Annotated in this window: 34 protein-coding genes (1 of these 34 cut by a window edge); 20 read left to right on the top strand and 14 right to left on the bottom strand. The window is 67.7% G+C overall.

The features are described 5' to 3' along the window. The 3 genes from ENSA7_RS43960 to ENSA7_RS20330 form a co-directional block, all read left to right on the top strand. On the top strand, nucleotides 1-239 hold a 239-nt coding region (locus ENSA7_RS43960; protein WP_219908017.1), incomplete at its 5' end, for an MYXO-CTERM sorting domain-containing protein. Nucleotides 240-249: 10 nt separating this feature from the next. Then, nucleotides 250-1,713 (top strand): 4-hydroxyphenylacetate 3-hydroxylase family protein, encoded by a 1,464-nt coding sequence (locus tag ENSA7_RS20335; protein WP_244923850.1) that lies wholly within the window; start codon nucleotides 250-252, stop codon nucleotides 1,711-1,713. Then, nucleotides 1,710-3,779 (top strand): DUF2079 domain-containing protein, encoded by a 2,070-nt coding sequence (locus ENSA7_RS20330; RefSeq protein WP_106090974.1) that lies wholly within the window; start codon nucleotides 1,710-1,712, stop codon nucleotides 3,777-3,779. The genes ENSA7_RS20335 and ENSA7_RS20330 overlap by 4 nt, the downstream gene beginning before the upstream one ends. Before the next feature lie 3 nt (nucleotides 3,780-3,782). On the opposite strand, the gene rlmN is transcribed toward ENSA7_RS20330, so the two are convergent. Continuing rightward, the gene (rlmN, locus tag ENSA7_RS20325; protein WP_106090973.1) at nucleotides 3,783-4,931 is read right to left on the bottom strand and encodes a 23S rRNA (adenine(2503)-C(2))-methyltransferase RlmN; all 1,149 of its coding nucleotides are present in this window, start codon (nucleotides 4,929-4,931) and stop codon (nucleotides 3,783-3,785) included. Nucleotides 4,932-5,171: 240 nt separating this feature from the next. Between rlmN and ENSA7_RS20320 the strand changes: the two genes are divergently transcribed. Both ENSA7_RS20320 and ENSA7_RS20315 read left to right on the top strand, forming a co-directional pair. Next, complete coding sequence (locus ENSA7_RS20320) at nucleotides 5,172-6,056, top strand: STAS domain-containing protein (protein WP_146157917.1); 885 nt, start codon at nucleotides 5,172-5,174, stop codon at nucleotides 6,054-6,056. A gap of 29 nt (nucleotides 6,057-6,085) precedes the next feature. Continuing rightward, nucleotides 6,086-6,598 carry a hypothetical protein gene (locus ENSA7_RS20315; protein ID WP_106090971.1) on the top strand — a complete coding sequence of 171 codons (513 nt, stop codon included), beginning with the start codon at nucleotides 6,086-6,088 and terminating at the stop codon, nucleotides 6,596-6,598. A gap of 47 nt (nucleotides 6,599-6,645) precedes the next feature. Here the strand turns inward: ENSA7_RS20315 and ENSA7_RS20310 are convergent, their stop codons facing one another. Both ENSA7_RS20310 and ENSA7_RS20305 read right to left on the bottom strand, forming a co-directional pair. After that, nucleotides 6,646-9,282 (bottom strand): hypothetical protein, encoded by a 2,637-nt coding sequence (locus tag ENSA7_RS20310; RefSeq protein ID WP_244923849.1) that lies wholly within the window; start codon nucleotides 9,280-9,282, stop codon nucleotides 6,646-6,648. A gap of 474 nt (nucleotides 9,283-9,756) precedes the next feature. Beyond that, nucleotides 9,757-10,902 carry an SPL family radical SAM protein gene (locus ENSA7_RS20305; RefSeq protein ID WP_181233936.1) on the bottom strand — a complete coding sequence of 382 codons (1,146 nt, stop codon included), beginning with the start codon at nucleotides 10,900-10,902 and terminating at the stop codon, nucleotides 9,757-9,759. Nucleotides 10,903-11,267: 365 nt separating this feature from the next. Here ENSA7_RS20305 and ENSA7_RS42365 point away from each other — a divergent pair, with 365 nt between their 5' ends. Next, on the top strand, nucleotides 11,268-14,387 hold the full coding sequence (locus ENSA7_RS42365; RefSeq protein ID WP_146157916.1) for an Ig-like domain-containing protein: 3,120 nt from the start codon (nucleotides 11,268-11,270) through the stop codon (nucleotides 14,385-14,387). A 184-nt stretch (nucleotides 14,388-14,571) separates the two neighbouring features. After that, the gene (locus tag ENSA7_RS20295) at nucleotides 14,572-15,381 is read left to right on the top strand and encodes an SGNH/GDSL hydrolase family protein (protein WP_146157915.1); all 810 of its coding nucleotides are present in this window, start codon (nucleotides 14,572-14,574) and stop codon (nucleotides 15,379-15,381) included. A 13-nt stretch (nucleotides 15,382-15,394) separates the two neighbouring features. Here the strand turns inward: ENSA7_RS20295 and ENSA7_RS20290 are convergent, their stop codons facing one another. The 5 genes from ENSA7_RS20290 to ENSA7_RS20270 all read right to left on the bottom strand — a co-directional run bounded on the left by ENSA7_RS20290 (nucleotide 15,395) and on the right by ENSA7_RS20270 (nucleotide 23,418). Further along, on the bottom strand, nucleotides 15,395-16,801 hold the full coding sequence (locus ENSA7_RS20290) for a DHHW family protein (protein WP_106090968.1): 1,407 nt from the start codon (nucleotides 16,799-16,801) through the stop codon (nucleotides 15,395-15,397). Between the two features lie 2 nt (nucleotides 16,802-16,803). Continuing rightward, entirely contained in the window at nucleotides 16,804-18,222 is a 1,419-nt protein-coding gene (locus ENSA7_RS20285; RefSeq protein ID WP_106090967.1) for an MBOAT family O-acyltransferase, read from the bottom strand. 46 nt (nucleotides 18,223-18,268) lie between these two features. Beyond that, nucleotides 18,269-20,473 carry a WD40 repeat domain-containing protein gene (locus ENSA7_RS20280; RefSeq protein ID WP_146157914.1) on the bottom strand — a complete coding sequence of 735 codons (2,205 nt, stop codon included), beginning with the start codon at nucleotides 20,471-20,473 and terminating at the stop codon, nucleotides 18,269-18,271. Continuing rightward, complete coding sequence (locus ENSA7_RS20275; RefSeq protein ID WP_106090965.1) at nucleotides 20,470-22,479, bottom strand: c-type cytochrome; 2,010 nt, start codon at nucleotides 22,477-22,479, stop codon at nucleotides 20,470-20,472. Before ENSA7_RS20275 ends, ENSA7_RS20280 begins: the two co-directional genes overlap by 4 nt. 264 nt (nucleotides 22,480-22,743) lie before the next feature. Next, nucleotides 22,744-23,418 (bottom strand): hypothetical protein, encoded by a 675-nt coding sequence (locus ENSA7_RS20270; RefSeq protein ID WP_106090964.1) that lies wholly within the window; start codon nucleotides 23,416-23,418, stop codon nucleotides 22,744-22,746. 508 nt (nucleotides 23,419-23,926) lie between these two features. Here ENSA7_RS20270 and ENSA7_RS43955 point away from each other — a divergent pair. Together ENSA7_RS43955 and ENSA7_RS20265 are read left to right on the top strand one after the other, a co-directional pair. After that, nucleotides 23,927-24,082, top strand: a complete 156-nt coding sequence (locus ENSA7_RS43955) for a hypothetical protein (protein ID WP_181233935.1) — start codon at nucleotides 23,927-23,929, stop codon at nucleotides 24,080-24,082. Nucleotides 24,083-24,107: 25 nt separating this feature from the next. Further along, entirely contained in the window at nucleotides 24,108-25,028 is a 921-nt protein-coding gene (locus ENSA7_RS20265) for an FHA domain-containing protein (RefSeq protein ID WP_181233934.1), read from the top strand. Here ENSA7_RS20265 and ENSA7_RS20260 read toward each other — a convergent pair. Next, nucleotides 24,987-27,539: a serine/threonine-protein kinase gene (locus ENSA7_RS20260; protein WP_106090962.1), complete on the bottom strand. Its 2,553-nt coding sequence runs from the start codon at nucleotides 27,537-27,539 to the stop codon at nucleotides 24,987-24,989. The two genes, ENSA7_RS20265 and ENSA7_RS20260, sit on opposite strands and share 42 nt — an antisense overlap. Nucleotides 27,540-27,638: 99 nt before the next feature. Between ENSA7_RS20260 and ENSA7_RS20255 the strand changes: the two genes are divergently transcribed. Both ENSA7_RS20255 and ENSA7_RS20250 read left to right on the top strand, forming a co-directional pair. Then, entirely contained in the window at nucleotides 27,639-28,052 is a 414-nt protein-coding gene (locus tag ENSA7_RS20255; protein WP_146157913.1) for a hypothetical protein, read from the top strand. A 57-nt stretch (nucleotides 28,053-28,109) separates the two neighbouring features. After that, entirely contained in the window at nucleotides 28,110-28,514 is a 405-nt protein-coding gene (locus ENSA7_RS20250; RefSeq protein WP_106090960.1) for a hypothetical protein, read from the top strand. Between the two features lie 9 nt (nucleotides 28,515-28,523). Here ENSA7_RS20250 and ENSA7_RS20245 read toward each other — a convergent pair whose 3' ends face one another. Beyond that, nucleotides 28,524-29,129 carry an energy transducer TonB gene (locus tag ENSA7_RS20245; protein ID WP_146157912.1) on the bottom strand — a complete coding sequence of 202 codons (606 nt, stop codon included), beginning with the start codon at nucleotides 29,127-29,129 and terminating at the stop codon, nucleotides 28,524-28,526. Nucleotides 29,130-29,303: 174 nt separating this feature from the next. Here ENSA7_RS20245 and ENSA7_RS20240 point away from each other — a divergent pair, with 174 nt between their 5' ends. The 6 genes from ENSA7_RS20240 (at nucleotide 29,304) to ENSA7_RS20210 (ending at nucleotide 35,246) form a co-directional block, all read left to right on the top strand. Continuing rightward, entirely contained in the window at nucleotides 29,304-29,645 is a 342-nt protein-coding gene (locus tag ENSA7_RS20240) for an antibiotic biosynthesis monooxygenase family protein (protein WP_106090958.1), read from the top strand. A 192-nt stretch (nucleotides 29,646-29,837) separates the two neighbouring features. Next, nucleotides 29,838-31,202: a hypothetical protein gene (locus ENSA7_RS20230; RefSeq protein ID WP_146157911.1), complete on the top strand. Its 1,365-nt coding sequence runs from the start codon at nucleotides 29,838-29,840 to the stop codon at nucleotides 31,200-31,202. After that, nucleotides 31,195-32,253: a PAAR-like domain-containing protein gene (locus tag ENSA7_RS20225; RefSeq protein ID WP_106090955.1), complete on the top strand. Its 1,059-nt coding sequence runs from the start codon at nucleotides 31,195-31,197 to the stop codon at nucleotides 32,251-32,253. The genes ENSA7_RS20230 and ENSA7_RS20225 overlap by 8 nt, the downstream gene beginning before the upstream one ends. Before the next feature lie 4 nt (nucleotides 32,254-32,257). Then, the gene (locus tag ENSA7_RS20220; RefSeq protein WP_106090954.1) at nucleotides 32,258-33,130 is read left to right on the top strand and encodes a hypothetical protein; all 873 of its coding nucleotides are present in this window, start codon (nucleotides 32,258-32,260) and stop codon (nucleotides 33,128-33,130) included. Beyond that, nucleotides 33,127-34,155, top strand: coding sequence for a hypothetical protein (locus ENSA7_RS20215; protein ID WP_106090953.1), 1,029 nt, complete (start codon nucleotides 33,127-33,129; stop codon nucleotides 34,153-34,155). Before ENSA7_RS20220 ends, ENSA7_RS20215 begins: the two co-directional genes overlap by 4 nt. Beyond that, nucleotides 34,149-35,246 carry a DUF2169 family type VI secretion system accessory protein gene (locus ENSA7_RS20210; protein ID WP_106090952.1) on the top strand — a complete coding sequence of 366 codons (1,098 nt, stop codon included), beginning with the start codon at nucleotides 34,149-34,151 and terminating at the stop codon, nucleotides 35,244-35,246. The genes ENSA7_RS20215 and ENSA7_RS20210 overlap by 7 nt, the downstream gene beginning before the upstream one ends. Nucleotides 35,247-35,248: 2 nt before the next feature. Here ENSA7_RS20210 and ENSA7_RS20205 read toward each other — a convergent pair whose 3' ends face one another. Both ENSA7_RS20205 and ENSA7_RS20200 read right to left on the bottom strand, forming a co-directional pair. Next, on the bottom strand, nucleotides 35,249-36,220 hold the full coding sequence (locus ENSA7_RS20205; RefSeq protein WP_106090951.1) for a hypothetical protein: 972 nt from the start codon (nucleotides 36,218-36,220) through the stop codon (nucleotides 35,249-35,251). Nucleotides 36,221-36,385: 165 nt separating this feature from the next. Further along, nucleotides 36,386-37,747: a hypothetical protein gene (locus ENSA7_RS20200; protein WP_106090950.1), complete on the bottom strand. Its 1,362-nt coding sequence runs from the start codon at nucleotides 37,745-37,747 to the stop codon at nucleotides 36,386-36,388. A gap of 37 nt (nucleotides 37,748-37,784) precedes the next feature. Between ENSA7_RS20200 and ENSA7_RS20195 the strand changes: the two genes are divergently transcribed. Continuing rightward, nucleotides 37,785-38,261 (top strand): hypothetical protein, encoded by a 477-nt coding sequence (locus ENSA7_RS20195; protein WP_106090949.1) that lies wholly within the window; start codon nucleotides 37,785-37,787, stop codon nucleotides 38,259-38,261. Here the strand turns inward: ENSA7_RS20195 and ENSA7_RS20190 are convergent. Together ENSA7_RS20190 and ENSA7_RS20185 are read right to left on the bottom strand one after the other, a co-directional pair. Then, on the bottom strand, nucleotides 38,258-38,920 hold the full coding sequence (locus tag ENSA7_RS20190) for a jacalin family lectin (RefSeq protein ID WP_146157910.1): 663 nt from the start codon (nucleotides 38,918-38,920) through the stop codon (nucleotides 38,258-38,260). The genes ENSA7_RS20195 and ENSA7_RS20190 overlap by 4 nt on opposite strands. 153 nt (nucleotides 38,921-39,073) lie before the next feature. Further along, nucleotides 39,074-40,891, bottom strand: a complete 1,818-nt coding sequence (locus ENSA7_RS20185) for a M20/M25/M40 family metallo-hydrolase (protein WP_106090947.1) — start codon at nucleotides 40,889-40,891, stop codon at nucleotides 39,074-39,076. 191 nt (nucleotides 40,892-41,082) lie between these two features. Here ENSA7_RS20185 and ENSA7_RS20180 point away from each other — a divergent pair, with 191 nt between their 5' ends. Both ENSA7_RS20180 and ENSA7_RS20175 read left to right on the top strand, forming a co-directional pair. Next, nucleotides 41,083-43,737, top strand: a complete 2,655-nt coding sequence (locus ENSA7_RS20180) for a serine/threonine-protein kinase (RefSeq protein WP_181233933.1) — start codon at nucleotides 41,083-41,085, stop codon at nucleotides 43,735-43,737. Nucleotides 43,738-43,742: 5 nt separating this feature from the next. Next, a protein-coding gene (locus tag ENSA7_RS20175; RefSeq protein WP_106090945.1) for a sigma 54-interacting transcriptional regulator crosses the window boundary here: on the top strand, nucleotides 43,743-44,040 show its 5' portion. Its footprint extends 1,118 nt past the window's final position; only the first 298 of its 1,416 coding nucleotides appear in the window; its start codon is at nucleotides 43,743-43,745; its stop codon lies beyond the right edge, outside the window.

Below are 44,040 nucleotides of genomic sequence, written 5' to 3'. Positions count from 1 at the left end.
AGCCGGCCCCCACGCCCGAGCCCGCTCCCGTAGTCACGGCCGCCCCCGAGCCCGCGGCCAAGACCGACGACGCCAAGACCGAAGATGCCAAGACCGACGCGAAGAAAGACGACGTCAAGAAGGACGACGCCAAGGCGGGCGGCAGCTGCTCGACGGTCGGCAACGACGATCGCGTGATCGGCCTCGCTGGCCTCGTGCTGCTGATCTCCGGCTTCGCCCTGCGTCGCCGTCGCAGCTGAGGCATCGGCCGTGTCCACCCACACGAGCTGGCCGCTGCGCAGCGGCGCCGACTACATCGCCAGCCTCCGCGGCCGCGACCTCGACGTCTACCTGCTCGGCGAGCGCGTCGACGAGCCGGTCGATCACCCGATCATCCGGCCCTCGATCAACGCCGTCGCGGAGACCTACGACCTGGCCGCGCGCGAGCCCGAGCTGGCGACCGCGATCTCGTCGTTGACCGGCGAGCGGGTCAATCGGTTCTTGCACATCGCCCACAGCGCCCAGGATCTGGTCGAGCAAAACCACATGCAGCGCAAGCTGGGCCAGCTGACGGGCACCTGCTTTCAGCGCTGCGTGGGCATGGACGCCCTCAACGCGCTGTACTCGGTCACCTACGAGATCGATCAGGCCCACGCCACGCCCTACCACGCGCGCCTGCGCGAGTTCATCGCGTTGGTCCAGTCGCGCAATTGCGTGATCGGTGGGGCGATGACCGATCCCAAGGGCGACCGCAGCAAGGCCCCGCATCAGCAGACCGACCCCGACCTGTTCCTGCGGGTGGTCGCCCGCACTGACGAGGGCGTGGTGATCCGCGGCGCCAAGGCCCACCAGACCGGCTGCATCAATTCGCACTACCTGATCGTGATGCCGACCATGCGCCTGGGCCCTGAAGATCGCGACTACGCGATCATCGGCGCGCTCCCGGTCGAGGCCCCGGGCATCACCTACATCTATGGCCGCCAGTCCTGCGACACCCGCAGCCTGGAGCCCAGCGCGCTCGATCGCGGCAACCCACAGTACGCCGGGCAGGAGGCCCTGGTGATCTTCGACGACGTGTTCATCCCGTGGGAGCGGGTGTTCATGCACGGCGAGGTCGAGTTCGCCTCAATGCTGGTCGAGCGCTTCACCTGCTATCACCGACGCAGCTACGTGTGTAAGACCGGGGTCGGCGACGTGCTGATCGGCGCGGCGGCGACCGTCGCCGAGTACAACGGCGTCGCCAAGGCCTCGCACATCCGCGACAAGCTAGTCGAGATGACCCACCTCAACGAGACGATTTACGGGACCGGGATCGCGTCGTCGCACCAGGCCAAGCCGACCTTGTCGGGCGCGTACCTCAACGACGACATGCTCGCCAACGTGTGCAAGCACCACGTGACCAAGCTGCCCTACGAGCTCGGGCGACTGGCCCAGGATCTGGCGGGGGGTCTCGTCGCGACGCTGCCCTCGGCCGCGGATCTCGAGTCCGACGCGGTCGGGGCCCTGCTCGAAAAATTCCTCAAGACCCGCGATGACGTCGACGTCCGCGACCGCTGGAAGATCCTGCGCTTGATCGAGAACATGACGCTCGGCCGCAACGCCGTCGGCTACCTGACCGAGTCCATGCACGGCGCCGGCTCGCCGCAGGCCCAGCGAATTCAGATCGCCCGGGGCATGCAGCTCGAGCTCAAGCAGCAGCTCGCCAAGCGGCTCGCGCAGATCGAGGAACCGTGAAGGACCGCGCGCTCGCGATCATCGACGCGCTCGTGAAGGTCGCGCTGTGGACGTGGGCCCAGCGCGTGCGCGTCGCGGGTGTGGTGGCCTGTGGCGCGGCCCCGGGCTACGCGATTTGGATGCTGCGGCACCGCGGCGCGCTCGAGAAGCTGGCGGCGAACCGCGTCGAGGCGGACGTCACCAGCTCGATCCTGACGGCCGTCGCTATCTCGTTGGTGGTCGCGCTGGTGGTGATCGGCGTGGTTCACCTTCGGGGTTCCCGCCAGTCCTCAGACAGCGCCAGTCCTGCAGGCGGATTGGTCGAGGGGTTGGGCGAGACGATCGATCGCTGCTTGCGACACGGCGCGCTCACGCTGACGCTGCCCGCGATCGCAGCGCTGACGACTCCCAAGCTCGAGACCAGCAACCCGTGGTTCACGCTCGCGCTGGCGGCGTTCGCAACCGGGGTCGTCGTGGCCTGGTCCTACGCCCTGCCTCAGCGCGAGCGCCCTCCGGTGAAGCTGTGGCAGGTGCACGCGCCCGCGCTGCTGACCACGCTGGCGGTCGGCGTCTACATCTTCGCGATCTCGCGGCTGGCCCTGCTCCACCACTACAACCTCGTCACCTCCACCCACGACCTTGGCATCTACGACAACCTGTTTTGGAACGCGAGCCACGGCAACGGGCTGCGCTCGACGCTGGTCAAGGGCGACACCCACCTCGCGGCCCACTTTGATCCGATCCTGATCCTGCTGTCCCCGATCTACCGGGTCAGCCCCGGCGCCCACACGCTCATCGTCCTGCAGACCGTGTGGATCGCCGCTGGCGCGGTGCCGCTGTACCTGCTGGTCGTGCGCAAGCTGGGCAGCCACTGGGCCGGGTTTGCGCTGGTCCTCAGCTACCTGGCCCACCCCGGCATCCAGGGCGCCAACCTCTACGACTTTCACTCGCTGAGCCTCGCGATCCCGCTGTTGCTGGCGGCCGTGCTGTTGCTCGAGATCGGCGCGCTCAAGTCCTACGCAGCTGCGCTCGTGTTGCTGTTGCTGGTCCGCGAGGACATGTCGCTGCTGAGCGCCGCGCTGGGCGTGTACGCGCTGGTGACCGGGCGCGGGCGCGTGGGCGTGCTGACGATCCTGGCCTCGATCGTGTACCTGGCCGTGGTCAAGCTGGCGATGATGCCCGACGCCGGTTTGCTCATGGAGTCGACCGACCACAGCTACGGGTACAGCAACTACTTCGAGTACCTGATCCCCAGGGGCCGCGGCGGCGGCGTGCGGACCTTGCTGGAGTCGCTGATCAGCAACCCGGTGTTCGTGCTGCGCAGCGTGGTCAGCGAAGACAAGCTCCTGTACCTCGCGCGCTGCTTTGGCCCGCTGCTGGTCCTGCCCTTCTTCGCCAAGCCGGGGCGCGTGCTGTTGGTCTACGGCCTCGGGTTTTGCCTGCTCGGCACCAAGCCCGCCCTGTTCTCGCTGCACTTTCAATACGTCACCTTGCACACGCCCTTCGCGTTCGCGCTGGTGCCCCTGGTCCTGGCCGACCCGGCCCAGAGCCCGGCGCTGCAGCGCTTCGCGGCCACCCAGGTTCGCTTCGCTCGGGCTGGCGCGCTGGGCTGCGCGGTGATGTCGGTGTTGGTGTCGTGGAAGTACGGCGGCCTGGTCGAGAACGACAGCTTTCAGGCCGGCTACTACACGCTGGTGCGGACCTACGACGAGGAGGCCGCGGCCCGCTACGAGTGGCTGCGCCAGGCCAGGGACAAGATTCCGGCCGACGCCTCGGTCGCGGCCACCGACCACCTGGTCCCGCATCTGTCAGGTCGCGCGATGATCAAGAAGTACCCAGACGCCGACGCGCGCGGCCTGGACTACCTGCTGGTCGACCGGGCCCGACGGCGACGCAGCGGGCCGTCGGTCATTGATATCAAGCCGCTCGAGCGCTCGGGCGCGTATGTGGTGATCGACGAGCACCCGACCGGGCTCGCGCTGCTGCAGCGCGACCCCAGCGTGCCGCTGCCTGCCGACCCTGCCAAGAAGTCCAAGAAGTCCAAGAAGTCCAAGAAGTCCAAGAAGTCCAAGAACAGCAAGCCGTGACGCTCACCGGCCCGATCCAGCGCCAACCACCAGCTGCCCGCACGCCGCCGCCACGTCGCGTCCACGGTTGACACGAACAGTCACCCGACACCCAGCGGCATGCAGCGCCGCCGCAAACTCGCTGACCCGCTCGGGCGAGCTGGCCCGCATACCAGGAGCGGCGTGGTGCGGGTTGAAGGGGATCAGGTTGAGCATGTGGGGCAGGCCGTCGAGCCAGGCCACGAGCCGGTCGACGTCGTCGTCGGCGTCGTTGATGCCAGCGAGCATCACGTACTCCACGGTGATCCGCTCGCGGGCCTCGAACGGCCAGCGCCCGAGGGCCGCGCGCAGCTCGGCCAGATCCCACTTGCGATTGACCGGCATGATCGCGGTGCGGGTCGGGTTGGTGGTGGCGTTGAGGCTGAGCGCCAGGCGTGGTCGCCGTGGCGCGCGGGCGAGCTCGTCGATGCCCTTGACGACACCCGAGGTCGACACCGTGATCCGCCGCGGCGACAGCCCCAGCCCGAGCGGATGGCACAGGGTCGAGATCGCGTGGACCACCTCGGTCACGTTGTGCAGCGGCTCGCCCATCCCCATGAACACCAGCGACAGTTGATTGGAGGTCTTGGGCCCGATCCGATCCATGGTCGCCAGGACCTGGCCGACGATCTCCCCCGCGCTCAGGTTGCGGACCAACCCCATGCTCGCTGTCGCACAGAACCGGCATCCCATGCCGCAGCCAACCTGGGACGACAGGCACATCGTCACCCGTGGGGCCCGGACATCGCGGGGCATGTGCACGGCCTCGAACGCGTCGCCGCCACTGCGATAGACAACCCGTGTCGTGCCATCGCTCGCGCCCACGTCCCGCTCGACCTCGGGCAGGCGCAGATCCGTGTGCTCGACCAGCCACCGGGCCGCGGCTTGGTGCAGCGGCGGCTCGACGTGGGTCCACGTCCATGGTCGCTGGAGCCGCTGGAACGCGTTGTTGACCGACCCCGGACAGCCCCGCTCGGCCAGCTGCTCTGGGACCAACCCGAACGCGCTCGGCGACGCGGCGCGGGTGCTCTCGCCCCCACCTGCTCCGGCGGCGCGCTCGAGCAGCTCGAGCATCGAGCCGGGTGACGCGACGCGACGCGTTCGCGTGCCAACGAAGGGGCGGATCTGGATCATCGCTGATGCCCAGGGTTACCGAACGACCGATGCGTCGCAAGTGGCGGGCGATCGCCACCCCCCGCGGGCGCAACGTTCTCGCGCTCGGCGCATGAGATCTCTGGACCCTCCGCCCGCGACTACGATATCAAGGAGCCCAGCGTCGCGCCTCGAGCAGCGCTTTGTTCGAGCACGGCACCCGTGCTCTCGCGCTTCGAGGCGCTCAGGTTTACGTGCATCAGATTGACTGGTGAGCCCGTCATGTCGGTCCCTCCCCTCACCCCACTCACCGCCGCGCACGCGCGACTCGCCGAGGTCGTCACGCTGCGGCTGTCGATGCGGAGCGCGAGCGTGTTCCGTCGGGTCGGCAAGGACGTCTGCCACGCGCACGTCGAGGCGGCCCTGGCGGGGCTCGAGCAAGATCTGATCTCCGGCAAGCCCGACAACGTTCGCGCGGTCGTGCATTCGTTGGTCACGGAGCTCGCCGCCTCTGGGTTGGCGTTCGCGGATCTGCGCTTCTACACCCAGACACTTCGCAACGCGGTGCGCGAGGCGCTGAGCGCCTCGCCCGACGCGGACGCCCTCCGGTTGCTGATCGAAGGCTGGTTCTTCGAGCTGCTCACGGTCTGCACCACGCGCTTCATGGCCTGGCGCGACGAGAAGATGCAGCGCGAGACCGCGCAGATGGGCATCCAGCGGCTCGAGTCCCAGCTCGTCGAGCTCGAGGTCGCGCTCGAAGAAAAGACCAAGCTGCTCGAGCTCATCCGTCAGGCGTCCACCCCGATCGCGCCGGTCGTGAGCGGCATCCTCGTGGTCCCGCTGGTCGGCACCTTCGACGCGTTTCGGGCCGAGATGCTGACCGAGAAGCTGCTGCAGGAGATCGCGCGCCGTCGCACCAGGGCCGCGATCCTCGACATCTCTGGCGTCCCCGTGTTCGACACCGCGGCCGCGCAGATGATCATCCGTCTGGCCCGGGCGGTTCGGCTGCTGGGCACGGCGGTGTTCTTGGTGGGCATGTCACCCGACACCGCGAGAACGATCGTCGATCTCGGTATCGACCTCACCGGAATCCAGACCCTCGCGACGCTGCAAGACGGCCTCGCTCGCGCCCTGGTCCTGCAGCGCCTGAAGATTACGCCGCTCTAGCCTCTGCTCTAGCTCTGGGAGAACGCCACATGACCGTCGAAGAAAAACAGTATCACGGTGCTGCGCTCAACTCGTTCATCTTGGCCCTCGGTCACTCGGAGGTCGTGATCAACAAGCTGCTGGCCGACGCTGGCGTCGACCGGATCGACCCGGACACCTGGTACGACTTCGAGTGGGCCAGCGGGCTCTACTTCAAGATCGAGGCCGAGGTTGGCCGCAGCGCGGTCATCGAGGTCGGCCGCAAGATGATCGAGACCGCCGACTTCCCACCCGACATCGACGGAATTCACAGCCTGCTGATGAGCCTCGACCACGCGTACCGGCTCAACGCCCGTGGGCCCGGCATCGGCGTGATCACCTGCACGCTCGAGGACGACTACAGCGCGACGCTGGTGTTCACGCCGCGGTTCCCGTGCGCGCTCAACCTCGGGATCATCGAGGGCTGCTGTGCACGGCACGGCGCCCAGGCGCTGATCGAGCATGGGGCCAACGGGTGCATCGACACCGACGACGGCCCCTGCACCTACCACGTCAGCTGGTGAGGGGCCGTCAGGCTTGATCAGGCTTGATCAGGCTTGATCAGGCCCGATCAGGGCGTGTCGAAGGCGTCGGCCGGATCGCTGCCGGCGATCAGCTCATCGCCGTCGCGGTGGCCGTCGCCGTCGCGATCGATGCCAAGCCGCTCGCCGGACCCGGGGGGCACGCAGGTGAAGGTCACCGGCGTCGCCTTGGCCAGGAACAGGACCGCCAGTTGGCCGATGTCCGGCAGCGCCCAGAAGCTCGTGGTGTAGCTGCTACCGTCGTAGTAGAGCCCGAGCTCGACCGGCCCGAGCCGGGTCTTGGCGATCAGCTCGCAGTCCCCCGCCTCCGCGCGCTGGGTGAACAGGTTGATCTGCCCCCATACCGTTCCGAGGTTGTGCTTGGTGAGGGTGACCTGCTGACCGACGATCGGCTTGAGGTTCGAGTCCATCGCATACACGAACTCGGCGACCTTGCGCATCTTCTCGAACTCCATGAACCCGTCGGGGGTCAGCGCGAAGGCGTTGAAGAAGCGCATGGGCGAGTCTTTTGACCCGTCGTGGGTGAACCCATACGAGCGGATCTGATCGCCCTGGTGGCTCGTGTCGTAGAACGGCAGCCCTGGCCGGTTGAAGAAGAAGTCGTCGTCCGGGTACCCGAACGCGCCGACCTTGGTGTAGAGGTTGCGCAGGTGCGGGATCTTGAAGGTCTGCGAGAATTCGGCGGTCACGATCTGACCGTCACCACCAAAGAAGCCCGGTCGCTCGATCCCGTACTCCGCGTTGCCGAGCGGATCGATGACGTGGCAGTCGGCGCAGGTGAAGTCCTTGTTGTCGACGAAATTGTTGAACGAGAGGTTGTTGTTGAAGAAGTGCTCGCCCTCTTGTTGCTCGGCGTTGAGCGTGTTGTCGAGCGCGCGGATCGGATTGGGCGGGTACATCACCTGCAGCTGAAAGTCCGTGAACGCCTGCATCTGGGCCGGGGTCAGCTGCTCGTCGCGCCCGACCAGACCCGGGAACGCCACATTGAAGGTGTTGAACGCCGCGGCCTCGTTGAACGCGCCGCCATTGGGTTGCGCGGACGGACCGAGGTGCTCACCGTTCCGGTCGCCACGCCAGTGCATGGGCCCGTGATTGTCGAGCCCGCGCAGGCTCTGGGTCGTCATCGGCCCCTTCATTGGGTGAAAGTCGACGTCGCCGACGCCCAGGAAGTCTTTGATGTTGCTCGGGGTCGGCGTGACGTCGCCGTCGGGATCGCCAAGATCCCACGCGAGATCGTCTTTGTCGCCAAAGATGTGGCATGACGCGCAGGACTGATCCCCGTTGCTCGAGGTCAGGGCCGCGTCGTAGAGCATGCGGCGCCCGACGACGATCGAGTCAGGCTCGGGGTTGTGCATGGTGAGGTGGTCGACCTCCTCCATGAGATCGGTGTCGACGATCGAGATGCCGTTGTCGAACCGCGTGAGCACGTAGAGGCGGTCGTTTGCCTCGTCGAGCACCACGCCCGTCGGGCCCCCGCCGCTGACCGGGACCTGATCGACGGCGTCCGGGTAGAACATGTCGTCTTCGAGCTCGGCGGTGTAGTAAACGGCGACCTTGTCGTTGCCGAGCACCGCCGTATAGAGCACCTCGCCATCGCTGGTGATCGCCATGCCCAGCGGCTGCGACACGCTCAGCTGCGCCTCGGGGCTGCCGATCGGCCCACAGCAGTTGTCGTAGTCGATGTGCTTGTTGAGCAGCCGCGGGTGGGCGCCGTCGCTGTCGAGGACCGTGATCCGGTTGTCGACGTTGTGACCGCGCACGGTGGTGTCGGCGAAGATCCCCAGACCCTCGAAGCGAACGTGATTGCGCGCCTCGGTGTTGGTGACGTAGACCTTTCCGCTTACCGGGTTGACGATCATGTTGAACAGCGTGGTGCCGACGTGGGCGAAGAAGCCGTCGTCACCGGGCAGGAGCTCGGGCGTGGCCGCGTTCGCGTCAATCACGAACACGTCCTTGTCAGGCAGGTTGAACCTGATCTTGTCGTCCCAGGTCCGCCCGAGCTCGTCGACCCAGTGGACCCCGTCGTACTTGACGATGAGGCTCATGTCGGGCTCGGGGACCCCAGCGTGGTTGACGTTGGGCAGCGGGATGCCGCCGTCGGATTCGCCAGTGTCGGGGATGACGGCAAGCGGGACAAGCGCGGTCTGGTTGCCGGAATTCAGCGCAGCTGCGTAGACCTTGTTGCCGCTCGCGTCGACCGCCAGGGCCCGCGGCACGTCGCTAAAGAGGTTGATGATCGACAGAGGTGTTCCGCCAGGCCCACCACCGAGATTGTTGGCGTCGAACACCCACACGTCGGCTCGACCGACACCCGGCGTGGTCAGCTGCGGATCGAACGGTGCGTTCTGACCGCGATGGGCCGCGCTAATGAAGGCTCGCGACCCCCCTGGGCCAGCGAACACGATGTCGTTTGGCTCGTCACCCACGTACAACGTGCGATTTACGTGCGGAACCGCCCCATTCACGGAGACCACGCTGACGCTGTCGGACAGATGGTTGACCACCCACACTTCATTGTTGGATCGAACCGCGACCGCGACTGGCTCGAGCCCAACGGGCACCGACGCCTCGTGCTGAAGGCCGTGCTTCCTAACCTTATATATCTCGAGCCGATTGTCCGGGGTGTTGACCACGTACAGCCGCTTGCCATTGGGCGAGAGCGCCATCGGCCGCACTTGTCCGCTCTCGAATGCGGTAAATGCTGGGGGCGCCGCTCGAGCCACTGTGGTGGTCGCACCAAAGATCAACGCGGCCGAGAGGATCGGAAACAACAGCCTGTGGTGTACCATCGATCACAAGTGTATCGATTATCGCGCCTCATGCCTAGCTCCAATTTGTGTGAAATCGTGGTTTCAGCCGGCCACAGGCACTGGCATCACGATTGGCTCGACCCAAAGCTGCGATTTCGCCGCTCTCGGGCGATTCCGACCAGCGGCATTCACACGTATCCTGCTAGATAAAATGCGATCGCCGCGAAACATGTGACCCCGATTCCGACTCGGTTTCCCCAATGCGTGAATGTGGTTGAACTGCCTACCCCCAATCTTCACACCACGCGCATTGCCGCCACTTCGATGTCCTTAGGTACAGTTCAATTCGACGCGGCGCGGACCCGCACGCAATCGTTCCGCCATAGCGAATCAACCAGTGACGGACTTCCAGCTGCTGATCGCAGGGGGCAGCTCGCTCACCCACACGTTCACACCGCGTTCTTCGAGCGCATCACGCAATGCGAACGCTTTGTGGCGCTGCCAGTCCTCGCCGCGAGCATGCGAAAACCGCGGATCCGCGAAGTCCTGCTTGGCGCCCATCTCACCGCGCAGTACGCCAATGCTCACCGACTCGACGACATCGGCGAGCGCGCTGGCCAGCGCGATTGGATCGCCAGGGAGCATTGGCTGGACCACCACGCAGCGCTGAACCCCAGCTCGCTTGAATTGGCGAAGCATGTCCAGTCGCTCGGGCACGCTCGCAGCGCGCGGCTCGAAGTGCTTGCGGACCTCGTCATCGAGGGTTGGGATCGACGCACCCACCCACGCATGCGGGACCTCGCGCAGCAGCTCGAGATCCCGCAGGATCAGCGTCGAGCGAGTCATGATCAGGGTCGGCGGCGGATCTTCGGCGCGCGCGATCACCTGCAGACACTGACGCGTCAGCTCGAATCGCTTCTCCACCGCCTGGTAGGGATCCGAGACGATCGGGCAGAACTTGATCACGTGGCGCGGCAACTCTCGCAGCTCGCGCTCGAGCAGCGCTGGCGCGTTGACCCGGACGTCGACGTACGAACCCCAGGGGACCTGCGGAAGCCGCAGCAGCGCGCGCATGGGGTCGAGCCGCGACTGTGCGTAGCAAAACCGACACCCGATCAGGCAGCCGAGGTACGGGCTGAGCGTATAGAACCGCTCATTGGGCAGCCCCGCGAGCTCGAGCAAGCGCGTGCTGTGGATCTCTCGGATCCGCGCTGTCCCCTGCGTGTCCGTGGCCTCGGTGTGCTCCGACAGGCGCTCGAGCACCTCGGCCTCGCGCGCCCCAACATGGCGTGCGACGGTCTGACATACCCGTAAGCCGACTTTCTGGTCGACGTGATCCGCACCGCCGTCCCGGTACGCGAACGACAGACGCTCGCTGCGAGCCGCATGGCGGAGCCCAAGCTCGATCGGCCCAACCTCGACGTGGACCTCGTCGCGCTCGTCGACCAAGAATGTCAGGCGCAGGCCCAGCTCGGTCGACGCGTTGGTGAAGCGCAGGCCCGGCTCGAGCTCGTCACCCGGTGCCAGTGGCTGCATCAGCGCAAGCAAGTAGTCTCGCAGATCCACGTCCATTCAGCATGCCGGAAATTAAGCGGTGCCGCAGGCCCCGACCCGGAGCGACAAAGGCACCAGGTGTCACCTTCTCGGTGTTGCGTTGCCGGCCAGCATCGGCCGTGCGTCCCTCCGTCAGACGGCGGACTCCAGGTGTCGCGCGGTTGTGCAGATCGCGCGATCATGGTGTGCGTGTCTGACGCGAGGGTCTCGGGCTCCCCTGGTTCCACAAACATGGCACCTGTGACACTCAGGCGCATGCCTATTAAACTTCGTTTGAACACTGTACGCAGCGGATGTAGAAGTCCGTGCTATCTGTGGAGCGCGTACAGACCGCGGTTCTTCCCGTTATGAAGCCAACATTAGACAAACTTTTCTACCTCGCTCTCGCCTGCTCCAGCCTGCTCGCGTGCGCCGAACCCAGCGCAGACAGCTGCCTCACCGAGCGCTTCGAGGCCCAGGCGAGTGAGCGCTTCGTGGCCGGCGAGACCTACTACTTGCCGGTCATCGACGACACCTCGAGCTGCGCCAAGCTGCGCTGGACGGTCGTCGATCGACCCGGCGCCAGCACCGATCCAATCGTGGCGGGCGACGACGGGATCTGGCGGATCACACCCACCGTTCCCGGCCACTACCGGTTTAGCTTGGCCGAAGCCACGGGCGGCGAGACGATCGATCTCGAGGTCGTCCCCGCCAGCGACCGCGCCTTTTACAACCTCAACTACTACCCGGCGAGCTCGCTGACCGCGGTCGGCGACGAGCTGTGGGTCGCCAACGCGCAGTCGCCCACGATCTCGCGGGTGGACCCGGGCACGATGGCGTTGATCGACGAGATCGACGTGGGCCCGTGGCCGGTCTCGGTCGCGTGGGCGCCGGACATGCCATTCGCGGTCGTGGCCCAGCGCGGGGTCGACACTTTGGGTTTGGTCGACGTCGAGACCAAGCGCCTGGTCGACGCGATCTGGGTCGGCGACGAGCCAGCCAACGTGGTCGTCAGCGCCGACGGCAAGCAGGCCTATGTCGCGCTGCAGAGCGACAACGCGATCGCCGTCGTCGACCTCGAGGCCCGCGTTCGCACGGCCAGGATCGAGGTCGGCACCAGCCCCCTCGCAATGGCGTTGTCGGCCGACGGCGGGACCTTGTGGGTCGCCAGTCACCGCTCGGGTCACCCGAGCCGGTTCCCGTTCGAGGCCGACTCGGTCGAGGCCGAGCGCGACGTCGCCGTGATCGACACGGCCGCGGGCGAGGTCGTCGACTGGTGGATCGACGTCGGCACCACGATCACCGCGCTCGCGCTCGCGCCCGACGGTGAGCGCCTCTACATGAGCCGGCTGCGCAACGACACCGAGGCCAACCTCGGCGCGATCGACGAGCCCAGCTTCATGTACGAGATCGCGGTGTTCGACGCCGCCTCGGGTGACGAGCTGCAGCGCGCCGATCTCAGCCGCCAGCCCAGCTCGGGCGGCTACGCCGTCGCCCTGCATGCGATCACGATCGCGGCCGGGCGGCTGTGGGTCGTCGCCGAGTCCTCGGACCTGGCGATCGCGCTCGACCCCGACAGCCTCGCCGAGCTCGGTCGCGTGCAGGTGCAGGGCCGTCCGCGCAGCCTGACCGCGATCGGCGACACGCTGTATGCCCACGGCGCCCAGTCCAGCTCGCTCGCCGCGTTCTCGCAGCCCGACACGGAGCCGCAGGTGCTCACGCTGACCACCGATCCGCGCCCCGCCGAGGTCGCCGCGGGTCAGTACTACTTCACGGGTGCCGGCCGCGACTACGCCCAGAACTGGTCTTGCAACTCGTGCCACGTCGATGGACTGTCGGACACGCTCGTGTGGAACGCCGGGCCGTTCGCGGGCCGCAAGGTCAGCCGCCCGTTCTACTGGCTCGAGGGCACGTACCCGCTCGGCTGGGACGGCTACTTGAGCAGCGTCGACAACTACGCATTCACGGTCAACACAAACGTCGGGGTGCGTCCGACCACGCAGGAGCACCGGGCGCTGTCGGCCTATTTGGCGTCGATCATGCCGCCCCCTGCCGCCAATGAATTCACCCGCCGCGACGGGACCCTGTCCGAGCTCGGTGAGGCCGGCAAGCGCGTCTTCGAGAACGAGGCCGGCTGCGCGACCTGCCATCCCCTGCCCCTGACCACCTCGCGGGCTGTGCTCACCCAGGGCATCACCGACGGCGTCACCGACGTGCCCGGCCTGGTCGGCAGCTATCGGCTGGGCGTGTGGCTCAAGCGCGGCGAGGCGACAAGCTTGCACGACGCCGTCGATCAGGTGTTTGGCAGCCTCGGCGATCCTGGCCTGGAAGACGATCAGCGCGCCGCCCTCGACCGGTTCTTGCTCGAGCTCACCGCCCGCGACTTCATGGTCCTGACCAGCTCACCGCGAGCCGGCAACCAGACCATGGCGGTGGATCAGCCGATCGGCGTGGTGTTCTCGCATCCGGTGTTCGGTGACCCGAGCAACCTCGCCAAGGTCACCCTCGTCGATGCGAACGGCGCCGAAGTGGCTATCACTCGCGAGCTCAGCGAAGACGCCCGGCATCTCGAGCTCGTCCCCACAGCTTCGCTGGCGTTCGAGCAGGCGTATACGGTGATCATCGATCCCAGCTTCCAGAGCTTCGGCGAGCTGACGATCTGGACGCCCGACCCGGCCAAGCCGACCGCCTGGGAGATCCCGCTGGAGACCGGCGCGGCGCCGCAGCTGCGGCTGGCTGGTGACTATGTGTGGACCGTGGACATGCCGACCGCCGACCTCGAGGCGCTCGAGTTCGACCTCGAGAACACGATCGCCACGGCCGTGCCGCTGAGCGTGGTCGAGACCCACAGCGGCGGTGAGCTGCTGCTGGATTATGGTGATGATCTCGCGCTCGAGCGCGTCGCGGTGGTCGATGGCGATCAACTCGTGACGCCCGCGCTGCCGATCCCGATCGGGCCCAGCTTTGCCGACGGCAGCGGCATGCAAGCCACGCTGATCGACGAAGACGACGACGGCATCGCCGACTATGCCGAGGGTAGCTTGACGATCGCGGGGCCGGGGTTTCTGGAGTCGGGCGTGAACTGGCGGCTGACCCGACCGACCGCCGCGGGTGAGTGCAACGAAGGCAGCGAGGGGGCGCTGCCGGTCACGGTCATGTTTGGGGCGGAGGGTCCGATCGTTGATTGGGGCTCGGACATGCCCGATGGGCTCGGCGTGTACTTCATCGGCCCCGACGCCCAGCCGCCCGCCGGGCCTGGGCAGCCGGTGACCGGCGGCGACGTGTATTGGGTCGTGCAGCTGGAGGACTTCCCCAACGGGTTCATGGGGCCGGTCACCTATGGCGTCGTGCCCGAGGGGGCGATTGATGACACGGAGAATGTCGGTGGCGGCGACGGGCCGGCGGTGCTCAGCCCGGGGCAGTGCGTGAAGGCGGCCGTGACCACGACGGCGTTCGGTCAGGGGAGCGTGACCTTCTTGGTGCCGTGATTGGGTGCCTACAGTCGTGCGGCTGGCCGCGCCCCGAGTGCGGGGCTGGCTGGCCAATCGCGGGAGGACGGCTGCGGCAGCGCGCAGCAGCTACCTCCAGACTACACCGGGAATTGTGCTGGCCCCCAGGGAACGGGCTATGCTGGTGCACGTGCGACGCGGTAGCAAAGACCAAGCGCCGCTCGTGGCTTTGCTACTGATCGCCTGTAGCTGCGCCCCTGAGCCCAGCTCGCAGCGATCCCCACCGCAGAGCCCAGACCAGGCCGCGAGCGAGGCACCCGTGGTCGGGCCCGCGGTCCCGCCCACCGAGCCTGTACTCGCCGCGGTCTCGACCCAGGTGGCGCCAGCGCCGGTCGTCGAGCAGGCTCCCCCGCCCCTGTTCGTGGAGCTCGGGGCCGGTCCCATGTCGACGTCGTGCCGCGCCGTCGCCCACATCGGCGACTCGACCTCGACGGGGATGATGAAGGAGTACCACGTCCCCAATCCCGCTGATCGCCTCGACGCCCAGTACGCGCGAGTCGGGGTCGAGGAGTCGGTGCTCGAGCTGGCGGGCGGTCGTTCCATGCTCGAGCATCGAGCCAAGCACGAGAACGGTGTCATGGTCGCGGAGCGCCTGCGCGACGCAGGGTTCTCGGGCTGCTGGGTCATCGCGCTCGGGACCAACGACGCCGCCAACGTCGCCAAAGATGCGACCGTCGATCGGGTCGATCGGATCGAGCGAATGATGGCGGTGATCGACGGTGAGCCGGTGCTGTGGGTCGACGCCGTGACCAAGGCCGAGCAAGGCTACTGGGCCGCCCCCAATATGGAGGTCTGGAACGACGAGCTCGCCACCACCTTGTCGCGGCACCCGAACGCGCGGATCTACCAGTGGTCTCACGACATTCAGGATGATTGGTACGTCAAGGACGGGATCCACTACAACAGCAAAGGCACCAGGGCGCGGGCCAAGCTGATCCCCGACGCCCTGGCCGCGGCGTTTCCCGCGGTTTAGATCGCACAGAAATTCACGGCTCGCGCTGCCTCCAGCGCTTGCCAGCATTGAGCACCTGCGCGAGGTGAGCGATGTGGCCGTTGGCGTTCGCCGTGATCGCGCCATTGACCACGATCACGTCGGTGAGCTGATGCTCGTCGACCAACTCGAGCACGCTGCCGCCGAACTTCCGATAGTCGACGATCACCAGCATGTCGAAGTGCGCGATCAAGAACACCGCGAGCGGGTTGGCCTGCGAGTTCTTGATCAGCAGCGCGCGGCGCCCGGTGTTTGCCGGGCCTCGCGCGATCAACAGCGGATGATCACCGCCGAGAAACACGCCATACCCACTGTTGTCCTCGCGCAGCATCGCGCCGAGCTTGGGGGCTCCGCGTGCACCTCGCTGCATGGTCACGTCACCACTTGGGAACCAATAGTGGATCTGGTCGGGGTTCTTGTTGAGCCTGGTGTCGCGGGTGTGGCTGTTCAGCGATCCACGATAAGACTCGATGATGCCGTGCTCGAGCGAGTCTAGCGGGGTCGGGACCAGTCCCGCGGCGGCGCAGAATCCAACGTACGCATAGTAAGCCCCGAGCGCGGTCCAGTGATGATCGGTTCGAAAATAGATGTACTCGCTCGCGTGCCCAGTCAGCGCGCCGACCACGTCGACCGTGATCACCGACGGGTCCATCATCGCGTAGGTCGCCTCGATGTTGGGCGGCTCGTGGCGGACCCGATCGGTGTAGGACGGGGGCAGGTAGAAGGTCTGGGCGGTCGGCGCGATCAGCGAGTACAGCGTGGCCCGGCCGCGCAGCGCGGCAGCGTACTCATTGATGACCTTCGCGTACTTGCGTGAGCCCTTTGGACCGCCGGCGAACAGCTGCATTGCGCGGCCGTCGGCGACGAGGATCCCATCGCTCCTGCTGATCGCCCGGGGCTCGGCGGGCTCGTCGTCGTCATCGTCGTCGTCATCGTCGTCATCGTCGTCGTCATCGTCATCGTCATCACCGTCATCGTCGTCTTCATCGGCGATCACCTCGAGGGCGAGCTCGGACATGCGCGCCTCGTCGAGCGGCTCGAACTCGGCGTCACGGTCGATCTCGATCGCGTAGAGGGCGATCGCGGCCTCGTCGTCGGACTTGAACCCGCGGTGGGCCTCGAGCCAAAAATGCAGGGCTAGCAGCGGCTCACGAGCCGCGACGTGATCGGCGACCCATCGATCGACGCCAGCAGCGAAGCTGCCGTCGACGACGGCGGCCAAGCTCAGCACCGGGACCGGCGCCAACCTACGGTTCTCGTCGCTCGAGATCTCGACCTCGCCCGGGTCCCCGAGCAGCCGAAACCCCAGCGAGCCGCCGAGGATCAGCAGCGCGCCGACGAACGACACGACATTGAGCAGCTCGGCCCGACCGCGCACAGGTGTGTCTGCGTCGTCGTGCATGGCTAGAACCGGAAGTACAAGAACGGGTTATAGGTGCCGCCAACCAGCATCGCCGTGGCGATCAGGAGCATCCCGAGGTTGATCGCGGCCAGCGCGGCGCCCATGACGGTCGGCCCCAGCGCATACCTGCTGCCGATCTGTGCGACGCCCTCGCGCAAGCGCGGCACCACGGGTGCGCACAACAGCACGGCCAGCACCAACCACAGCGCGTTGTCCTGGATCAGCGGGGTCAGGTCGGGGCTCGACCACGCCTGGTTGCTCGCGCCAAACAACACGCGGAGAATGTCATGGAGCCGGTCGAGGTCCTCGAAATAGAACAGCGCCCAGCCAACGACGACCGCGAACACCAGGTAGACGTGGCTGACGGCGCGTGGGAGCGCCTCGAGCACGCGACCGAAAAACAGCCGCTCGAGCGCGATCAGGACCCCAAAATACAGGCCCCAGAACATGAAGTTCCAGCTCGCCCCGTGCCACAGCCCGGTCAGCGCCCACACGATCATGAGGTTGAAATAGGGGCGGCGACGGTTGCCCCCGAGCGGGATGTACAGGTAGTCGCGAAAGAACGAGCCGAGCGAGATGTGCCATCGCTGCCAGAACTCTCTCACCGAGCGAGCCATGTAGGGGTAGTTGAAGTTCTCGTGATAGTGGAACCCGCAGATCCGCCCGAGCCCGATCGCCATGTCGGAGTAGCCCGAGAAGTCAAAGTAGATCTGCAGCGAGAACATCAGCAACCCAAACCACGCCTCGGCGACCGAGAGCTCGACGCTGTCCCTGGCCAGGGTCTGCAGCACCAGCTGGCCCGCGACGTTGGCGATGCAGACCTTCTTGAACAGCCCGGCGCAGAACCGCGAGATCCCAGCCGAGACGTCGGCCACGCTGTGCTGGCGGCTGTCGATCTCGCTGGCGATGTGGGCGTAGCGAACGATCGGGCCGGCGACGAGCTGGTGGAACAGGCTGACGAACAACAAGAACTTGTAGAACGAGCGCTGGGCCGGGACCTCGCCGCGGTACACGTCGACGACATAGGAGATGGTCTGGAACGTGTAGAACGAGATCCCGATCGGCAGCGACAGCTGCTCGGGGGCGGTCAGCGAGGTCCCAAGCAGATCGTTGACGGCCACGCACGCCAGCTGGCTGTACTTGAACAGCCCGAGCAGGCCGAGGTTGATCACGAGCGACGACACGACCGCGCCCTTGGCCCACGCGGTCCCCCGCTTGGCCTCGATGACGCGGCCGTGCATGTAGTCGACGGTGCTCGAGCACAGCAGCAGGCCGATCCAAATGGGCTCTCCCCACGCGTAGAAGGCGAGCGAGAACAGGATCAACAGAACGTTGCGGTGCTCGGTGCGACGCAGCGCAAAATAGCCCAACAAGTTGAGCGGCAAGAAGACGTACAGGAAGGTCAGGTTGGCGAAGACCATGCGAGAGCACGCTGAGGGGCGCTGTCAGTCCGTTCCCGGCGAGCGCTCACTCGTCTCGGTAGCGCGCGAACTTTCCGTCGTCGCGCGGCTCGATCACCAGCTTGATCTCTGGCGTCGAATAGATCACCTCACCCGTGCTCGCGTCGCGGACCGTCGCCCCGATCGCAATCCGGCTCCCGTCGCCAGACCACGAGAACGGCCGAATCCCGCGATCTGAGCCCCAGGTCCACAGTCGCTCGCCGGTCGCCGTATTCAGCACCGAGACCAGGTGGTCCTCGCTCCGGCCGTCGTCACGGTTGCGAAACTGGACCACGGCGATCTTGCTGCCCTCGGGGCTGACCGAGAGCCTGCGCCCCTGCCCCGCGGGCAGCTGAAAGCTCGTCTGCTCGGCGCCGTCGCGGACCACCAGGGGCGTTCGCATCGACTTTTCTGTGTAGAACAAGCGACCATCGCGGGCGCTGGTGTACTCGTCGACGCGATCGTCGGCCTCTGACTCGCTCAGGCCAAACAGCGCGCCGGCCTCGGCGTCGCTCAGGTCCAAGGTCTCGAGCCACAGCGGGCGCTTGTCGCGGGGCAGCTCGATGACGCTGCCCAGCTGACCATCGCGGATCTCGAGCAGACGCTCGGGGTCGCGTGGCCTGCCGCTGCGCCAGCCCAGCACCCCACCGGTCTCGTCTGCGTGGTAGGCCACGCCGTTGATCGACCACGTGAACTCGAGCTTGGTCGAGGCCACGAGCGTGCCAGATGCCACCTCGAACAGCGCGAGCCGGCCCTTGTCATCGACGAGCAGCACCCGGTCTCGGTCGGCGAACGCCAGCGCGACCACACTGCTCGCGCGGTGCTCGATCTCATCGAGGATCACCGCGCCGTCTTCGAGGTTGATGACCGAGAGCGTGCGCGAGCCAGCTACGGCCAGCCGCGCGCCCGCGTGCTCCAGGCTGCCCCGAGCTGCGTCGACGCGGGGCAGGCGGATCGCCGAGTGCTGATCGCTGTCGAGCGGGTCGACGATCAACGCGGTGCCCGAGCCCTCCGAGCGCTCGATGTTGACCCGGACCCCGGCGACGACCGAGGCGTGAAAGCGAACCCCCTGGTCCCATGGTGGATCAAACTCGGGCTCATAGTATTCGGGCCGGCGCTCGGCCGACGCGGGCACGGCGATCGAGTCGTGCTTGGTGTTGTATTGCCGGTCGGCCAGCTGGGAGCCGGGGTCGGCGTCGGCCGGATCCGTGAGCGGCACGGCCTTGGCGAGCTCGACCCACAGAGCACGACCGCTGGAGCTGCCGGTCTCGAGCAGGATCCGCCCCGCCTCGGGAAAGTGCATGCGGGTGCGCAGGGTGGAGTCGGTCTTGCCACCAATGAGCTGACGATCACCGGTCCGCAGCTCAATCAGCTCAATGCTGAATTCGCGCCCCTTGGCCTTGGGCCGACGCAGCGCGGCCATGACCTGACCATCGGGGCTCAGCAGCAGGTCGTTGCGATTGGGACCACGATCCAGCGCCACAGCGCGGGCTTCGCTGGCGATGCTCAGGCGATCGTCTCGCAGCTCGAGCGCCTGGACCCGCACGGGCTGGGCCAGGATCGCCGCGATCTGTGGCGGCTGACCGGGCTCACCCTGGACCACCCGCAGCTGCCACGGGCCGAAGCTGCGCTCGTCGATCGCCGACAGCAGCGCGCCGGTCTTGGCGTCGTACAAGCGCACGCGGTGATCCACGCCCAGCGCCAACACCCGCTCGCCGCCGTCGAGGGCGTGGAGCTCGAGCAGTGGATCATCTGGGCCGATCGCAAACAGCGGAGTCAGCTCGGCCTCGCTGCCGTCCTGGCTGGGGGTCACGCGCACGATCTGCCCGGCGTTGGCGGTGTCGATCAGCGCGACCACGAACGAGCCGTCTTCCGCCTGCGCGAGCGACATCCACAGCGGCTCTTGCATGGGCAGCAGGTAGGGCATGGCGACCGCGGGATCAGCGGAGCGGATCGCCGGCCACAGGCTCACGCCGCCGTGTACGTCGATGGTGAGGGCCGCTCGCGCACGCGGATCGAGCTCGACCTCGTGTGGCATCAGGCCTGGGCCCCGCGCGACGCTGACGCTGCGATCCCGCGGCGTCGCAACCTGAGCTTCGCTCGCGTCGAGCTGCGCGGCTTGGTCCCCGCTCTCGAGCTGGACGGCGCTGGTGTCCGCGCCCTTGTGGCAGGCACCCACGATCAGCAACAGCGCTGACATCGAGATCCACAAATGTCGCAATTGGGTGGTCATAGCGACTCCAGGTACGCGTTGAGGTCCTGCAACTGCGCGTCCGACAGCTTGGAGGTGTCGGCCATCTCGTGAATGGTCCCGCGGTCGGTCAGCAGCGTCCATAGATCCTTGGCGCTGCCATCGTGATAGTAGGGCCGCGAGTTCGAGAGCCCGAGCAGCGAGGGCGTGTCGACCTGGGCGAGCGTCGTGTCGAGCGCGTGCTGGTTGCCGTCGGCCAGCTTGGCGCCAGCGTGGCAGCCGTTGCATGCCTCGGCCTCGAACACGGCTCGGCCGCGCGCGACCGCTTCCGGGTCTTTGGGCTTGCGCGGGCGCGGCGGCTCGAGGCTCTTGACATAGGCGATCATCGCGTCGACCTCGGGGTCGCTCAATAGTCGCGGCGTCTTACCCCAGCCGGCGAACTCGCCCGCGCCGAGCCGCTCCATGGTGTGTCGAAGGCTTCGACTCAAGCTTGGATCCTGTCCGTCCCATTTATAGGGGGCCGTGTCGCCCACGCGCCCGGCCAAGATCGGGGTTTGTAGGATCGAGTCGCCCAGTCGCCACGTCAGGCCGTCGGTGCGACCCTCGGGGTGACAGTTGGAGCAGGCCATCATGCCGTCTGCGGAGATCTTGCTGTCGCGGCCGCGGCGAAACAGCTCGGCGCCCCGCTCGATCTGCTCCGGGCGCACGCGCTTGGTCAGCTCGGCCCCGCGCAGCCACTCGTCGTCTTTGGTGGTCGCGGGATCATGCACAGTCAGGCGCAGGGCCTGGCGACGAAACTCGCAGTGGATCCACACGTTGCCCGCGGGCCCCAGCGCGATGCCATCGATGCCGCACGAGCGCCCATCCCCGACCTGGGTCCGCCAGTCGACATATGGCATTTGCTGGGTGACGTCGGCGATCGCCAGGACCCGATCGTCGCCATAGCCTGCGACATACAGGGTATCCCGGGGAAGATCGTAGGCGAGCGCCCGGGGCTGGTGGACGTCGAGATCCATGAAGTTCGCGCGTGAGTCGATCGCCCCCGGACGCTCGATCACCGCGAGCTGATGCATCAGCGGTGGGATCGACTGGGCGCCGCCGCCGTAGGTGTCGGCCCGATCACGACTGGGGATCCGCTCGAGCTGCGGGGTTGCGAGCTCATGCGGGGCGACCAACAGGTCGTGACCCACGAACGCGAGCGCGAAGAAGTTTCGAGCGTAGCGGCGGCCGGTCTCGACCGGGGTCTGATACTTGCTGCGCATCTCCCCGCGGCGGGCGAGGATGACCAAGCCTTCGTAGTCCGACTCCCGCTCGGTGATCTCCACGTGGTCGCGCGGATCCAGGGCCCGCCAGTGCACCCGCTCACCGGCCGAGTCGAGCTCGACAAAGGCCAGCGAACCGCTCGACAAGAACCCGACCGCCGCCGTCAGGCCGTCGCGCGAGACCGCGACGCTGCGCGGCTCGGGGCCGAGCTCGACCCGCCAGCGTGGCGCGAGATCGGCCGTGCGGAGGGCCACCAGCGCGTGCTCGGAGACGTCGGTGACCAGCAAGGTCGCGCCGTCGGGCGTGAGCGCGAGGCCGTGGGGCTCGCCGAGCTCCGCGGTCGCGCTGATCCCCAAGCCCTCGCCCGTGGCGTCGCCTGGGTCGATGCGGAGTACTCGTCCCGCGGTCCGATCGGCCACAAACACCGCGCCTGCGCCGTCGTGAACGATCTCGCCGAGCCCGGGCGTGAGCGCGAGCTCGGCGACTGGCTTGGCGTCGTGGTCGGCCCGGACCAGCTTGCCCGCGCTGCGCTCGACGACCAGCAGACCGTGACTGTCGACGATCATCACGCCGCCGTGGCTGCCGATGTGCGAGGTCTGAGCGGGCGGGCGAAGCGGGGTCCGCGGGGCGCCGTCGAGCTGCGATGACCCGGCCGGGCGAGTGGTCTTCAGGTCGAGCTTGGGTAGCTCGGCCTGAGCGACGACGCCGAGCAGGATCGTTGCGCCGAGTCCGGCGACTATTGACGACGAGTGCGGCGACGGGGGCCAGTGAGTCCAGCGGGGCATGCGACGTATCCTTGTCTCGAACGTAGGCGACGTATTGAAACAGATCTGAGCGAGGCTTGCAGGCCCGGCCCGAGACCCGACGCACCAGCATCGCGAACGCTTCCCAGCGAGGTCCCGCTTCGTCGAGCTGAAGGCAGCCCGCTCGGCGGAGTGCTGCAGCTGCCACAGACGCGACCGCGGGGTCTCTCGACCCCGCGGCCCATTGTTGGCCGGTCGTCGAGTCGTACCTCGACGTGTAGAAAGACCCGACAGCCTCCCGAGACGTCAGAGCGCGCTCGTCAGCGCCAGCGTGTCGATGAAGTGGGCACCGTCGACCCCGAGGCCGTCGAGGATCGTCACGCTCACATCGTGCACGCCCACGCCGAGCGTCGGCAGGACAGAGCGCGCGACGATCCAATGTCCCTCGCTGGCCCCAAACTCCCCAAGCAGGGTGTTGTCGACCATGACGACGTCGACCTCGCTGCCATAGCGCGCGTACCTGAGCACACACTCGCCGCGGTCGTGTCCCTGAGCGAGGTAGAAGTCGATGTCGACGGCGCCGGGCTTGTTCGAGTATTGCGTCGACTCGTTCGACAGCGCGGCGGGGAAGTCGACGTCACCATCCGTGTCGACGTCGTGGCTGATCCCAGCCTCCCAGCTGTTGCTCGTGTAGCCAAACTCGCTCGAGCCCGCCATCCCCGTGACCCCGGCTCCGTCATGGTCTCCGATCTGCCACAGCTCAGTCCAGCTCGAGCCCACGCCGCCCGAGCTCGCCTCGACCAGCTTGATATAGTCGATGTGGTGGCCGTTCCCGGTCCCGGTTCCCGGGCGCTTGCCCGCGTACTCGATGGTCAGGGTGTGGCTGCCCTGCGCCAGGGCTGGCATCGAGACCTTGAACTCGGCCTCGAGGCTCTCCTCCACGGCCACCCGCGCGAGGTAGTCGCCGTCGATGCGGATCACGTCGGTCTCACTGCCGTACCGGGCGTAGACGAGCTCGAGCTCGTGAGCGGCGTAGCCACCCGCGGGGGCGGTGAACGTGATCTCGAGCTCCTCGGCGCACCCGCTGCAGCTCGGGTTGTCGTGCAGATAGCCGGGGAGCGGGATGCTGCTCGTCTTTGAGCCCTGAGAGTCGATGTCGTAGGAGGCGACCGATACCCAGCCCGTAGCCGTGAACTCATCGGAGGCCTGACCCGGGGTCGCGTCGAGATCATCGGCAGCGCCGAGCTTCCAGATCGTCTGCCCGGCCGAGGCCGTGGCGGGCGCGGCGAGGCACGCGAGGGTTGCGAGGAGCGAGAGGACGACGAGTTTGCGTGAGCGGTTGATGCAATCGGTCTAACGCCGGCCCAGGTCACCCGCGATTCCCAGCGGTTGCACGTGGCTGCGAGGGGCTCGCGATTGCGCGCTCGCCTGCAATCGGTCGCAAGCGCGGCTCATCGCGTGTGCGGTCCGATTCATCCACAGTCGAAGCATGAACGACCGCAGCCGCGCCCTCCTCACCACGCTCACTTTGCTCCTCGCGCTCGCTGGCGTCAGCGCCTGCGAATCCGAGGGCTTCAGCCAAGTTCTGTCCGATGCCCCCGAGGACGCCGCCAACGTGCGCGACACCATCGAGCGCCGAGACTAGCGTAGTTCGTGGTATCCGATCGGGCGTGGGCAGCCTCTCGCAAGCCAACACTGGTCGCATCCACACCCTCGCAGCGCGAACGCTCATTGGGCGTTCGCGCCGCTGCGATCTGTGCATTCCGCACCCGAGCATCTCCGGTGAACACGCGATCATCTGGTGGACCGGTGACCGCTGGCAGATCCGGGATCTCGGCAGTCGCAACGGCACCCGCGTCGACGCTGTCGCTGTCGCCGAGGCGCCGACGGACCTCGAGCTCGACTCGCGGATCGAGCTCGGCGCCCACCCCCTGCCCTGGACAGTCACCTCGCTTGCGCCGCCGCGAGCCCGCGCCGTGGCCCGCGTCTCGAATCGCAGCGTAGAGGCGGTCGACGGGATCCTGGCGCTGCCCGACGACGAGGCGGCCGAGCTGGTGATCTACGGCAACCCGCGCACGGGCTGGACGCTCGAGCGAGGTGACCATGCGCGTCCAGTCGAGGACCGCGAGCAGGTGGAGGTCGGGGGCACGAGCTACGTGCTCGAGCTCCCGCAGCTGCTGGCCGAGACCACCGACCTGAGCTCCGCGGCGCCGCGACTCGCCGAGCTCGGACTGCGCTTTCACGTCAGCAGCGACGAGGAGCACGTGCAGCTCGTCGCGCTCATCGGAGAGCCGCCGAGCCAGCGCGCTCTCGACCTCGGCGCTCGCAGCCACCACTATGCATTGTTGACCCTCGCCCGAGCTCGGCTCGCGGACGCCGAGCTGAGCTCGGGCGATCGAGGCTGGGTCTACCGCGACCAGCTCCAAGATCAGCTGCAGATCGATCGTCAGCAGCTCAACATGCTGGTCTTTCGGGCCCGCAAGCAGCTCGCAGGATCGGGGGTCGAGGACGCGCGCGACCTCGTGGAGCGCCGCGACGACACGCAGCAGCTACGGCTCGGCGTCCAGCGCCTCGAGATCCTCGACGCCTGACCCCAGCGCGTCCACCAGCCAGGTGTCGACCGCCGCCCGCTTCTCCCCGCTGAGCCCGGCCCGAGCCTCGACTGCCAACCGCCAGGCCCGCTCGCGGATCGCCACGTCGTCCGCGTCGGCTGCAGCTACGAGCGCGCGCGCCAGCGCGAAACGGATTCGGCCGAGCTTGCGCGGACCTCGGCCTCGCGCGAGCGCCAACGCCAGCGCCTGCTCGAGCGATGCGATCGCGGCCTCGGGCTCGCGGGCCTCGACGAGGAGCTCGCCGAGCTGCGTCAGGGGTCCGAGCTGACGTGGGTGCTTGGGTCCGAGCGCGTCGCGGGTGACGGATATCCCCCGCTCGAGCGAGGCGCGAGCGCTGGCGAGGTCGCCCCGCCACTGGGCAACCTCGGCGAGCCCCGTCAGACAGGGCAACAGGGCCGGGTGCGCGTCACCGAGCTCTCGCTCGATGATCGTGCACACTTGCCGATCGTTGGCCTCGGCCCGCTCCCAGTCGCCGCGCGCGGCGGCGATCAGCGCGAGGTTGTGCAAGCCGGGCGTCAGCGCGAGCTCGTCCGCGCCACGCTGACGATGCAGCGCCAACGACTGCTCGAAGTAGGCCCCGGCCGCCTCGCCGTCGTCGGTCGCGAGGCTGATGATCCCGAGCGTGTTGAGCAGCTCGGCGCGGCGCTCGTCGCTGCCATCGGCCTCCGCTACCGCCTGGGCGTGGGGGATCCACTGCGCCACGCGCTCGCGCTCCTCGAGGAGGCTGCCGAGCACGCGCACGAGGCTCGTGGACGCGCCCGCGGCCTGCTCGGGCATCCCCGCCGAGAGGGCATCGAAGTAGGCGCGCTCGAGGGTCTCGGCGGCCTGTTCGTGCTCGCCGCTGCGAGCCTGCAGCCGCCCTTGCAGCTCGCGCGCGCGGACCTCGAGGGGCGCGTAGTCCAGGATCTCGGCTTCGAAGACGATCGCGTCGACGGCCGCGAGCGCGCGCGGGTACGCGCCCGTGATCCCGATGGTCTCGGCCGCGGCCAGGCGCTCGTCGAGGGCCCGCACCGCCGCCGCCTTCGCGTCGTCGTCGGGCAAGGGGTGGGCGGCGGCGAGGGTGTCGGTGTCGGCGCAGCGAGCCAGGCTGGGCAGCCGGGCGACGATCTCGACCGCGCGCAGGACCACGGCCGCGTCGGCCTCGCGCAGCACGTCGACGGCCGCGCGCAGGTAGTCCGCGCGCCCATCGAGGCAGGCCATGCGCAGATCGAGGAGCGCCTCGGACTGCTCGCCCCGAGCCGTGGCCATGCACGCCTCGGTGCGGGCTTCGACCCACTCACCCGCGTAGCGAGCGAGGCGGCCCTCGACTCGCGTCGCCGTGGCCTCGGCGTAGCTCGCCCCTGTCCCGGTGATCGCTGCATGCACCTCAACCCGACGTGCGTCGTCCCAGATACCATCGAGCTTGGCGCCCATGTCCGCGCAGGGCTCCGGTGGCGCCGCGGCGGGCACGAGCGCGCCACGAATCCCGAGCCCGACCGCGATCACCAGCGCGAGGCCGACGGCGCGCTTGCGCCAGCGCGCGCCCGGATCGGCGTCCAGCGCCGCGAGCAGCTCGGCCATTGACGTGAAGCGATCGTCCGGCGCCGCCGCTAGACCGCGGACGACGACCTGACGCACCCAGCTCGGGACACGCGTGGCGCTGCGGTCCTCCGGCTCCTCGATGCGGCGTCCTTGGATCGCCTCGACCAACGCCCGAATGCTCGCGCCCGCGAACGGACGCACCCCGTAGAGCGCCTCGTAGAGCGACACGCAGAAGCTGAACTGATCGCTGCGCGCGTCGGCGATCCCCACTTCGAGCTGCTCCGGCGCCATGTAGACCGGGGTCCCGACCAGCGCGCCCACGCGCGTGAGCGGCTCGGGTTGGGTGTCGAGCGGATCGAAGGCCACCGCGTCGCTGCTGCTGGTCTCGACCCGGGCCTGGCTCTCGACCTCGACGCGCGCGAGGCCGAAGTCCATGACCCGCACGCGACCGTCACGCCCGAGCATCACATTGTCGGGCTTGAAGTCGCGGTGAACGAGGCCGACCCCATGCGCAGCCGCGAGCCCCTCCCCCGCCTGGCGAAACGCGGCCAGGACCTCCGCGCACGGCCGGGGTTGATCGCGCTCGAGCATCCAGGCCCGGAGCGTCTGCCCCTCGACGTACTCCATCGCCACGAACACCTGATCGCGATGAACACCGACGTCGTGAATCGCCACCACGTTGGGGTGCTCGAGCTTGGCGAGGGCCCGAGCCTCGCGCTCGAGCCGAGCCCCAGCCGCGTGGTCGCGCGTGTGGGTCTTGAGCAGCTTGATCGCCAGCCGGCGGTCGAGATCCGGGTCGTAAGCACCCACGACCACGCCCATGGCCCCAGCGCCGAGCTTCGAGGTTGCGACGTAGCGGCCGATCTTGGCCCCGACCTCGACGCCCGCGCCAGGCACGACAGCTCGATGGTCGACCGTCACGGGGGACGCGTCGACGGTCTCGATGGTCGCGTTTTGATCTGTGTCCATGGCGCGACGTGCTCGGGCAACGCTAACACTTGACGGCGACTGCGTGGTGGTTGCGCGGATCGCTGCAATCGCTGGCAGATGCGTGCAAGCGCGCTGGGCTTGCTGCGGCGAAGCGGCGCCACCATGCTCGGGATCATGTCCAGTTCGATCACCACAGACACCCCGAAATTGAAGCTGACGCGGAGCTCCACCTGGAATTACCAGACCAGCTCAGGCCAGTGGAGCAGCGTCGACGACAATCAGCTCGACGACACCGTCTCCGGTACGAAGGCGACGCTGTCAATCGAGAACTCGAGCGGCGATACCGTGAGCCTGACGGTGACCCCATCGAGCACGACTGTCACCGTGGACCCGACGGGCGCACAGCAGCTCGCCCCGGGTATCACGAACGAGTGGCATCTCGAGCTGAACGGGGAGCCATCGTACGGCGACTCGAGCGTGATCGTCAGCGGCGGGACCAGCATCCCCGACGTCACCATCGTGTTCTCCACCAGTTCGACGACCACGGGCTGAACACTCCTCCGACGGCAGATGCAAAATCGTCGCGGGTGGTTGTGATAGCCTCGACCCGTGCAGCTCCCCGATCCGTCCGAATTGGGCCTCGTCGGTGGCGTCATCGCCGTCATCGTCGGGGTGCTCGCCGCGGTGTTCGTCTACACCATCTCGGGCAACGGGACGCTCTGGATCGGCGGTGCATTCTTGAGCGCAGGTCTGATCTTCACCGGAAGCTTGGCTATCGCCAAGGCCCGGTCCGAACGCCTGCCCGAGGTCGCTGCGCTGCCAGACGAGTATCTGGAGATCAAGCTGGTCGAGGCCGCGCTGCCGTTTGGCGTGTGCGTGCGCTGTCGCCAGATCGATGAGCCCGCCGCGTTTCATGGTCGCTGTCCTCGCTGTGACGCAGGCGCGGACTATGTAGTGGTCGAGCTGGACGCCGAGCGGCAACTCGCGCGTTCCAGCCTTGGGATCACGCAATAGCCCCTCGAGTCACTTGAACTTCAACTTGAAGGTCTTCTCGCTGCAGGCCTTGATGGCTTTCCCGTCGACCGTAAAAGGCTCGAAGCGCCAGGTCGCGACGGTGTCGCGCAGAATCTGGTCGATCATCGGATCACCGGGAAATTTCTGAGCCGTGTGGATATCCGAAGTCTCACCAGTAACATCCACGCAGAACGCAACGACCGTTGTCCCGTCGGCCTTGTCGAACCGCGCGGCCTTGGTCTGTTGCAGCGCCGCTGGATCCGGATTTGGGACCGAGATCGCGATGTTCATCAATTTGCTCAGCGGCTGCATCGAGTGCTCCCCGCTCGGCGGAGGGGGCGGCGGCGATGGCTCGGCGTCCGCCCCTGCGAGCTCGAACGGCTGACACCCGATCATGTCCATGAAATCGTCCGCAGCCATCACGCACTGCACGCGGCGGCGATGCTCGACGGGATCGACGCTCTGACGCGCGGTGTCGAGGTCGGCGACACACCTGGCCTCGACCATGGCCCGCCCGTCGGCGCTGAGCTTCGAGGTCTCGTCGAGGCCCCGAGCGAAAGTGTCGACGAAGTGGACGCAGACCTCCTCGGTGCTGGGCTCCACGGACGGCGACACCGAGCTGGAGCTCCTCGCCGAGTCGTCGGCGACCGGGTCGGGCGATCGCGAAGCTTGGCTCGCGCAGCCGAGCGCAAAGGTCCCCGCGGCTGCGAGCGAGATGAGAGAGCGTTGGCGGCTTGGCACCCCCGCATGCTACGTCAGCCGAGCTGAAAACAGCTAAACTGGAGCGGCATGAGCTCAGTCTGCGTCATCAACGCCATCGAGGTTCCCAGCCACATGGTCCAAGTCGCGCTCGACGTGCGCGACCAGTATATCGCCTACTTCAAGACCAAAGCGGGATTTGTCTCGTCCACGTTCTACCGGGCGATCGACGACGGCTCTGCGTACACCTACATCAACGTGGTGGTGTGGGCCTCGCAGGCGCACTTCGAGGCCGTCGTGAATCAAGGGTTCAGCGACGCCGAAGGCGAGAACGAAGACGGGATGAAGGTGCTTGGGCGGGGCTTTCCGGCCCCGATCGTCGTGCATCCCGGGCGCTATGAGATCATTCGCTCTGATGTCGCGACGAGCTGAGCACGATCGTAGCATTCAGCGAGACCTGCGGCGTCCGCCATCACGCCGCAACTTCTTTGGTCACCGAATCCCGAGCTCGACATGATCCCGTCTCTATCCCATGCGGGCACCAGGTCAGGCCGTGCTCATCGGCGCGGCAGCCTCGTTGGGCCCGGGAGTTACACTGTCGCTGTCGGCCTGGTATCATGGCCGATGCCCGCGGCACGCTCGCTCTCCCGGAGCCCACTTTGGCCGGTCGTCGAGCGGCACCTCGATGAGCTCGAGGCAACCCTCGAGGCGTGGCACGACGGGCTCGACGCTCCCGACTTCAACCTGGGTGGGCTCGCCGAGCTGCTCGAGTCGCGGGTCGAGCTCCACCTCGACGGCTTGCGCGTCGCTGGCCCAGCCGCGCTCGAGCCCGTCATCTGGCCGATGTTCTTCTCGATGTTCGAGACCGCCGACGAGTCGCGTGCCGCCGCGGCGAGCTTGGCCGTGTTGACGCTCGCGCCAACATCGGCGTGGGGCCCGCTGTTGGACGCACTGGGTGGCAACGACGACGCGCTCACATCGGGGGTCACGCGGGCGCTCTGCCTCGCGCAGCCGGCCGGGCTCGACGGCTGGTTGCAAACCCAGATCGCTGCCCCCGAGTCGGAGGCTCAGCCACACAGACTCGCCGGCTTGGTCCGGGCGCTCGCCGATCGGGGTGGGAGTCCGCGCGAGCTCACCACTTTGCTCACGCGGCCCGAGCCCGAGCTGTTGGGCGCGGCTGCCTACGCGGCTCGCCACGCCCGCGACCCGGCCAGCGCTCACGCGTTGGCGGCACTACTTGATCATCAGGATCCGCGGGTCCGCGCCGAGGCGATCGAGAGCGGGCTGATCCGGCAGCAACGCAGCGCGTGGGCGGCCGCCCAAGCTATGGCCTTCGAGCAACACGACCCGAGCACGCGGCGGCGGGCGCTGACCTGGGTCGCCGCGATCGGCGATATCGAGCTTCACGAGCGCTTGCTTGCGCGGTTGGGGGCCTGCGGCGACGCGCTCGAGCTCGCCGACCTGCTGTGGGCTGCGAGTGTCTGTGGCCGTCCCGCCGCGGTCGACCTCGCGCTGGCGCACTTGGGTGACGCAAAGCTCGGTCCGCTGGCTGGTGAAGTCATCTGTGCGATCACTGGGCTGACGGGCGAAGAAGAGCAGCTGTGGCAGGATCGCCCGCTGGCGGAGGACGGCTTGCCACCGCTCGCGCTCGACGATCTCGACGCCGATCTCACCCTGAGCTCCGACGATCTGCTGCCGATGCCCGAACCGGTCGCGCTCGCTCAGTGGTGGACCCAGCGACGCGCGGACTTGCTATCCGCGCCCCGCCTGCTCGCGGGCCAGCCGTGGTCGTCATCCAACTTGCTCGAGCAACTTCGCCACGGGCCGCTGCGGCGCAACCATGCGCTCGGGCTCGAGCTCGCGGTCCGCAGCGCGGGGCTCGCTCAGGTGAACACCCGAACCTGGGTGGCCCAGCAAGTCCGGGCGCTGGGTGCGACCTCGAGCGACACGATTACTCTGGTCCGAGGGTTGGGAGTGCAAGATGGCTAAAGTCTACGCGAACGGACGCGAGGTGCTCAGCAAGGGCGATCACGGCAAGGTCACCGGGGCGTTTCCTGACGTGTGCAACAGCCCACCTGGGCCACCCGCGGGTCCCGTGCCCGTCCCCTACACGCTCAGCTCGAGCGCGCGCGATCTGAAGAAGGGCAGCAAGCGGGTCAAGATCGGGGGCAAGCCCGTGGGGTTGCGGGACCAGTCCTTTCTCGCAACGTCACCGCTTGGGAACGAGCCCGCGACCAAGAGTTTTGGCGCGAACTTGGTGACGCATCAGATCACGGGAAAGACGTACTTTGGCAGCTGGTCACTGGATGTCGAGGTCGAGGGCAAGGGGGTGATTCGGCATCACGACCTGGCGACGTCGAACCACGGGAGCTATCCGGGGGGGACGCCCCCGCTGCCGAACTTGTCCGAGGCTCACGCCCTCGCGCTCAAGCGAGTGAAAGACAAGCAGTGCCCCTGCTGTGGCGAGCAGTCGTGTCCCGCGGCGTTTCAGGAAGGGCAAGAACCCCTGACGATGCGGGAGGCGATGGGGATGGAGCCCGGGCGGGACAACTACAGGCCGAAGCGAGCCGAGGAGCTTGGAATTCTGCGGATGACCAAGAAGAATTTTTGTACCTGCACCGGGAAGGTGTTCCCGTCGCCGCCCTGTGACGTGTTTCGGGAGCCGGATAAAGAGCGACACGATCAGATTGAGGCGAAATGGAACGCCTACCGAGAAAAATACTGCGATTGGCACGCCAAGCACTACCACCGCCCGCTGCTCACCGGCACCGACTTGTTCGGGATGTTCATGGCCTCACATTCACCGGTGCAGCAAGCGGCCATGCTGGCGTCTACAAAGCTACCCAAAGCGCAGCAGACGTCTCACGTAGCCAAGGTATTCGAAAAGCTGCAAACCGACTCGAAGAAGCTCGCGCGCATAAACCATCTGACGCCGAAAGAGTATGGCGGTTGCCCCACGAACCATGATAACCTTCAGCCCCAACAAACCCTGTGCGTCGATTGCCAGTCCATCGACCAATTGATGACGGACAACTGGTAAAACCATGTATCCCGGACAAGAGACAATCGCCGTTGACTGGAAGTTTCGTGGCTACTTCACGCCCGCGCTGTGGTCACCCCAGCGGCAGGACCAGTATTGCCGCGCCGAGTGGGACATCATCCGTCGCCACTTCGGCGCAGCACGCTCCGGCCAGTTTCAGCAACTCGACACACTACTGGAGTCAAAGCTGTCGCTCAACAATCCGCTGACCAACGAGACGGCAACGTTTCTGCTCGGCGACGCCGGCACGGACGCGCAGCACGAGGCCATCATGGCTTGGATCGATGACGCCCCGCCCTTCGGCGCTGCGGCTGAGCTTTGCGACAGCCTCGCTGTCTGGGGCCGCCTCGCTGCTGTCGAACACATTCACCTCAACTATAACCACAATACATTTCGGAAACCTCCCGGGGAGTACGAGGTTGCCCTCGAAGCCATGGAGCACCCTGCCTACTTCACGACCATGCTCGAGCCAGAGTGGGGCCCTCTCGCCAGGGCTCCCAATGGTGATGGCGACGCCATCGCCGTCTACGAAGACTACGACAAGCGCGTCCACGCCGCCTACGAAGAAGTCCTCGCCAAGGTCGGCGACGAGAACACAATCGTAGTATTCGGCGAGACCTTCGGCGTCCGCCAGCTAGCCGAGCGCCTACTCGATCACCTCGGCGACAGCGGCTACGAAAAAATGATGCAGCCGTTCTTCCGCCGCCGATTCGAGGCATCGACGGGCATCGATTGCTCGTTTTTCTACCAAAAGCGCAACTTCCAGGCGCTGACAGTCGCCGCCCGCATCGAAGCATGGCTCGACAGTGAGGACGCGCAGCGCTACGAGCTCGGCGCTCGCTACTTCTTCGGTCACCGGATCCCGAGTACGACATGAAGCCGGTCTCGATCGTCGCCACCGGCCTCGTCAGCGCCGTCGGGATCGGCAGCGCGCCAGCCTGCGCCGCCATGCGAGCGAGCATCAACGCGTTCACCGAGATCCGCTATCACACGGACAGCCGGGCGATCATCGGCGCTCCGGTACCCCTGCTCGAGCCGGAGCGGCCGGCGATCGAGCGGGCGGCGGCGTTACTCACCACCGCGATGGAGGAGCTCGCCGAGCACGTCACCCGCGAAGACCGGTCCAGCTTGGCGGTGATTGTCGCTTGCTGTGAGCCCGATCGGCCCGTGATCGACGAGGGACGCGCGCGATGGCTGGGCACGGTCGCGGCGGGTGCCCTGGGGGACGGGCCGCAGCCGCGGGTGGTCCACGTGTTACGCGGTGGCCCACCTGCTGGCTTTCGCGCGCTGGCGCTCGCGCGCGAGCTCCTCATTCAGGGCCAGGTCGGCGCCGCGATCGTGTGCGCGACAGACTCGCTCTTCGACGGGCGCTCGCTGGCATGGCTCGCGGATCGCCGGCCGCTGCGAACGACCTTGGGTAGCGATGGCACGATCCCCGGCGAGGCCGGAGCGGCGCTGCTCGTGCGAGCGACCCAAGGCCGCACACCGCAGCTGCAGTTGATCGGTCTGGGCTTCGGCGACGAACCATCGATTCGCTCGGGCGCGCCCTTGCGGGCTGACGGCTTGGTCGCAGCCATGCGCATGGCGCTGACGGAGGCCGGCCTTGGCATGCACGACATCGCCCTACGTCAGGCCCACGGTGCCAGCGGTGCGCTCGAGTTCAAAGAGCACATCCTCGCCCTCACGCGATTGTTGCGTGTTCGCGTCGAGTCAATGCCGATCTGGCTCATCGCCGAGACATTGGGCGATGTCGGGACCAGCGCTGGCCTCGTACAGATCACCCGCGCCCATCAAGCCCTGCTTCGCGGGTATCTGCCCGGGCCGGTCATTCTGTGCACCGCCGGGGACCATCACGGTGAACGATCCGCGCTGGTCGTGCGCGCCCACGGGGCTCCATGCTGATCCGCACCGCGTTGCGTGGACCCGTCGACTACACGATCACCGTGGATCCCGACGGACGCGATCGACTGGTGGTCGTCGCCAAGCAGAGCTACGAGCTCGTCCACCAGGGCAGCCAGGCGAACCTGCTCCCACGCGCGGCTCGAGCCCCGCTGCTCGAGGTTGACCGCTTCGCCGACGATCCCGCCAGCTCGCCGTTGATCGCAGAGAATGACTACGCCGCCTACAAGCCGCGCTGTGACGTGCTCGTCCACGGCTCCGCCCACGCGCCTGGCGGCCGCGCCTGCCAAACTTGCGAGGTCGAGGTCCGCGTCGGCAACTGGCGAAAAGCGATCCGCGTGCACGGAGATCGCGTGTGGACCGGTGGGATCGGCGGCGCCAACCTGAGCCCGCCGGTCCCATTCGAGCGCACGCCGATCAGCTATGATCGGGCGTTCGGGGGCACGCGGGAGGATCCCCACAATCCCGGCAGCTTCGACGCGCTGCGAGAGAACCCGGTTGGTGTCGGGTATGAGCCATTCGCCCGCGGCGCGGCGTTGGATGGCCTCCGCGCGCCGAATTGCGAGTACCCCGATCATCCGGTGCGCTCGCCGAGGACCCGTCACCGGCCGGCAGCCCTGGGCCCGATCGGCCGCAGCTGGTTGCCTCGCGCACCGCTGGCCGGCACCTACGATCAGCGCTGGCTCGATCAGGACTTTCCGTTTCTGCCTGCCGACTTCAGCTGGGATTTTCTGCAAGCCGCGCCGTCGGATCAACAGATCGCCTGGCCCAGCGGCGGCGAGCCGTGCGTGCTGGTCAACCTCACCCCAACGGGCCTGTCTCGCTTTTCGCTGCCGCCGACGCACATGCCCGTGGAATTCATCCGCGCTGACAACAGTCGGGTCGAGACCTCCGCGCCAATGGACACACTGGTGATCGACACGGATCGCGGGCAGCTGAGCATGACCTGGCGGGCCTCACTGTCGCTCGCACGCGGCCTCGACGAGGTGTGCGAGGTTGTATTTGGCCCGATGCCCCCGAGCTGGTCGCGCGCCCGCGAGCAAGGGAAGACGTACTATCGCTCGCTCGGAGAGTTCCTGGCTTCGCGCCGGTGAGCTCAGTCTGGCTCGACCTCGTTCGGCAGCACGACGATCGGATCCGGCTTATCCGGACCCGCCACATACTCGCGCCCGCCATGGGTCCCGTCACTGTAAGGCGGCACCCACTGTTGATAGCCCTCCTCCCCACGCACCAGGTTGTCGAGCCCAACCTTCGCGACCAGCGCAACCACATTACAATGCCCGATCATCGCGCCCGACCTGGCCCCGCGGCGACCGAGGTAGGCGAGCTCGGGGTTCTGCGAGTAGTCGTAGTCGTAGCACGTGGTCTGCTCGCCACACACGGGCGCGGGGCTGCGCCAGGGCCCGCCCTCGAAGGACGCCGAGCAGTCGTCGGGGGGCGACGCAGTGTGGCGATAGATGAACGCCTTGCTCACGCTGTCGGGGATCACCAGCGTCTCGACCTCGGCGCCTGGTCCAAACTTCGACGCATAGGGCGTGATCGCGATGAGATGCTGGATCTGCGCGTGAGCAGCGTCCACGTTCGGATCTTCGATGAGCGCGCTGGGGATGTCCTGGCTGACCACGACGCCGCCCGTCGACCAACCAGCCAGGTTGATCGCGCAGCCGGGATCGCCCGCGTCGAGCTTGCCGTCACCGTTGGCGTCGAGGCTGGCGATCATCCCGTCGAGGCCGGCTCGCCAGTTCTCGACGGCCCACACGTTGTCGCAGCGGTCTCCCTCGCAGCGCTGGACCACGCCGTGGCCGCGCGCGCACAGCTCACCGAGATCGCGGTTCGAGTCGCTGTAGATCTCGCCCGGGCCCGCGACGCACAGGGTCCGCTGGCAGCTCTCCTTGTCGGGGCGGCGGATCCGGACGTGGACCCCCGACGGCGCCGGCTTCTTGGCCTTCGCCCGTTGCTTGGGGGTGGGCGCGGGATCCTGGGCGACCACCTTGGAAGGGGGCTTGGGGGCGTCCTTGCAGCCGGCGAGCAGCGGCACCAGACACGATGCGATGATCAGCGTGCGCACGCGGTGGAGCGTACCCGATCTCGTGGCCGCAGCGGGTGCCAGGGCATCGAAGATCTCTACGGCGACAGCGCGGTCACCTCGCGCGCGGGGGACGTTGCCGCGCTCGCGGACTTCACCCTGATGCTTCGTCCGCTGTTCAGCGGGCCCGGAGCTAGAACGGGCGCTCTACTGGCGTGAGCGGGTCAGCGTGCGCAGCTCGAAGGTTGGCCCGGTCGCGCCGGGCTTCTCGTCGGCGCGATAGAAGATCGAGAAATCCAGCGTCTCCGACACGAAGAAGTCGCGCCCGTCGCGAGTGACGGTGTGGGTTGGTCGCAAGCTGCCGTTGTTGATGTAGTGGGCCATGCGCCGCGCCGGCCCGTCGCCGACCATGCCCAGCGGCGTGTGCACGGCCTCGTGGGTGTGACCATAGACAATATAGTGAATCGGCGACCCGGCTTGATGCAGGACCGGCTCTTTGGCCGCATGATCGACGAAGCGCTCGAATGGATCGTAGCTGGCGACCTTGTCGTAGATCGCCAGCGCCAGCTTGGCCTTGCCCATCCACAGGTGCTTGAGCCCCTCGAGCAGCCACTCGATCCGATCGGCCTCGTCGACGGGTGTCCAGACCTTGTCGTGACCCGCGGCCGACAGCCACCACTTGACGTACTCTTGATTCTTGAAGTTGTTGAGCGCGCGCTCGATGCAGGTTGCGAGCAGCTTCTGCTCGATCGGGGTCGAGAAGTGATAGGCCAGCCAGCTGACCAGCGAGGACACCGGGCGCACGTTGTCGATCTGCTGCAGCTTGCGGTTGAACTGCGCGACGAGCTCGGCGGGGGCGTCGGCTCCGCCCTGCATCACGCTGGCCTCGTAGGTCAGGCGAGCGAACAGCTCGGTCGTGATGAGATCCGACATGGGGATGTTGTCGTAGTCCTCGGGCTTGGCCGCGTCGCCCTCGAACGAGTACACGTCCCACTCGTGACCGTGGCGGATGAACACGCCATGGTTCGCGTCGTACCAGGCGTTGGGGAACCGCTGCTCTGCGTTCCAGGGCTGCTCGCGGCCGAGGTCGAGGCCCAGAAAGTCGATCACGCGGGCGCGCAGATCGGGGCTCATGTTGATCATGCGATCCGCGTCGCCAGGCAGGTAGCCGCGGACTGGCTCGACGCCACCAAAGCGATCCGCGAGGCGGTCGCCGAGGATCCCCTTGATCGGCGCGACGTTCTGGTGAGTCATGATCCGCGTGAACAGCTGGACCGCCCGCTGAAGGTACTCGCCGCTGCGCGGCGGCTTGACCTGGGCGGCGTCCTTGGCCGTGTCAAAGTGGCGCCACGGCTTGTGGTCGCCCTGCTCGAACCAAAAGTGGGTGCGTCGCAGCTCGAACACGTTGCCGGCGTAGATGATCTCCACGCGGCTGTGCGGGTTGAAGCGCCGGACCTTGGCGTGCGCCTCGGCGAGCTGATCGAGCAGGTCGTGATAGACCTGGGGCGCGAGGTTGTGGTCACCCGCCGAGCCGTCGGCGAGGTGCATGTCACTGATGACGACGAGCATGGCGGCACCAGCATAACGGATCCGCTACCATCGCCACATGCCCCGCCTGCGCCTGGCCCTGTTGCTCGTCTGCGCCCCAGTGTTGGGAGCCTGCGCGTCGATGCCCCCAGACGCGAAGCTGCTGTGCGGGACCTGGCAGGGCGAGGCCATGAGCGAGCGCTGGTGGGTCGACGGTCGAGATCTTCGCGGCGAGGGCCGGACCCGCGACGACGCTGGTGAGTACCAGCTGATCGAGCGCCTGGCGCTGCGGCATCACAGGCGCGGGCACGTCTACGTCGCGCAGCCAGGCGAGGCCGAGCCGACCGAATTTGCACCGATCGATCCGAGCGAGGCCCGCTACCCGGTCCAGGTCCCGGCGTCGGCCCAGGTCTGGGTGTGGGCCAACTACGAGCACGACTTCCCACAGGAGATCCACTACACGGTGCTCGGCGACCGGCTCGAGACGTCGATCGCCGGTCCGGGCGCGGGCATGGGCTGGAAGCTCGAGCGCAGCCGGCCCTGCGAAACCAACTAGGGATAAATATACGCGCAGAGCAGCTCTTGCCGATCAACGTATATACCCGTCCGTACGTTGATGCGCGCACCCACGTAGTCGCTTGGGCACAGGTCGGCAAAGCTCCCGCCACCACCGCCACCAGCGGCGCTCGTCACATATTCAACACTTCCGTGGGATCGCCAGTTGGCCACGCCAGAGCAGTACAGCCCCAGCCGATCCACGAGCGTGCCGCTACCACCATGAAAGCCGACGATCGCCTGTCCCAACGGACAGATCAGCCGAAATGAGCCGCCCCCCTGTCCACCCAGTGTGCCTGTGTCGTAGGTGGGACCCAGCGAGCCGTTGTCCATCAGATACGCGCATGTGAGCCCGAGCTGGTCGATGTAGATGCCTGACCTCCCGTAAATTCCCACGGCCACGTCACCCGCCCCGCACGCGAGGGTGCCAGGACCACCGCCGCCACCGCCGCGGCCCGGAAGCGTGTAAAAGAGATTCGAGGCGGAGAGCGCGAGAATCCGCTGGGCAGCGTACTCGTGGAGCGACAAGTTGGCGCCGCTCAGATCGTCGCCCGAATGCGCCGTTGCCGGACCAGCAAGGCCCACCGAGACCGCGAGCAACGCGGAGACACAGGTGGCGGTGACCAGCAACTTGCGGTTTGCGCTTTGCGAGCTTTGCATGGGTTCTTCTCCTACGGCCAGACTGCGTGCACTTGCCGATCATGGCCAGCCTCCGCTCCCGTCGGTAGAAACTAAACGCCGCTCTGCATCAGTGAAGCGGGTATTCAGGCGAGGTAAAAAACAACGCGCGCAGCACCCTCCGATCACTACAGCCTATTTCGATCGGGGCGCGGCCGGGGTCAGCTGGCCGGTCTGGGTGGCGCCGTCGCGGGTCCACTCGATCTCGACGGCGACTCCAGGCTCGAGCTCGCCAAAGCAGGCCATATAGTCATCAATGTTGTGAACCGCCCGCGCGCCAATGCGGGTGATCACGTCGCCCTTTTGCAGCCCCGCCGCGGCCGCGGGCCCGCCCTCGCTGACGCCCGAGAGCGCCATGCCGTCGACCTCGCGCCCATAGTCGGGCATCGTCCCCAGCGACACGCGAAACACGGTCCGGCCCATGCTCGCCCGCTCGACCTTCACATAGGTCAGCGACTCACGGCGGTCGAGCAGCGCCAACACGATGCGCCCGGCCAGCTCGCCGACCGCGGCCGCGCCCGCGCTGTCGAGCTTGTCCAGATCGTCGCTGGGCTTGTGATAGTCATCGTGGGCACCCGTGAAGAAGTGCAGCACCGGGACGCCCTCACCGTAGAACGAGGCGTGATCCGAGGGCCCCCAGCCGTCGCTGGTGCCGGCGAGCTTCAGATGGGTGTCGCCGGTCGGGTTGGCGAGCTCGAGCAGCTCGGGCCACTCCTTCGCGGTGCCCGTGCCGTTGAGCGCGAGCGCCTCCTGGTCGCGCAGGCGGCCGACCATGTCGAAGTTGAGCATCGCCAACACCCGCGCACGCTCGGACTTGGGCAGCGCCTCGACCATGTGCTTGCTGCCGAGCAGGCCCATCTCTTCGGCGCCGAAGGTCACGAACACGAGATCGTGGGGGCGCTGCTCGGGGGTGAGCTGGGCCAGCGCGGCCGCGAGCTCGAGCACGACCGCGACGCCCGAGGCGTTGTCGTCGGCGCCGTTGTGGATCGCGTGCTCACCGGGCGCGAGCGAGCTCGAGGTCCCGAGCCCGAGGTGATCCATGTGCGCGCCAATGATCACCCGCTTGCGCGTCTCGGCCGGAGCGCTGCCGGGCAGGACGCCGAGCAGGTTGGCCGTGCTCAGCACGACCGGCTCGATCGGGGTGTGCAGCTCGACCGCGGCCCGACTGCTCGCACCGAGCTTGGGCGCAGCTTGCTTGCCGACCCGCATGGCGTCACGCAGGGCCTCGGTGCCGGCCTTGCCAACGAACACCGCGGGGATCTCGAGCTCGCTGAATTGACCGTGGTTGGCCCAGGGCGCGTCGCTGTTGGGATCCCACAGGACCATGCCCACCGCGCCGCGATCACGGGCGGCGATCAGCTTGCTCTGGGGACGGGTCTTGGCCGGCGGCGCGTGGGGATCAGCGGCGCCGAGCAGCGCCACAGCGATCGCGCCCTCGAGCTCGAGGCCCGCGAAGTCGCCGGGGTCGTCAGCTTCGCCGGGGACGCCGTGGCCGACGAATACCAGGCGGCCGATCACCGCGGTCTCGCCCGTGTCGTGGCCGAACGGAACGATCTCGTGGGTGATGTCTGGGACCCGGCCCCGGGTGGCGCCAAACCGACTGAGCTGGCCATCCCGCAGGCGGGCGCCGTCGCCAACCTCGAAGCGCTGGACGAAGCCGTCGTCGCCGCCAGGCTCGAGCCCGGCTGCTTGCATGCGCTCGATGATCCACGCTTGCACGCGGGCGTCGGCCTCGGTCCCGGGCGCGCGGCCTTGCTGGGCGTCGTCGGCCAGGAAGCCGACGGCCGCGTGGATGTGCTCGGCCGAGAGCTCGGGCGCCGAGGGTTTGGCGGGGGGGAGCTCACGGTCTGCCTGCGAGGGATCGACAGGCGCCGGGGTCGGCTCGGCGCAGGCCGTGAACGACACGAGCGAGGCCGAGAGGGCGAGCAACGAGAGGATCGGGCGGCGACGCATGGCCGGACCTTACCCTCACACGCTCACCGCGAACCAGCGACAGCGCCACGGCCGGTGCGAGCCGTTGCTTGCTATGATCCTTCGTTCTGACCGCTGATCCAACGAAGACCGCGAGCGCGTCGCTCGACGACACCGAGCCGCCCCGGCGCAGCGCCGTGCGCCGCTCGAGGGACGCGCGGGACATGGGGGCCATGGGGGCCATGGGGGCCACCGACGCCCCCGCGGGGCTGGTTCGGCAGCACACGCTGATCGGCCCGTCGACCCGGATCGCACGCTTCGTGATCCTCGACGAGCTCGGTCGCGGCGGGATGGGGATCGTGCACGCCGCCTACGACACCGAGCTCGACCGCCGGGTTGCGATCAAGCTCGTCCACGAGCACGCCGCGGACGACCCCCGCCAGCGGCGGCGGATCCAGGCCGAAGCGCGGGCGCTCGCGCGGCTCAACCACCCCAACGTCGTGCAGATCCATGACGTGGGCGAGCACGACGATCGTGTGTACCTCGCGATGGAGTACGTGATCGGTCAGCCCCTGCGCGCGTGGCAGACCGAGCCACGGACGTGGACCGAGATCATCGCGGTCTATCTGCAGTGCGGTGAAGGCCTGCGCGCGGCTCACCTCGCCGGTCTGATCCACCGGGACTTCAAGCCCGACAACGCGATCTTGGGTGAAGACGGGCGCGTCCGCGTGCTCGATTTTGGGCTCGCGCAGGTCGACGACGAGGGCAGCGAGGGCACGCCACGGATCGTCGGGACCCCCGGTTACATGGCGCCCGAGCTGTTCAGTGGCCACGCCGCCGACGCGCGCTCGGATCAGTTTGCCCTGTGCGCGGCGTTGTTCGAGGCGCTCCACGGCCGTCGCCCGTTCGCGACACAGGTCCCGCAGGGGCCAGCAATTGTCGAGCCGGGCGGCGAGGTTCCCAGTTGGTTGCAGGCGGTGGTCGCCCGCGGGCTATCCGAGGATCCCGAAGCCCGCTGGCCCGACCTCGGCGCGCTGCTGGCCGCGCTGAGCGACGATCCAAGCCGCCGCCGCCGTCGTCGCTGGGGGCTGCTCGCGCTCGTGTCCAGCCTTGGCCTGGCCAGCGTCGCGGCGCTGCGCCTGATCACCCCCGCGGCAGATCCCGAGCCACCGTGTGGCGACGCCGACGAAGCGCTGGTCGGCGTCTGGGATCTGCCGCGCGCGAGCCAGGTTCGTGACGCGCTCCTCAATCGTGAGTCCAGCTACGCCGAGCAAGCATGGCCGCGGATCCAAGCCCACCTCGACGCCTACGCGCGCAGCTGGACGGCGATGCACCGCGACGCGTGCATGGCCCATCAGCGCGGCGAGCAGTCCGACGAGCTGCTGGATCGTCGCATGGCTTGCCTCGCGCATCGCCGGGTCGAGCTCGCGGCGCTGGTCGACGTCCTCGCCAACGCCGATGATGACGTCGTCGAGGCCTCGGTTCGAGCCGCGCTCGGGCTCCCGGACGTGGCGGAGTGCGGTGACTTGGTCGCGCTGCGCATGGAGCTGGCGCCCCCCAGCGACGCCGCGCTGGCGCAGCAGGTCGAGGCCCTCCGCGCGCGCCTGGCTCGGGCCTCGGCGGAGCAGCGAGCGGGCCACTTCGAGTCCGGTCTCGACCTGGGCACCGCTGCGCTCGCCGACGCCGACGCGCTTGGCTATCGCCCGCTGATCGCCGAGGCGCAGCTGCGAGTCGGGTTCTTGCTCGAGTCGCTGGCTCGCTACGCCGATGCCGAGCGCACGCTGATCGACGCGTACCTCGAGGCCGAGGTCTCGCACCACGCGATGGTCCGACTTCACGCTGCCAAGCTGTTGGCGTTTGTGGTCGGGGTTCGGCTCGCGCGCACCGACGACGGGCTGGTCTGGGCACGCAACGCCCAGGCGATCGCGGACGCGATCGGGGCGAGCGGCGAGATCCAGGCCGACCTGCTGACCAGCTTCGGGACCCTAGCGATGCGCCGCGGCGAGGGCGATCGGGCGATAGCGGATCTCAGCCGCGCGGTGCAGCTCTACGAGCGGGAGCTCGGGCCGCTGCATCCACGGGTCTCGGCGGCGCGCCTGAGCCTTGGCGCCGCTTACGGTGAGCGCGACCAGCTCGACCTCGCACGCGGCGAGTTCGAGCGGGTGCTCGCGATCGTGAGCGAGAGCTACGGTGATCGCCACCCGAGCGTCGCCGCGGCGCTCAACAACTTGGGCGCGACCGCGATCCGCCTGGGCGCGATCGATCAGGCCGCCGACGACTTCGAGGCCGCCCTGGATGTCTACGAGGGGACGCTCGGCCTCGAGCACCCGCAGGTCGCCGCCACGCTCAGCAACCTCGGCACTCTCTATATCGCGCTCGACCGGGTCGACGAGGCGGCGGTGATGCTCGAGCGCGCGCTCACGATCCGCGAGCGGACCCTGGCGCCCGGGCACCCACAGATCGCGTACGTGCTCAACAACCTGGGCAACGCCCACGCCCACCGCGGCGAGTTCGCCCAGGCCAGCGACGAGTTCGGCGACGCGCTGACCATGCTCGAGCACACCCTCGGCGATCAGCACCCTTCCTTGATCCACCCGCTGACCGGCAGCGGGAGCGCGCTCGTCGAGCTCGGCCGACACAGCGAAGGGATCGCGCTGCTCGAGCGGGCGCTGGCGCTGGCTGACCAAGCCGACCCAGCGGCCCAGCCCGTCGACCGGGCGCTGACCGAGCTCGCGCTGGGCAAGGCCCGCTGGCAGCTGGGTCACCGAGCCGCGGGCCGCGAGCAAGTCGACCATGCGCTCGAGGTGTTGCGCGCCGCCGGTCCAATCTACACCCACGAAACCGCGCGCGCGCAGGCTTGGAGGGACGCGCAGCTCAGCGCACACTGACGTCGATGGCCGGGTCCGCGACCACCTGCGCCGATCCCAGCACGCTGGGGCTCGGCGCGATCGAGCTGCGCTGGTGCTTGACCGTCGTCCACGCGCGCGACCCCGGGTTGATCGGTCGGCGACGCGTGCTCGGACCCGACGAGCCGCTCGAGCTAGGGCGCGGCTGTGCCGAGCTCGGCGACCGCGTGCTCGAGGATGATCGGATCTCCCGCAGGCACCTGCGCCTCGAGATCATCGACACGCCCGACGTCGGCGAGCGGGTCGAGCTCACGGATCTCGGCAGCCACAACGGCAGCTTCGTCG

It is taken from the genome of Enhygromyxa salina (assembly GCF_002994635.1).
Classification (GTDB): Bacteria; Myxococcota_A; Polyangia; order Nannocystales; family Nannocystaceae; genus Plesiocystis; species Plesiocystis salina_B.
Note: the sequence above shows the minus strand (reverse complement) of the source record. Positions and strands in the feature narration are given on the sequence as shown.

What these genes read in the sequence shown, in the direction of transcription:
- ENSA7_RS20285 (WP_106090967.1), bottom strand. Translation starts at nt 18,222, where the DNA reads ATGGTCTTCGCCAACCTGACCTTCCTGTACGTCTTCTTGCCGCTCAAC.
- ENSA7_RS20305 (WP_181233936.1), bottom strand. Translation starts at nt 10,902, where the DNA reads ATGCAGCCACTGGCACCGGGTGACGAGCTCGAGCCGGGCCTGCGCTTC.
- ENSA7_RS20225 (WP_106090955.1), top strand. Translation starts at nt 31,195, where the DNA reads ATGGCTAAAGTCTACGCGAACGGACGCGAGGTGCTCAGCAAGGGCGAT.
- ENSA7_RS20185 (WP_106090947.1), bottom strand. Translation starts at nt 40,891, where the DNA reads ATGCGTCGCCGCCCGATCCTCTCGTTGCTCGCCCTCTCGGCCTCGCTC.
- ENSA7_RS20280 (WP_146157914.1), bottom strand. Translation starts at nt 20,473, where the DNA reads ATGACCACCCAATTGCGACATTTGTGGATCTCGATGTCAGCGCTGTTG.
- ENSA7_RS20215 (WP_106090953.1), top strand. Translation starts at nt 33,127, where the DNA reads ATGAAGCCGGTCTCGATCGTCGCCACCGGCCTCGTCAGCGCCGTCGGG.
- ENSA7_RS20210 (WP_106090952.1), top strand. Translation starts at nt 34,149, where the DNA reads ATGCTGATCCGCACCGCGTTGCGTGGACCCGTCGACTACACGATCACC.
- ENSA7_RS20275 (WP_106090965.1), bottom strand. Translation starts at nt 22,479, where the DNA reads ATGCCCCGCTGGACTCACTGGCCCCCGTCGCCGCACTCGTCGTCAATA.
- ENSA7_RS20220 (WP_106090954.1), top strand. Translation starts at nt 32,258, where the DNA reads ATGTATCCCGGACAAGAGACAATCGCCGTTGACTGGAAGTTTCGTGGC.
- ENSA7_RS20320 (WP_146157917.1), top strand. Translation starts at nt 5,172, where the DNA reads ATGTCGGTCCCTCCCCTCACCCCACTCACCGCCGCGCACGCGCGACTC.
- ENSA7_RS20200 (WP_106090950.1), bottom strand. Translation starts at nt 37,747, where the DNA reads ATGCTCGTCGTCATCAGTGACATGCACCTCGCCGACGGCTCGGCGGGT.
- ENSA7_RS20195 (WP_106090949.1), top strand. Translation starts at nt 37,785, where the DNA reads ATGCCCCGCCTGCGCCTGGCCCTGTTGCTCGTCTGCGCCCCAGTGTTG.
- ENSA7_RS42365 (WP_146157916.1), top strand. Translation starts at nt 11,268, where the DNA reads ATGAAGCCAACATTAGACAAACTTTTCTACCTCGCTCTCGCCTGCTCC.
- ENSA7_RS20230 (WP_146157911.1), top strand. Translation starts at nt 29,838, where the DNA reads ATGCCCGCGGCACGCTCGCTCTCCCGGAGCCCACTTTGGCCGGTCGTC.
- ENSA7_RS20310 (WP_244923849.1), bottom strand. Translation starts at nt 9,282, where the DNA reads ATGGCGCTCTCGCCCAATGGCAAGCGGCTGTACGTGGTCAACACCCCG.
- ENSA7_RS20260 (WP_106090962.1), bottom strand. Translation starts at nt 27,539, where the DNA reads ATGGACACAGATCAAAACGCGACCATCGAGACCGTCGACGCGTCCCCC.
- ENSA7_RS43955 (WP_181233935.1), top strand. Translation starts at nt 23,927, where the DNA reads ATGAACGACCGCAGCCGCGCCCTCCTCACCACGCTCACTTTGCTCCTC.
- ENSA7_RS20290 (WP_106090968.1), bottom strand. Translation starts at nt 16,801, where the DNA reads ATGCACGACGACGCAGACACACCTGTGCGCGGTCGGGCCGAGCTGCTC.
- ENSA7_RS20180 (WP_181233933.1), top strand. Translation starts at nt 41,083, where the DNA reads ATGGGGGCCATGGGGGCCACCGACGCCCCCGCGGGGCTGGTTCGGCAG.
- ENSA7_RS20190 (WP_146157910.1), bottom strand. Translation starts at nt 38,920, where the DNA reads ATGCAAAGCTCGCAAAGCGCAAACCGCAAGTTGCTGGTCACCGCCACC.
- ENSA7_RS20240 (WP_106090958.1), top strand. Translation starts at nt 29,304, where the DNA reads ATGAGCTCAGTCTGCGTCATCAACGCCATCGAGGTTCCCAGCCACATG.
- ENSA7_RS20315 (WP_106090971.1), top strand. Translation starts at nt 6,086, where the DNA reads ATGACCGTCGAAGAAAAACAGTATCACGGTGCTGCGCTCAACTCGTTC.
- rlmN (WP_106090973.1), bottom strand. Translation starts at nt 4,931, where the DNA reads ATGATCCAGATCCGCCCCTTCGTTGGCACGCGAACGCGTCGCGTCGCG.